Source organism: Celeribacter halophilus (genome assembly GCF_900114135.1).
Taxonomy (GTDB): Bacteria; Pseudomonadota; Alphaproteobacteria; order Rhodobacterales; family Rhodobacteraceae; genus Celeribacter; species Celeribacter halophilus.
This window is the reverse complement of sequence record NZ_FORY01000006.1, coordinates 167,859-223,947: the sequence shown is the minus strand read 5'-3', so window position 1 is coordinate 223,947 and position 56,089 is coordinate 167,859. Positions and strand designations below refer to the sequence as shown.

56 protein-coding genes (2 of these 56 only partly in view) are annotated in these 56,089 nt (G+C 59.1%); 28 read left to right on the top strand and 28 right to left on the bottom strand.

Features of this window, described 5'->3' with window-relative positions:
* The 5 genes from BM152_RS08515 to sucC form a co-directional block, all read right to left on the bottom strand.
* Positions 1-132 carry the start of a hypothetical protein gene (locus tag BM152_RS08515; protein ID WP_066606733.1) on the bottom strand. 237 nt of this gene lie to the left of the window's left edge, so the window shows 132 of its 369 coding nt (coding positions 1-132); its start codon is at positions 130-132; the stop codon falls past the left edge of the window.
* A gap of 59 nt (positions 133-191) precedes the next feature.
* Positions 192-1,679: a 2-oxoglutarate dehydrogenase complex dihydrolipoyllysine-residue succinyltransferase gene (gene odhB / locus BM152_RS08510; protein WP_066606735.1), complete on the bottom strand. Its 1,488-nt coding sequence runs from the start codon at positions 1,677-1,679 to the stop codon at positions 192-194.
* Positions 1,680-1,683: 4 nt separating this feature from the next.
* A complete protein-coding gene (locus tag BM152_RS08505) occupies positions 1,684-4,653 on the bottom strand; it encodes a 2-oxoglutarate dehydrogenase E1 component (RefSeq protein ID WP_066606742.1) in 2,970 nt (989 codons plus the stop codon).
* A gap of 137 nt (positions 4,654-4,790) precedes the next feature.
* Positions 4,791-5,678 carry a succinate--CoA ligase subunit alpha gene (gene sucD / locus BM152_RS08500; protein WP_066606743.1) on the bottom strand — a complete coding sequence of 296 codons (888 nt, stop codon included), beginning with the start codon at positions 5,676-5,678 and terminating at the stop codon, positions 4,791-4,793.
* A gap of 5 nt (positions 5,679-5,683) precedes the next feature.
* Positions 5,684-6,877: an ADP-forming succinate--CoA ligase subunit beta gene (sucC, locus tag BM152_RS08495; RefSeq protein WP_066606745.1), complete on the bottom strand. Its 1,194-nt coding sequence runs from the start codon at positions 6,875-6,877 to the stop codon at positions 5,684-5,686.
* 350 nt (positions 6,878-7,227) lie between these two features.
* Between sucC and BM152_RS08490 the strand changes: the two genes are divergently transcribed.
* A complete protein-coding gene (locus tag BM152_RS08490; RefSeq protein WP_066606747.1) occupies positions 7,228-7,887 on the top strand; it encodes an outer membrane protein in 660 nt (219 codons plus the stop codon).
* Between the two features lie 81 nt (positions 7,888-7,968).
* Here the strand turns inward: BM152_RS08490 and BM152_RS08485 are convergent, their stop codons facing one another.
* Together BM152_RS08485 and mdh are read right to left on the bottom strand one after the other, a co-directional pair.
* Positions 7,969-9,000, bottom strand: a complete 1,032-nt coding sequence (locus BM152_RS08485; RefSeq protein ID WP_066606749.1) for a glycosyltransferase family 2 protein — start codon at positions 8,998-9,000, stop codon at positions 7,969-7,971.
* Positions 9,001-9,140: 140 nt separating this feature from the next.
* Positions 9,141-10,103, bottom strand: a complete 963-nt coding sequence (gene mdh, locus BM152_RS08480; protein WP_066606751.1) for a malate dehydrogenase — start codon at positions 10,101-10,103, stop codon at positions 9,141-9,143.
* A 162-nt stretch (positions 10,104-10,265) separates the two neighbouring features.
* Between mdh and BM152_RS08475 the strand changes: the two genes are divergently transcribed.
* The 13 genes from BM152_RS08475 to BM152_RS19270 all read left to right on the top strand — a co-directional run bounded on the left by BM152_RS08475 (position 10,266) and on the right by BM152_RS19270 (position 19,517).
* A complete protein-coding gene (locus BM152_RS08475) occupies positions 10,266-11,021 on the top strand; it encodes a sulfite exporter TauE/SafE family protein (RefSeq protein WP_170845861.1) in 756 nt (251 codons plus the stop codon).
* Between the two features lie 145 nt (positions 11,022-11,166).
* Entirely contained in the window at positions 11,167-12,021 is an 855-nt protein-coding gene (locus BM152_RS08470) for an HpcH/HpaI aldolase/citrate lyase family protein (protein ID WP_066606755.1), read from the top strand.
* 27 nt (positions 12,022-12,048) lie between these two features.
* The gene (locus BM152_RS08465) at positions 12,049-12,597 is read left to right on the top strand and encodes an NnrU family protein (RefSeq protein WP_066606760.1); all 549 of its coding nucleotides are present in this window, start codon (positions 12,049-12,051) and stop codon (positions 12,595-12,597) included.
* A gap of 10 nt (positions 12,598-12,607) precedes the next feature.
* Positions 12,608-12,811: a DUF1737 domain-containing protein gene (locus BM152_RS08460; RefSeq protein WP_111481365.1), complete on the top strand. Its 204-nt coding sequence runs from the start codon at positions 12,608-12,610 to the stop codon at positions 12,809-12,811.
* 16 nt (positions 12,812-12,827) lie between these two features.
* On the top strand, positions 12,828-13,859 hold the full coding sequence (locus tag BM152_RS08455; RefSeq protein ID WP_066607040.1) for a MaoC family dehydratase: 1,032 nt from the start codon (positions 12,828-12,830) through the stop codon (positions 13,857-13,859).
* Between the two features lie 291 nt (positions 13,860-14,150).
* Entirely contained in the window at positions 14,151-14,549 is a 399-nt protein-coding gene (gene sdhC / locus BM152_RS08450; RefSeq protein ID WP_066606762.1) for a succinate dehydrogenase, cytochrome b556 subunit, read from the top strand.
* 11 nt (positions 14,550-14,560) lie between these two features.
* Entirely contained in the window at positions 14,561-14,935 is a 375-nt protein-coding gene (gene sdhD, locus BM152_RS08445) for a succinate dehydrogenase, hydrophobic membrane anchor protein (RefSeq protein ID WP_066606764.1), read from the top strand.
* Between the two features lie 22 nt (positions 14,936-14,957).
* The gene (gene sdhA, locus BM152_RS08440; RefSeq protein WP_066606767.1) at positions 14,958-16,766 is read left to right on the top strand and encodes a succinate dehydrogenase flavoprotein subunit; all 1,809 of its coding nucleotides are present in this window, start codon (positions 14,958-14,960) and stop codon (positions 16,764-16,766) included.
* 207 nt (positions 16,767-16,973) lie between these two features.
* Complete coding sequence (locus BM152_RS08435) at positions 16,974-17,645, top strand: sulfotransferase (protein WP_066606769.1); 672 nt, start codon at positions 16,974-16,976, stop codon at positions 17,643-17,645.
* Positions 17,642-17,980: a hypothetical protein gene (locus tag BM152_RS08430; protein ID WP_066606772.1), complete on the top strand. Its 339-nt coding sequence runs from the start codon at positions 17,642-17,644 to the stop codon at positions 17,978-17,980. The genes BM152_RS08435 and BM152_RS08430 overlap by 4 nt, the downstream gene beginning before the upstream one ends.
* Before the next feature lie 123 nt (positions 17,981-18,103).
* A complete protein-coding gene (locus BM152_RS08425) occupies positions 18,104-18,883 on the top strand; it encodes a succinate dehydrogenase iron-sulfur subunit (protein ID WP_066606775.1) in 780 nt (259 codons plus the stop codon).
* Between the two features lie 132 nt (positions 18,884-19,015).
* The gene (locus BM152_RS08420) at positions 19,016-19,216 is read left to right on the top strand and encodes a hypothetical protein (RefSeq protein ID WP_066606778.1); all 201 of its coding nucleotides are present in this window, start codon (positions 19,016-19,018) and stop codon (positions 19,214-19,216) included.
* A gap of 130 nt (positions 19,217-19,346) precedes the next feature.
* On the top strand, positions 19,347-19,517 hold the full coding sequence (locus tag BM152_RS19270; protein ID WP_156444371.1) for a hypothetical protein: 171 nt from the start codon (positions 19,347-19,349) through the stop codon (positions 19,515-19,517).
* 73 nt (positions 19,518-19,590) lie between these two features.
* Here BM152_RS19270 and BM152_RS08415 read toward each other — a convergent pair whose 3' ends face one another.
* The 3 genes from BM152_RS08415 to BM152_RS08405 form a co-directional block, all read right to left on the bottom strand.
* Complete coding sequence (locus tag BM152_RS08415) at positions 19,591-20,580, bottom strand: aldo/keto reductase (RefSeq protein WP_331711572.1); 990 nt, start codon at positions 20,578-20,580, stop codon at positions 19,591-19,593.
* Positions 20,577-21,287, bottom strand: a complete 711-nt coding sequence (deoD, locus tag BM152_RS08410) for a purine-nucleoside phosphorylase (RefSeq protein ID WP_066606785.1) — start codon at positions 21,285-21,287, stop codon at positions 20,577-20,579. Before deoD ends, BM152_RS08415 begins: the two co-directional genes overlap by 4 nt.
* Before the next feature lie 108 nt (positions 21,288-21,395).
* Complete coding sequence (locus tag BM152_RS08405) at positions 21,396-23,420, bottom strand: protein meaA (RefSeq protein ID WP_082715431.1); 2,025 nt, start codon at positions 23,418-23,420, stop codon at positions 21,396-21,398.
* 356 nt (positions 23,421-23,776) lie between these two features.
* Between BM152_RS08405 and ccrA the strand changes: the two genes are divergently transcribed.
* From ccrA to BM152_RS08385, 4 genes are all read left to right on the top strand, one after another.
* Positions 23,777-25,057: a crotonyl-CoA carboxylase/reductase gene (gene ccrA / locus BM152_RS08400; protein ID WP_066606787.1), complete on the top strand. Its 1,281-nt coding sequence runs from the start codon at positions 23,777-23,779 to the stop codon at positions 25,055-25,057.
* Positions 25,058-25,529: 472 nt separating this feature from the next.
* A complete protein-coding gene (locus BM152_RS08395) occupies positions 25,530-26,243 on the top strand; it encodes a helix-turn-helix transcriptional regulator (protein ID WP_066606790.1) in 714 nt (237 codons plus the stop codon).
* A gap of 169 nt (positions 26,244-26,412) precedes the next feature.
* Positions 26,413-27,051: an acyl-homoserine-lactone synthase gene (locus tag BM152_RS08390; protein ID WP_066606793.1), complete on the top strand. Its 639-nt coding sequence runs from the start codon at positions 26,413-26,415 to the stop codon at positions 27,049-27,051.
* A 57-nt stretch (positions 27,052-27,108) separates the two neighbouring features.
* A complete protein-coding gene (locus BM152_RS08385; protein WP_066606799.1) occupies positions 27,109-28,665 on the top strand; it encodes an ATP-dependent DNA helicase in 1,557 nt (518 codons plus the stop codon).
* Between the two features lie 3 nt (positions 28,666-28,668).
* Here BM152_RS08385 and BM152_RS08380 read toward each other — a convergent pair whose 3' ends face one another.
* From BM152_RS08380 to BM152_RS08335, 10 genes are all read right to left on the bottom strand, one after another.
* A complete protein-coding gene (locus tag BM152_RS08380; protein WP_074914110.1) occupies positions 28,669-29,412 on the bottom strand; it encodes a TIGR02186 family protein in 744 nt (247 codons plus the stop codon).
* 2 nt (positions 29,413-29,414) lie between these two features.
* The gene (locus tag BM152_RS08375; RefSeq protein ID WP_066606803.1) at positions 29,415-30,323 is read right to left on the bottom strand and encodes a sulfite exporter TauE/SafE family protein; all 909 of its coding nucleotides are present in this window, start codon (positions 30,321-30,323) and stop codon (positions 29,415-29,417) included.
* A gap of 136 nt (positions 30,324-30,459) precedes the next feature.
* A complete protein-coding gene (locus tag BM152_RS08370) occupies positions 30,460-31,422 on the bottom strand; it encodes an ABC transporter permease (RefSeq protein WP_066606805.1) in 963 nt (320 codons plus the stop codon).
* A gap of 3 nt (positions 31,423-31,425) precedes the next feature.
* A complete protein-coding gene (locus tag BM152_RS08365) occupies positions 31,426-32,529 on the bottom strand; it encodes an ABC transporter permease (RefSeq protein ID WP_066606807.1) in 1,104 nt (367 codons plus the stop codon).
* Positions 32,526-34,112, bottom strand: coding sequence for an ABC transporter ATP-binding protein (locus BM152_RS08360; protein ID WP_066606810.1), 1,587 nt, complete (start codon positions 34,110-34,112; stop codon positions 32,526-32,528). Before BM152_RS08360 ends, BM152_RS08365 begins: the two co-directional genes overlap by 4 nt.
* Positions 34,113-34,124: 12 nt before the next feature.
* A complete protein-coding gene (locus BM152_RS08355) occupies positions 34,125-35,114 on the bottom strand; it encodes a BMP family lipoprotein (protein WP_066606815.1) in 990 nt (329 codons plus the stop codon).
* A gap of 221 nt (positions 35,115-35,335) precedes the next feature.
* Positions 35,336-35,767, bottom strand: a complete 432-nt coding sequence (locus BM152_RS08350; RefSeq protein ID WP_231730565.1) for a GNAT family N-acetyltransferase — start codon at positions 35,765-35,767, stop codon at positions 35,336-35,338.
* Positions 35,768-36,334 carry a NifU family protein gene (locus BM152_RS08345; protein WP_066606819.1) on the bottom strand — a complete coding sequence of 189 codons (567 nt, stop codon included), beginning with the start codon at positions 36,332-36,334 and terminating at the stop codon, positions 35,768-35,770.
* Positions 36,335-36,416: 82 nt separating this feature from the next.
* Positions 36,417-36,881 carry a DUF2267 domain-containing protein gene (locus tag BM152_RS08340; RefSeq protein ID WP_066606823.1) on the bottom strand — a complete coding sequence of 155 codons (465 nt, stop codon included), beginning with the start codon at positions 36,879-36,881 and terminating at the stop codon, positions 36,417-36,419.
* 1 nt (position 36,882) lies between these two features.
* A complete protein-coding gene (locus tag BM152_RS08335; protein WP_066606827.1) occupies positions 36,883-37,338 on the bottom strand; it encodes a universal stress protein in 456 nt (151 codons plus the stop codon).
* A 372-nt stretch (positions 37,339-37,710) separates the two neighbouring features.
* Here BM152_RS08335 and BM152_RS08330 point away from each other — a divergent pair, with 372 nt between their 5' ends.
* The gene (locus BM152_RS08330; RefSeq protein WP_066606829.1) at positions 37,711-38,295 is read left to right on the top strand and encodes a L,D-transpeptidase; all 585 of its coding nucleotides are present in this window, start codon (positions 37,711-37,713) and stop codon (positions 38,293-38,295) included.
* Positions 38,296-38,367: 72 nt separating this feature from the next.
* Here the strand turns inward: BM152_RS08330 and trpS are convergent, their stop codons facing one another.
* A complete protein-coding gene (gene trpS / locus BM152_RS08325) occupies positions 38,368-39,384 on the bottom strand; it encodes a tryptophan--tRNA ligase (RefSeq protein WP_066606831.1) in 1,017 nt (338 codons plus the stop codon).
* Between the two features lie 77 nt (positions 39,385-39,461).
* Here trpS and BM152_RS08320 point away from each other — a divergent pair, with 77 nt between their 5' ends.
* The gene (locus tag BM152_RS08320; RefSeq protein ID WP_066606834.1) at positions 39,462-40,160 is read left to right on the top strand and encodes a rhomboid family intramembrane serine protease; all 699 of its coding nucleotides are present in this window, start codon (positions 39,462-39,464) and stop codon (positions 40,158-40,160) included.
* Positions 40,161-40,208: 48 nt separating this feature from the next.
* Here BM152_RS08320 and murJ read toward each other — a convergent pair whose 3' ends face one another.
* Genes murJ through BM152_RS08305 form a run of 3 tightly spaced genes read right to left on the bottom strand, consistent with a single transcriptional unit; the run spans position 40,209 to position 45,707 of the window.
* Positions 40,209-41,750: a murein biosynthesis integral membrane protein MurJ gene (murJ, locus tag BM152_RS08315; protein ID WP_066606837.1), complete on the bottom strand. Its 1,542-nt coding sequence runs from the start codon at positions 41,748-41,750 to the stop codon at positions 40,209-40,211.
* Positions 41,747-44,569: a [protein-PII] uridylyltransferase gene (locus BM152_RS08310; protein ID WP_066606841.1), complete on the bottom strand. Its 2,823-nt coding sequence runs from the start codon at positions 44,567-44,569 to the stop codon at positions 41,747-41,749. The genes murJ and BM152_RS08310 overlap by 4 nt, the downstream gene beginning before the upstream one ends.
* Complete coding sequence (locus BM152_RS08305; protein WP_066606843.1) at positions 44,529-45,707, bottom strand: penicillin-binding protein activator; 1,179 nt, start codon at positions 45,705-45,707, stop codon at positions 44,529-44,531. Before BM152_RS08305 ends, BM152_RS08310 begins: the two co-directional genes overlap by 41 nt.
* A gap of 112 nt (positions 45,708-45,819) precedes the next feature.
* Here BM152_RS08305 and rsmI point away from each other — a divergent pair, with 112 nt between their 5' ends.
* From rsmI to BM152_RS08285, 4 genes are all read left to right on the top strand, one after another.
* Positions 45,820-46,677 carry a 16S rRNA (cytidine(1402)-2'-O)-methyltransferase gene (gene rsmI, locus BM152_RS08300; protein WP_066606844.1) on the top strand — a complete coding sequence of 286 codons (858 nt, stop codon included), beginning with the start codon at positions 45,820-45,822 and terminating at the stop codon, positions 46,675-46,677.
* Positions 46,678-46,706: 29 nt separating this feature from the next.
* Complete coding sequence (locus BM152_RS08295; protein WP_066606846.1) at positions 46,707-47,105, top strand: YraN family protein; 399 nt, start codon at positions 46,707-46,709, stop codon at positions 47,103-47,105.
* A 131-nt stretch (positions 47,106-47,236) separates the two neighbouring features.
* Positions 47,237-48,172: a glutathione synthase gene (gshB, locus tag BM152_RS08290; protein WP_066607045.1), complete on the top strand. Its 936-nt coding sequence runs from the start codon at positions 47,237-47,239 to the stop codon at positions 48,170-48,172.
* 8 nt (positions 48,173-48,180) lie between these two features.
* Complete coding sequence (locus BM152_RS08285) at positions 48,181-49,059, top strand: alpha/beta hydrolase fold domain-containing protein (RefSeq protein WP_158527955.1); 879 nt, start codon at positions 48,181-48,183, stop codon at positions 49,057-49,059.
* Here the strand turns inward: BM152_RS08285 and BM152_RS08280 are convergent.
* From BM152_RS08280 to cobU, 4 genes are all read right to left on the bottom strand, one after another.
* Positions 49,052-50,563, bottom strand: a complete 1,512-nt coding sequence (locus BM152_RS08280; protein ID WP_066606852.1) for a YifB family Mg chelatase-like AAA ATPase — start codon at positions 50,561-50,563, stop codon at positions 49,052-49,054. The genes BM152_RS08285 and BM152_RS08280 overlap by 8 nt on opposite strands.
* A 102-nt stretch (positions 50,564-50,665) precedes the next feature.
* Positions 50,666-51,352, bottom strand: a complete 687-nt coding sequence (locus tag BM152_RS08275) for a glutathione S-transferase (protein ID WP_066606854.1) — start codon at positions 51,350-51,352, stop codon at positions 50,666-50,668.
* A 77-nt stretch (positions 51,353-51,429) separates the two neighbouring features.
* Positions 51,430-51,999 (bottom strand): histidine phosphatase family protein, encoded by a 570-nt coding sequence (locus tag BM152_RS08270; protein ID WP_066606858.1) that lies wholly within the window; start codon positions 51,997-51,999, stop codon positions 51,430-51,432.
* Positions 51,996-52,517 (bottom strand): bifunctional adenosylcobinamide kinase/adenosylcobinamide-phosphate guanylyltransferase, encoded by a 522-nt coding sequence (cobU, locus tag BM152_RS08265; protein ID WP_342028974.1) that lies wholly within the window; start codon positions 52,515-52,517, stop codon positions 51,996-51,998. The genes BM152_RS08270 and cobU overlap by 4 nt, the downstream gene beginning before the upstream one ends.
* 155 nt (positions 52,518-52,672) lie before the next feature.
* On the opposite strand from cobU, the gene BM152_RS08260 reads away from it, so the two are divergent.
* The 4 genes from BM152_RS08260 to dut form a co-directional block, all read left to right on the top strand.
* Positions 52,673-53,554 carry an RNA polymerase factor sigma-32 gene (locus BM152_RS08260; RefSeq protein WP_066606861.1) on the top strand — a complete coding sequence of 294 codons (882 nt, stop codon included), beginning with the start codon at positions 52,673-52,675 and terminating at the stop codon, positions 53,552-53,554.
* Complete coding sequence (locus tag BM152_RS08255) at positions 53,551-54,366, top strand: ChaN family lipoprotein (RefSeq protein WP_066606865.1); 816 nt, start codon at positions 53,551-53,553, stop codon at positions 54,364-54,366. The genes BM152_RS08260 and BM152_RS08255 overlap by 4 nt, the downstream gene beginning before the upstream one ends.
* Before the next feature lie 76 nt (positions 54,367-54,442).
* On the top strand, positions 54,443-55,642 hold the full coding sequence (coaBC, locus tag BM152_RS08250; protein WP_066606868.1) for a bifunctional phosphopantothenoylcysteine decarboxylase/phosphopantothenate--cysteine ligase CoaBC: 1,200 nt from the start codon (positions 54,443-54,445) through the stop codon (positions 55,640-55,642).
* Between the two features lie 49 nt (positions 55,643-55,691).
* Positions 55,692-56,089, top strand: the 5' portion of a protein-coding gene (dut, locus tag BM152_RS08245; RefSeq protein ID WP_066606870.1) for a dUTP diphosphatase. The gene runs 70 nt beyond the window's last position; only the first 398 of its 468 coding nucleotides appear in the window; it begins with the start codon at positions 55,692-55,694; its stop codon lies off the right edge, out of view.

The window sequence follows — 56,089 nt, the reverse complement described above, 5'->3', positions numbered from 1 at the left end:
GGCAAGTGCATCCGTTAATTCTGCGAGCTTCAGTTTGAAACTCGATTCATCAACGGAGCGATCGATGTCTCTTAGTTCTTTGGCTATTCCGATTGCTTGGGTAGCTGCCGAAAGGCCCGTGAGAATATCCATCGCAAAACCTCTACGGAAAAACGAGGCCACCTCAAAATCAATGAGGTGGCCCGAATGACTTACAGATCCATCAGCAGACGGCGCGGGTCTTCGAGCGCTTCTTTGACGCGCACGAGGAAGGTCACGGCGCCTTTGCCGTCCACGATCCGGTGGTCATAGGAGAGCGCCAGATACATCATCGGACGGATCACAACCTGACCGTTGATGGCCATCGGGCGGTCCTGAATCTTGTGCATCCCGAGGATACCGGATTGCGGGGGGTTCAGGATCGGGGAGGACATCAGCGAGCCGTAGACACCACCGTTGGAGATAGTGAAGGTGCCGCCTTGCATCTCTGCCATAGAGAGCTTGCCGTCACGGGCGCGTTTGCCTTTTTCGGCGATGGCTTTTTCGATCTCGGCAAAGGACATGCTGTCGGCATCGCGGATCACAGGAACCACGAGACCCTGCGGCGTGCCAGCGGCAACACCCATGTTCACGTAGTTCTTGTAGATGATGTCGGTGCCGTCGATTTCGGCGTTCACTTCCGGCACTTCCTTGAGCGCGTGGCAGCAGGCCTTGGTGAAGAAGGACATGAAGCCGAGGCGCACGCCGTGTTTCTTCTCGAAAAGGTCTTTATACTCTTTGCGCAGAGCCATCACTTCGGTCATGTCCACCTCGTTATAAGTGGTGAGCATGGCGGCGGTGTTTTGCGACTCTTTGAGGCGACGCGCGATGGTTTGACGGAGTTTCGTCATTTTCACGCGCTCTTCGCGGGCGGCGTCTGCGACCGGACGCGGAGCAGCAGGGGCTGCGGCGGGGGCCGGAGTTGCCGCCGGTTTGTTGAGCGCGTTGAGCACATCTTCTTTCATGATGCGACCGTCTTTGCCGGTGCCTGTGACGGAGGCGGCATCAACGCCTTTTTCGGCCATCAGCTTATTGGCGGACGGTGCGTTTTCGACGTCTTTGCCAGCGGAAGCCGCAGGGGCGGCAGCCGGAGCGGCAGCAGCAGGATCGGAGGCAGCGCCCGCGCCGGAGGACATTTCAGCCAGTTTGCCACCTGCGGCAACCGTGTCGCCCTCATTGGCGATGATCGCGGTCAGGGTGCCAGCGGCAGGGGCGGGCACTTCGACGGAGACCTTGTCGGTTTCCAGTTCGCAGAGCATTTCGTCGGCTTCGAAGCTGTCACCCACGGCTTTGAACCATGTGGCAACGGTGGCTTCGGTCACGGATTCGCCGAGGGTCGGCACCATGATGTCGACGGTTTCGGATGCGCCGGAGGCCGCAGCCGCAGGAGCGGCGGCAGCTTTCGGGGCGGGGGCGGCACCTTCGCCAGCGTTCAGCGTGGCCAGCAGCGCGTCAACGCCGACAGTTGTGCCTTCGGCGGCGACGATTTCGCCCAGTGTGCCTGCGGCGGGGGAGGGCACTTCGACAGTGACCTTGTCGGTTTCCAGCTCGCAGAGCATTTCGTCAACAGCCACAGCATCGCCCGGTTTCTTGAACCAGGTGGCGACGGTGGCCTCGGTGACGGATTCACCTAGGGTCGGGACGCGGACTTCAACGGACATGTGATTACCCTTCGATATTGAGCGCATCGTTCACGAGCGCCGTTTGTTGTGCTTTGTGCTGAGATGCCAGACCCGTTGCGGGCGAGGCGGAGGCGGCACGTCCGGCATAGACCGGGCGCGTGTGCTTGGCACCGATACGTGTCAGCACCCATTCGATATTCGGCTCGACAAAGGTCCAGCCGCCCTGGTTCTTGGGCTCTTCCTGACACCAGACGATCTCGGCGTTTTTGAAGCGTTCAAGCTCCTTGACCATCGAGAGCGCGGGGAAGGGGTAGAACTGTTCGAGACGCAGGATGTAGGTGTCGTCCTTGCCGGCGGTGTCGCGGGCCTCAAGCAGGTCGTAGTAGACCTTGCCGGAGCAGATCACGACGCGTTTAATGTCCTTGTCCGCTTTGAGTTTGATCTGGGATTTGTCGGTGCCGTAGGTGGCATCGGCATCGTCCCAGAGGATGCGGTGGAAGGAGGAGCCATCGGTGAAATCGGCGGCGACGGAGGTGGCGAGTTTGTGACGCAGAAGCGATTTCGGCGTCATCAGGACCAGCGGCTTGCGGTAGGAGCGGTGCAGCTGGCGACGCAAGATGTGGAAGTAGTTCGCCGGTGTCGTGCAGTTTGCGACGATCCAGTTGTCCTGACCACACATTTGCAAGAAGCGTTCGAGGCGTGCGGAGGAGTGTTCCGGACCCTGACCTTCAAAGCCGTGGGGCAGGAGCATCACCAGACCGGACATCCGCAGCCATTTCGATTCACCCGAAGAGATGAACTGGTCGAACATGATCTGCGCGCCGTTGGCGAAGTCGCCGAACTGGGCTTCCCAGAGGGTCAGCGCGTTGGGTTCGGCCAGCGAGTAGCCGTATTCAAAGCCCAGCACCGCATATTCGGAGAGCATCGAGTCGATGACCTCGTAATGGGCCTGCCCTTCGCGGATGTGGTTGAGCGGGTAGTAGCGATCTTCGGATTTCTGGTCGATCAGGGCGGAGTGGCGCTGCGAGAAGGTGCCGCGCGTGGAGTCCTGACCGGCGAGGCGGACCGGATAGCCTTCGGTCAGAAGCGAGCCGAAAGCCAGTGCTTCGCCGGTGGCCCAGTCAAAGCCCTTACCCTCTTCGAACATCTTGGCCTTGGCCTGAAGCTGACGCGCCACGGTTTTGTGCAGATTGACGTCGTCCGGTGCGCTCGTGAGAGCGCGCCCGACCTGCGCCATGGTGTCTTCGGAGATGAAGGTCTGCCCGCGCTGGTATTCGTCGCCTTCGCGGTTGATGTGCGACCACCGCCCGTCGAGCCAGTCGGCCTTGTTCGGCTTGTAGGTCTTACCCGCTTCGAACTCGTCGTTGAGATGGGCCTGGAAGGCCGCTTTCATATCCTCGATCTCGCCCTCGGGGATGAGACCGTCCTTGACGAGACGTTCGGTGTAAAGCTGGAGCGTGGTCTTGTGCCGCTTGATGTTGGTATACATCTGCGGGTTGGTGAACATCGGCTCGTCGCCTTCGTTGTGACCGAAGCGGCGGTAGCAGAAGATGTCGATCACCACGTCCTTGTGGAACTTCTGACGGAATTCTGTGGCCACTTTGGCCGCGTGGACCACGGCTTCCGGATCGTCGCCGTTGACGTGGAAGATCGGGGCCTCGACCATCAGTGCGATGTCGGTCGGGTAGGGCGAGGAGCGCGAGAAGTGCGGCGCTGTGGTGAAGCCGATCTGGTTGTTCACAACGATATGGATCGTGCCGCCTGTGCGGTGACCGCGCAGGCCGGACAGACCGAAACATTCGGCCACGACGCCCTGACCGGCAAAGGCGGCATCCCCGTGCAGCAGCACCGGAATGACCGAAGTGCGCTCGGGATCGTTGTTCTGGTCGGTCTTGGCGCGGGCCTTGCCGAGCACAACGGGGTTCACCGCCTCAAGGTGCGAGGGGTTCGCTGTGAGCGAGAGGTGGACCTTGTTGCCATCAAACTCGCGGTCGGAGGACGCGCCGAGGTGATATTTCACATCGCCGGAGCCGTCCACATCGTCGGGTTTGAAGGACCCCCCCTGAAATTCGTTGAAAATCGCGCGGTAGGGTTTGCTCATCACGTTCGCCAGAACGGAAAGGCGACCACGGTGCGGCATGCCGATGACGATCTCTTTCGCGCCGAGGTTGCCGCCGCGTTTGATGATCTGTTCCATCGCCGGAATGAGGCTTTCGCCGCCATCAAGCCCGAAGCGTTTCGTGCCCATGTATTTCACATGCAGGAATTTCTCGAAACCTTCGGCCTCGACCAGCTTGTTCAAAATGGCGCGGCGGCCATTCTTGGTGAACTGGATTTCCTTGCCGAAACCTTCGATCCGCTCTTTGAGCCAGCCGGCCTGTTCCGGATCGGAGATGTGCATGTATTGCAGCGCGAATGTGCCGCAATAGGTGCGTTTCACGATGTCGAGGATCTGGCGCATGGAGGCGTGTTGCAGCCCTAGCACGTTGTCGATGAAGATCGGACGATCCATGTCGGCTTCGGTAAAGCCGTAGGTGCGCGGATCAAGCTCCGGATGGGGCTCTTCGTCACGCATCTTGAGCGGGTCGAGATCGGCGATGAGGTGGCCGCGAATACGATAGGCGCGGATGATCATGATGGCGCGGATGCTGTCGAGCACGGCGCGTTTGACCTGATCTTCGGAGATGGCCACGCCTTTTTCGGCGGCTTTTTCCTTGATCTTCTGACCGGCTTTTTCGGCAGCAGCCGGTTCGGCCCACTGACCGTCGAGCGCATGGGTCAGTTCGTCATCAGGGACCGGCGGCCAGTCCGAACGACCCCAAGAGGGCCCCGCCGCTTCTGCGGTGACATCATTCGCCGCATCTCCAAGGGATTTGAAGAACTCGGCCCAAGAGGCGTCTACGGAAGACGGGTCTTGGGTATATTTCGCGTAAACTTGTTCGAGATATTCCGCGTTATGCCCCTGCATGAAGGAGGAGGCATGGAAGATGTCATTGGGGCTATGGTCGTTCATCGGTGTGACCTTAATTAGGGGGCGTATCCGTTTCGAGGGCAGGCACGCATCGCCTTTTGTGGGTGCGCCTGCGCCCTTCTTTAACAAAGGGCGCAGGCGAATTTTGTCAACTGCACCTGAACAGGTGCGTGCAGGCCTTAGCCTTTGGCAATGGCTTCCTGCACAGCTTCGCCAAGCGTTGCGGGGCTGTCTGCAACCACGATACCGGCAGATTTCATGGCTTCGATCTTGCTTTCCGCATCACCTTTGCCACCGGCGACGATGGCGCCAGCGTGGCCCATGCGGCGGCCCGGAGGCGCTGTGCGACCGGCGATGAAACCGGCGGTGGGTTTCCAGCGGCCTTTTTTCTTCTGCTCGGCGAGGAACTCGGCGGCTTCTTCTTCGGCGGAGCCACCGATTTCACCGATCATGATGATGGAGGTGGTTTCCGGATCGTCGAGGAACATGTCGAGCACGTCGATATGCTCCGTGCCTTTGATCGGGTCGCCGCCGATGCCCACAGCGGTGGACTGGCCAAGGCCCAGATCGGAAGTCTGTTTCACAGCTTCATAGGTCAGTGTGCCGGAGCGGGAGACAACACCCACGGAGCCACGCTTGTGGATGTGGCCCGGCATGATGCCGATTTTGCACGCATCCGGCGTGATGACACCGGGGCAGTTCGGGCCGATGAGGCGCGAAGAGCTGTCTGCGAGGGCGCGTTTCACCTTCATCATGTCGAGCACCGGAATGCCCTCGGTGATGCAGATGATCAGCTCCATTTCGGCGTCGATCGCTTCGAGGATCGAGTCGGCTGCGAAGGGCGGGGGCACATAGATCACGGAAGCATTGGCTTCGGTGACGTGTTTCGCCTCATGCACGGAGTTGAACACGGGCAGGTCGAGGTGGGTTTGACCGCCTTTGCCCGGAGTAACACCGCCGACCATTTTGGTGCCGTAAGCGATGGCCTGTTCGGAGTGGAAGGTGCCTTGCGAGCCAGTGAGACCCTGACAGATGACCTTGGTGTTTTCGTCTACGAGAATTGCCATGTCTGTTAGCCCTTCACTGCTTTAACGATTTTCTGGGCGCCGTCTTTGAGATCGTCGGCTGCGATAACATCGAGGCCGGAGTTGTTGATGATCTCTTTGCCGAGCTCCACGTTGGTGCCTTCGAGGCGGACAACGAGCGGAACCTTGAGGCCCATTTCTTTCACGGCTGCGATCACGCCTTCGGCGATGATGTCACAACGCATGATGCCGCCGAAGATGTTCACGAGGATGCCTTTGACGTTGTCGTCAGAGGTGATGATCTTGAACGCTTCGGTGACTTTTTCTTTGGTCGCGCCGCCGCCTACGTCGAGGAAGTTGGCCGGTTCTGCGCCGTAGAGTTTGATGATGTCCATGGTGGCCATCGCAAGACCGGCACCGTTCACCATGCACCCGATTTCACCGTCAAGCGCGATGTAGTTCAGGTCGTGTTGGGAAGCAGCCAGTTCTTTCGGGTCTTCTTCGGTCTCGTCGCGCAGCTCGACAATGTCGGGGTGGCGATAGAGCGCGTTGCCGTCAAAGCCGACTTTCGCGTCGAGCACTTTGATGTTGCCATCGGGCATGACGATCAGCGGGTTGATTTCCAGCTGTTCCATGTCTTTTTCGATGAAGGCCTGATAAAGCTGGCCCATCAGTTTGACGCATTGTTTGACCTGTGCGCCTTCAAGGCCGAGGGCGAAAGCAACGCGGCGGCCGTGGAAGGCCTGATAGCCGGTGGCCGGATCGACAGAGAAGGACAGGATTTTCTCGGGCGTTGCCGCAGCAACTTCTTCGATGTCCATGCCGCCCTCGGTGGAGCAGACGAAAGACACGCGCGAGGTCTGGCGGTCGACGAGCAGGGCGAGGTAGAGTTCGCGGTCAATGTCGGAACCGTCTTCGATGTAGATGCGGTTGACCTGTTTGCCTGCCGGACCGGTCTGGTGCGTGACGAGGGTCTTGCCCAACATCTTCTTCGCTTCTTCTGCGGCTTCTTCCACAGATTTCGCGAGGCGCACGCCGCCTTTTTCGCCAGCATCGGCTTCGACGAATTTACCCTTGCCGCGTCCGCCTGCGTGGATCTGGGCTTTGACAACCCAAAGCGGGCCGTCGAGCTCGCCGGCCGCAGATTTCGCGTCGGCAGCGCTCAGGACAGCGCGACCGTCAGAAACCGGAGCGCCGTATTCCTTGAGAAGGGCTTTCGCCTGATACTCGTGGATGTTCATTAGAGATATCCTCTCCCTGGTTCGATTGCCCCGTATATGGCATTTGCCGGAGGGCATAAGAAATGGTTTTTTCCGTGATTGGCGGTAAAACGCGCGTGTTTTCAGTTTTTGTGATCACAGGAAACTTTCGTGTGATCACAAATTCCATTTTCTATCCGATTTCCGAATCACCTCGCGGAATTTTGCATCATTTGGCGTTTTTAGTAGCGGCGACAGTTTTACAATCTGTGTATCCGTTCGCCCAGCGCGACGCTTTTACGCGGCAGTGCACAGATCGATTTCCTTGTCCGAAAGGGGCAAGGGGCGTAGTTATATAGCAAGACTCACTCACAGACAGTTCGGGGATCATCATGTATAAATCGGAGAAAAAAGCCGCTCTGGCGCTCGTGGCCGTTCTGGCGACACCCCTTGCGGCGCAAGCGGCAGACTTCAGCCTGTCCGTTTACGGCGGCTACCAAACGGCCCCGCACAGCAGCGTGTCCGGCAACGACGGCGTCGACACTTTCGACTTCACCACAGGGTGGGAAGGCAAGAGCTTTGACATGCCGCCCTATTACGGTGTGCGCGGCACCTACTGGGTGAGCGAGACCTTCGGCTGGATCGCGGATTTCACGCACAGCAAGGTCTATGCCGACGAAGACGACATGGCCGATAACGGATTTTCGACGCTGGAATTTACCGACGGGCTGAACAACCTGACGGTTGGTCCGATCTGGCGCTGGCCGGGGGCTTGGGACAAGTTCACGCCTTATGCGAGCGTCTCGGCAGGGATCATCATTCCGCATGTCGAAGTGACCACCGACAACACCGACACGTTGGAATACCAGATCGCAGGGCCGACCATCGCGCTGGTCCTCGGGGCGAGCTACGAGTTGAACGACCGCTGGGATTTGTTCACCGAATATAAGGGCAGCTATAGCCAGCTTGACGTTGATCTGGACGGCGGCGGCAACCTTGAAAGTGACATCATCACCAACGCTTTGAACTTCGGTGTGACCTATAAGTTCTGATCTCTGATCGGCAAGTGAACGAAATGGCCGGGCCCCGTGGTGTCCGGCTTTTTCATGTCCATTTTCATGTCCGGAGGCTGCTCACATCTCCAGACCGGCCTTGACGAGAATGTCATGGTCGCGGTCACGCAAGAGACTGTCGAAATGGGCGCGGGAGAGATCCAGCCCGTCGCAATCTTTCGGAAAGAACGGCTCGGGCTGGAGCAGGCCCAATGTCCAGAGCGCGTCAGCTTGTTGCGGTGTGAGAGATTGCACCCCGTTGACCATGCGCAGGATTTCCTGCGGGCGGTCCGCATGGCTGCGGGTGAACCTGTGTTGCGCCTCGCGGGCCTCACCGATCTTGCGTTTCGGGCCGGAGTAATTCTCGAAGGACTTTTTTAACAGTTTTATGGCGTAATGTAGCGGCGTTAGCCCGTCGAAATGGAGCAACAAGCGCTGGTGTATCCTATCGAGTCGTGGCTTCGGGCCGTCTCCCACGGCTTTGGGGTGGTGAACCCCGAGTTCCCAGTCGTGACCGGTCGGGGTGATGGTTTTGCCGACCCGATGCCCCGTGAGGCCGAAGGCGAGGAACTTGGCGAAGCGGCCATAGAGCGCCTTCGCGTCTTCGGGGGTGAAGTTTGTCGGATGGCGGAAGCCGCCCGCGAAGATCGTGTCCTGCACCGTGTCGGGCAGGTAGACCCGCTCGGCATTGCGCACGACCAGCCCCTTGTTGCGGTCGGCTTTGGCCAAGGCGTTGGAAAGCGCCTGACCGTCGGCGATGAACTCGTCCACGTCGCAATGCAGAACCCAGTCGCAATTCGTGCGCCTGTAGACGTATGTGGCAACGAATTTCTGCCGCCCCGTGTGGCGCTCCGGTCGGCGGCCACGGTTTTCGCGGTCCCAGAAGGCCTGATCGCAGGTGGTGATGAAGATGCCGTCGCGGTCTCCGATCAACCTTGCGACGTCGGGGTTGGGACGGTCGAGGAAAATGTGAACCTCCCGCGCACCAATGGCGCGGGTGTGACGCGCAAAGGCGGCGATCAGCGGGGCGGGCTCGTCACCAAGCGAGGCCACAGCCCATGTCGGCGTGGCTTCGGGCGGCGTGGCCTCACGCGTGTCCGGTAAATCTGTCATGTCCGATGGGGTCAAAGGTCCAAACCAGTCTCAAATCAAAACCATGCCGGAACGTAACAGCGCAGCGCCCACACCGAAACACAAAAAAGCCCGCAGGATGAACTGCGGGCTTTCGGTGATTTTTCAGATTGCGCGCTGACTTAGGCCAGCGAACCGTCGATGGCTTTACAAGCTTCGACGAGGCCTTTCACAGCTTCGACGGATTTGTCGAACATGACTTGCTCGTCTTTGGTGAGCTTGATGTCGACAACTTTTTCGATGCCGCCAGCGCCGATCACGGTGGGCACGCCCACATACATGTCGTTCACGCCGATCTCGCCGTTGCAATAGGCCGCGCAGGGCAGGACGCGTTTCTGGTCTTTGAGGTAGGCTTCGGCCATCTCGATCGCGGAGGTTGCCGGAGCGTAGAAGGCGGAGCCGGTTTTCAGCAGGCCAACGATTTCGGCGCCACCGTCACGGGTGCGCTGAACGATTGCGTCCAGTTTCTCTTGCGTGGTCCAGCCCATCTCGATGAGGTCGGGCAGCGGGATACCGGCAACGGTGGAGTAGCGCACGGAGGGCACCATCGTGTCGCCGTGACCGCCCAGAACGAATGCGGTGACGTCTTTCATGGAGACACCGAATTCGACGGAGAGGAAGTGACGGAAACGCGCGGAGTCGAGCACGCCAGCCATGCCGCAGACTTTGTTCGCCGGAAGGCCGGAGAATTTCTGCAGTGCCCAGACCATCGCGTCGAGCGGGTTGGTGATGCAGATCACAAAGGCGTCGGGGGCGTGTTTGGCAATGCCTTCACCCACGGATTTCATGACTTTGAGGTTGATGCCGAGCAGGTCGTCGCGGGACATGCCGGGCTTGCGTGCCACACCGGCGGTCACGATGCAGACGTCTGCGCCAGCGATATCTTCGTAGGATTGGGTGCCGGACATGGTGGCATCGAACCCTTCGGAAGGGCCGGATTCAGCGATGTCGAGGGCTTTGCCTTCGGGCAGGCCTTCAGCGATGTCGAAAAGGACAACGTCGCCGAGTTCTTTCAGGGCTGCAAGGTGGGCAAGTGTGCCGCCGATATTGCCAGCGCCGATAAGGGCAATCTTGGGTCGGGCCATGTGTCAGTCTCCAATCAGTTGGTGAGATTGGCGCATGGGTAGCCCTTTGCAGGCATTCGTGCAAGTCTGTGCTGCGCTGCCGCGTTCAGGTTTTCGCTAGCGTTAGCGATAACCCGACTGTATTCGCATAAGAAAATATCCCGGTTTGACAAGGCCCCCGTGATGACGCTGGATTTCAATTTCTACCTTTTCGCCCTTCCTGCCGTGATGTTCGCGGGGATCTCCAAGGGCGGTTTCGGCTCTGCCGCGGCCTTTGCAGCCACGCCTTTTCTGGCTTTGATTCTCTCGCCGGGGCAGGCGGTGGGGCTGATGTTGCCCTTGCTGATGGTCATGGATGTGACGGCGCTCAAGCTGTTCTGGCGCAAGTGGGACATGCGGGTGTCGGCAATCCTGATCCTTGGCGCTGTTCCCGGAATTGTGATCGGCGCGCTGTTATATGGCGTCGCGGATCCGGCGGTGTTCAAGCTGATGATCGGACTGGTGGCCGTGGGATTCGTGGCGTGGCAACTGGCGAAGGCGCGGCACTGGATCAAGCCGCCGAAACGCGAACTGGGCACGGGCGCGGGGCTGGCGTGGGGCGGTGTCACCGGTCTCACGAGTTTCATTTCCCATGCCGGAGGACCGCCCGCCGCCGTTTATCTTTTGTCCAAGCGGCTGGACAAGACGACTTATCAGGCGACCTCGGTTGTGGTGTTCTGGGCGATCAATGCGATGAAGGTCGTGCCCTATTCCATGGTAGGTATTTTCACCAAGGAAAGCATGATTGCGGACCTGACCTTGGTGCCGGTGGCGGTTCTGGGCGTGTTTGCCGGTGTCTGGATGCATCATAGAGTGCCGGAAAAGCTGTTTTTCGGGCTGACCTATGTGTTTCTGGTGATCACGGGCGGCAAGCTGATCTGGGAAGCGCTGGCGGGATAGGTCTTGCGGCAACGGGTCTGGGCTTGTCCGCAGGTGTCTGCACGGTGTTTGACGCGATAAATTCTGCGCTGCGGAAAATTTACCCTTGCGGAATGGTTCATTTTTGTGGCCTCTTGCGCAACAATATTGCGGAGGAAAAGAATCAATGACCGAACTCGCCACTCGCCCCTATCGCTCGGCTCTCTATATTCCCGGATCAAAGGAACGTGCGCTGGAAAAGGCCAAGGGTCTGGCCTGTGATGCCATTCTCTTTGATCTCGAAGATGCGGTTGCGCCCGATGAAAAGACCAAGGCGCGCGGGTTGCTGCAAGAGGTTCTGGCTCAAGGCGGCTATGGCAACCGCGCCAAGATCGTGCGTGTGAACGGGTTCGACACCGAATGGGGCCGCGATGATGTGGCGGCTTTTGTCGGTGCGGATATTGACGGGATACTCCTGCCGAAGGTGGAAAGCGCCGAAATGGTCGAAGCGCTGGCGCAGGCCATCCCCGATGTGCCGCTCTGGGCGATGATGGAGACCCCGCTGGGGATGCTCAACGCCGCAGAGATTGCCGCCCATCCGCGGATGGCGGGGTTTGTCATGGGGACCAATGATCTGGCGAAAGAGCTGAACACACGTTTCCGCGCCGACCGTCTGCCGATGATGGGCGGGCTGCACCTGTGCCTGATCGCGGCGAAAGCCTACGGTATTGTGGTGCTTGATGGCGTCTATAATGCGTTCAAGGACGAAGAGGGCCTCAAGGCGGAATGTGAACAGGGCCGCGACATGGGTTTTGACGGCAAGACCCTGATCCATCCGGCGCAACTGGCGGTCGCCAACGCGGCATTTGCCCCGACGGAGGCGGAGATCGACCTCGCACAGCGCCAGATCGCAGCTTTCGAGGAAGCCGAGGCGAAGGGTGAGGGGGTTGCCGTAGTGGATGGCAAGATCGTGGAGAATCTGCATATCGTGACAGCGCGGGCGACGCTCGCGAAACATGAAGCCATTCAAGCCATGGGGTAACGCACACCCCGTGGAGAGGAGACAGCGATGCTCATTCTTATTCTCGGGGTTCTGCTTTGGGCCGCAGCCCATATGTTCAAACGTCTGATGCCCGAGCGGCGGGCGCAGATGGGGGACAAAGGGCGCGGGGCCGTGGCGCTGGCGCTTGTTGCGTCCGTCATTCTGATGGTGGTCGGCTACAAGATGGCTGCCGAGATCTTTGTCTGGGCACCGCCCTATTTCCTGCGTCACCTCAATAACCTGATGGTGCTGGTCGCGATCTATATGATGAGTCCCGCGCCGAAAAAGGGCGTGATCCTCAACGGACTGCGTCACCCGATGCTCTTGGGCTTTGCGCTCTGGGCGGTGGCGCACCTTATGGTCAACGGCGATCTGGCCTCGATCATCCTGTTCGGTGGACTGCTGGTCTGGGCGCTGACGGAAATCGCGCTCATCAACCGCGCGGAAGGCGCGTGGGCAGGGCGGGAGAAGGGAAGCCTCGGCAAGGATGCGATGTTCTTTGTCGCCTCCGTCGTGCTTTACGGCGTGATCGGGTATATCCACACAGTTGTCGGCCCGTCGCCGTTTCCAATGTGAGGAAGAGATCATGAAAGCCTACAGGCTCCTGACCGAAGAAGACACATCCGCCTTTTGTCACAAGGTGACAGAGGCTTTGAGCAAGGGGTGGGAGCTTTACGGCTCGCCCTCCTACGCCTTTGACGCAAGCACGGGAAAGATGCGTTGCGCGCAGGCGGTTATTAAAGAGGCCGACGGGGAATATGACCCGGAGGTGAAACTGGGAGGACTTTGAAGTGAATGCATGTCGCGTGAAAACCAATCCGGGGCGCTTTTTCGAGGACTATAGAGTGGGGCAGGTGATCGAACACGCTGTGCCGCGCACCGTGTCCGGCGGAGAACGCGCGCTCTATCATGCGCTCTATCCGGCGCGACATGCGCTTTATTCGTCCGATGAATTTGCCGAGAGCTGCGGGTTGTCGGGCAGTCCTGTGGATGACCTGATCGCCTTTCATGTGGTCTTTGGCAAAACCGTGCCCGATATTTCGCTCAATGCCGTGGCGAACCTCGGTTATGCGGAGGGGCGCTGGCTGAAACCTGTTTATACGGGAGACACGCTGCGCTCCGTGTCCGAGGTGATCGGGCTGAAGCAGAATTCCAATGGCAAATCCGGTGTGGTCTGGGTGCGGACCACGGGGCTGAACCAGTTTGACGAGCCGGTGCTGGAATATGTCCGCTGGGTCATGGTGCGCAAAGGCGATCTGGACGCCCCCGCGCCGGAGACGGTGATCCCAGACCTGTCAAAGGTGGTGGCCCCTGAGGCGCTGGTGATTCCCGAGGGGCTGGATTTCCTCAAATACAACTTCACTCTGGCCGGAGAGCCGCACCGTTGGGCCGATTACGAGATCGGCGAGAAGATCGACCATGTGGACGGGGTGACGATTGAAGAGCCCGAACACATGATGGCCACACGGCTCTGGCAGAACACGGCGAAGGTGCATTTCGATGCCACCAACCGCGAAGATGGCAAGCGGCTGATCTATGGCGGCCATGTGATTTCCATGGCGCGGGCGCTGTCGTTCAACGGTCTGGCCAATGCGCAGATGATTGTGGGGCTGAACGGTGGGGCACATGCCAACCCCTGTTTTACGGGCGACACCGTGCGGGCCTATTCCGAGGTGCTCGACAAGGCGGAGACCACCGCGCCCGGTGTCGGCGCGCTCCGGTTGCGGCTTGTGGCCTATAAACACGGCGCGCCGGAGTTTGCCTACAAGACGGAGGAGGGGAAATATCACCCCGATGTGCTGCTGGATCTGGACTACTGGGCCGTTGTGCCACTGTAGGCCGCAGGGCTTTGTGGATTTGTGATCGCAAACGGGGGCGCGACGATGTTCGCGGCCCCGTTTTTTCGTGTTTCGGGCGCGGAACAGGTGCTAAACCTTATAAAAACCCTAGGAAAATGGGTTTTGGTGATATTTGTGATCACTGACGGTTTCTTGTGATCACAGAAGGCGTTTTCCTGCATTTTAGACGCCAGAAACCGTTCACTTTAGCGCTCACAGGTGGTGACTCCGAGGCAGAAAGGTATAATACAGAGAGCAACTTTAACGCATCAATCGTGAAAGGACGCCACCATGGCTGATGTGAATCGCGGTAACCGACCGCTCTCTCCGTTCATGATCGGACCGTATTATCGACCACAAATGACGTCGATCTCGTCGATCATGGTTCGTATCACCGGCATTGCCTCGCTGGGGTCTGTCTTCCTTGTGATCTGCTGGTTCCTCGCAGCGGCAACCTCCGAGTCGGCATTCAACTGTTTCAACGACCTTTACGGGAGCTGGATCGGCAATATCGTCATGCTCGCGGCCGCTTGGGCCATCTGGTATCACATGCTGGGTCGTGTCCGTCACGTGATCTGGGATTTCGGCTACTGCCTCGACGTAGAGACTTCCGAGAAAATGGGCTGGGGCATGTTTATCGGGGCGACTGTCCTGACCGTGCTGACGGCTCTTGTGTTTCTGATTTTCTGAAGGGGCTGGCCATGAATTATCTCACTGACCGCAAACGGGCAACGGGTCTGGGCGCTGGGCATACCGGCGCGGCACATCACTGGCTGACGATCGCGACGTCGATCTCGCTGGCCATCCTCGTGCCGCTTTTCATTTTCACTTTCGGATATGCCGTGGGCCATTCCTATGAAGAGGTGCTGGCCTTTTACAGCAACCCCTGCATAGCGATCATCACGGCGCTCTGCCTCGTGGGCGGAATTATCCATCTGAAGACCGAAGTGGACGAAGCCGTCGAGGATTACATCGGGGGCATCAAACGCAAGCTGACGCTGATCGCGGTCGCAGGCTTTTGCTATGCCCTGATGGCCACCGGCCTTTTCGCCCTTTTGAAACTCGCCATTCAGTGATGCGCGGCAAGGAATAAAGACAATGACAGCAGCATATGAATATGAAACCCACGAATACGACGTCGTCGTCGTTGGCGCCGGTGGTTCTGGTCTGCGTGCGACTCTCGGCATGGCCGAACAGGGCCTGCGCACAGCCTGTGTGACCAAGGTGTTCCCGACGCGCTCGCACACCGTGGCCGCGCAAGGCGGGATCGCCGCATCGCTTTCCAACATGGGGCCGGACAACTGGCAGTGGCATATGTATGACACGGTCAAGGGCTCCGACTGGCTCGGCGACACGGATGCGATGGAATATCTCGCCCGCGAAGCGCCCAAGGCGGTTTACGAGCTTGAGCATTACGGCGTGCCGTTCTCGCGCACCGAAGAGGGCAAGATCTACCAGCGTCCTTTCGGCGGCCACACCACCGAATTCGGTGAAGGCCCGCCCGTGCAACGGACCTGTGCTGCGGCCGACCGGACCGGTCACGCGATCCTGCACACGCTTTACGGCCAGTCCGTCAAGGAAAAGGCCGAGTTCTACATCGAATATTTCGCAATCGACCTGATCATGTCCGAAGACGGCCAGTGTCAGGGTGTTCTGTGCTGGAAACTCGATGACGGGACGTTCCACCTGTTCTCCGCGAAGATGGTTGTGCTTGCGACAGGCGGCTATGGCCGTGCGTTCTTCTCCGCGACTTCTGCCCACACCTGCACCGGCGACGGTGGCGGCATGGTGGCACGCGCGGGTCTTGCGCTGCAGGATATGGAATTCGTGCAGTTCCACCCGACCGGCATCTACGGCTCCGGCTGTCTGATCACCGAGGGTGCGCGCGGCGAAGGCGGTTATCTGACCAACTCCGAAGGCGAGCGTTTCATGGAACGCTACGCACCGACCTATAAAGACCTCGCCCCGCGTGACTATGTGTCCCGCTCCATGACGATGGAAATTCGTGAAGGTCGCGGTGTTGGTGAACATAAAGACCACATCTACCTGAACCTCAGCCACCTGCCCGCCGAAGCCTTGGCGCTGCGTCTGCCGGGGATTTCGGAATCTGCGAAGATTTTCGCAGGTGTGGATGTGACCAAGGAGCCGATTCCGGTTCTGCCGACCGTGCACTACAACATGGGCGGTATTCCGACCAACTATCACGGTGAGGTTCTGAACCCGACCAAAGACAACCCGACCGCAGTCGTTCCGGGCCTGATGGCCGTGGGCGAGGCGGGCTGTGCCTCTGTGCATGGTGCGAACCGTCTCGGGTCCAACTCGCTGATCGACCTCGTGGTCTTCGGGCGTGCCGCCGCGATCCGCGCCGGTGAAATCCTCAAGCCGGGTGCTCCGAATCCGGTTCTGAACATGGCGTCTGTCGAGAAGGCCTTTGACCGTTTCGACAACATCCGCCATGCGAAGGGCAACATCCCGACCGCCGAGTTGCGTCTTGAAATGCAGCGCACGATGCAATCCGACGCAGCCGTGTTCCGCACCGACAAGACCCTCAAAGAGGGCGTCGAGAAAATGACCGCAATCGCGGCCAAGCTGGACGATCTGCATGTCACCGACCGCACGCTAGTGTGGAACTCCGATCTGATGGAGACGCTGGAGCTGACGAACCTGATGCCGAACGCTCTGGCCACCATTCACGGTGCTGAAGCGCGTAAGGAATCCCGTGGCGCCCACGCGCATGAGGATTATCCGGAGCGGGACGACAAGAACTGGCGCATCCACACGATTTCGCGTGTCGATGGCAACAAGGTTGATCTGAGCTATCGCCCGATCATCGAAGCCCCGCTTACGACCGAAGACGAGGGCGGGATCAGCCTCGAAAAGATCGCTCCGAAAGCACGGACGTTCTAAGACACATGTTGATGCGGCCGCCCCTGTTTCGCGGGGGCGGCGGCCTTTCCTGAACCGGACCTGAGAAATGTCGTTGAACCTGTTTTGGTGGACTGAGCACGAAGGACTTGGAGAGCATCTCTCCCGGTGCGGGTCGGCTTTTGCCTCCGAAGCGGTCTGCGGTTCGGCTCAATTGTCCGGCCTGACACGTCAAAAGGCGGGGGCGGCATGACTGTGCTCACTCCCTATTCCAAGCGTCAGAACGCGCCGCGAGCGACGTCGCCCCTGATCATCCAGATCGGGTTCAACCGCTGCGGCACTTTGAGTTTTCATCGCATGATGAAAGACAACGGCATTCCCGCGCTGCACTGGCAGGAGCCGGGAGGGCGCAATGTGGCGCAGATGATGCTGAACAACCTTTCGTTCGGGCGCAAGCCCTTCGACGGGTTTGACGGTGTTCTGGCGTTTTCCGACATCGCCTTTCTCAATGGTCAGATCATGATTGAGGGCGGGCGGTTGTTCCGCACGCTTCATGCGGCCTATCCGGATGCCTATTTCTTCTTTAACACGCGGGACAAATCCGACTGGATCGCCTCGCGTGCCGCTCATGCCAACGGCACCTTTCTCAAACGGTTCTGCAAAATGTCCGGTCTTGATGAAGCGGGTGCGAAAGCGGCATGGGGCGAGATGTTCGACCAGCACACTGCCGAGGTGCAAAGCTATTTCGCCACGGCCACGGCGCGGTTCCTGCGTTTCGATCTGGATCACGACGGACCGGAGAAGATCGCGGACTGGCTGGCACCGGATTACACCATCGATACGGCACATTGGGGCCATTATAACAAGAACTCCCGCAGCCGCGACATGCGCGTGCTTGAGGGACAAGGAGCACTCGGATGACCCGTCATCTCGTCTTGAAAACAGCAGCGGCGGCTTTGTTGTTCACCGGATTGTCCGGCTGCATCGAAGGGTCTTCGCTTGTCGAGGACACCACGCGCTCGACCGCCAAAACCGTTGTGAAAACCGTGATCAACGACAAGTTTCCCGGCGTAGATGCCGATGTCTATGTCGATTGCATCATGGACAATGCGGAAACGGGTCAACTGGTCACGCTGGCGAAAGCGGCGGTGACGGGCGTGGACGACGAAACGGTTCAGACCGTGACCGAGATCGCCAGCGAGCCGGAAACACTCACATGTATCGCTCAGTCCGGTCTGAGCGGGCTTTTCGGGTAGGAGGGGACATGCACGCCTCCGCCATATATTCCACCGTAGGTTTGAGATCGATGCCAGACCACAGACAGCTACGAAACTCAACTTCCTGCCGGTCAGTCCGGCGACAAACAAGGGGAACAGGCCATGGTTCAGTTTAACCTTCCCAAAAATTCCAAAATCGTGACGGGCAAGACCTGGCCGAAGCCCGAGGGCGCGACCAATGTCCGGAAATTCCAGATCTATCGCTGGAGCCCCGACGACGACAAAAACCCGTCGGTGGACACATATTTCATCGACATGGACAAATGCGGGCCGATGGTTCTCGACGCGCTGATCAAGATCAAGAACGAGATTGATCCAACGCTGACCTTCCGCCGCTCCTGCCGCGAGGGCATCTGCGGGTCTTGTGCGATGAACATCGACGGGATCAACACGCTCGCCTGTATCTATGGTCTCGACGAGATCAAGGGCGATGTTCGCATCTTCCCGCTGCCGCACATGCCGGTGGTGAAAGACCTTATCCCCGATCTGACCCACTTCTACGCCCAGCACGCCTCGATCATGCCGTGGCTGGAGACCAAGACGAACCGTCCTGAAAAAGAATGGCGTCAGTCGATTGAAGACCGCAAGAAACTCGATGGTCTCTATGAATGTGTGATGTGCGCCTCCTGCTCCACCTCCTGCCCGAGCTACTGGTGGAACGGCGACGAATATCTTGGACCGGCAGCACTTCTGCACGCTTACCGCTGGATCATCGACTCGCGTGATGAAGCCACGGGCGAGCGTCTTGACGAGTTGGAAGACAGCTTCAAACTCTACCGCTGCCACACCATCATGAACTGTGCGAAAACCTGCCCGAAAGGTCTGAACCCTGCGGCGGCGATTGCGCATATCAAGAAGATGATCCTCGACCGCGCACATTGATCGCGTTCACATAAGAGTGCACAGGCCCCGCTTTCCAGCGGGGTCTTTTCGTTTTAAAGCCACGCGTGTGGCGCAGGGGTGGTCATCACTGCCGCACGGCACCCGTGTCTCCGAATCCAAACAGGCAGAGATATGCTGTTTCTCATCCCCTTCATCATCCTCGCGCTTTATATCGGCATGTATCTCCTGCGCACGGAGCGAACGTCGGATTGCCGCTGGCGTCAGTCCGGCAAGGATGCGCAGGGCGTGGCGTGGCGCTGTCAGGTCTGCGGCGCGACGGCGCTAACGGAGAAGGGACTGCCGAAACATTGCGGGGCAAAGTCCGAAGAATAGATATATCTCCGACGCTGCATTGCAGCATTTGCATGACGACTATGCGACATTTGGGGGCTGTCATGCGCGGCGGGGCGGCTTACCTCTATGGGCAAGGGAGGGCCGAAAGACCCTTAACGGAGATGATGATATGACACTGCACGATGTTGCCCTGACGACCGCTGCCAAGAAAGAGACGACGATGAAAGTCTCCGAATGGTTCGAATACTATGCGCCTTCCAATCCGGTTGCCAAATCAAGCGAACAGGTTTCGACTTCCAAGCTTGAAGTGCTTGACCAGATGTATGCCTATTACGAGTGAGCTTCACCGCCACTGGATATGCAGAAGCCCCGCCAGTTGAGCGGGGCTTTGTCGTTTCAAGCTCTGTGTTGCGTTAGCAGTAACGTTCAATACCGAGCAGTTGCGCATCGGAATAACGATCCCCTGCGGCCCAGCCGACGGGCAGGATCTGTTCCAGATCCCACAGATCATCCTCAGACAGACCGATCGAGGCGGCCTTCGCCCAATCGTGCAGATGGGTGGAGGTGCGGGTGCCGGGAATGGGGATCAGGTGATCGCCCTGATGCAGAACCCATGCCAGCGCGAGCGCAGGGGCGGTGACGCCCTTTTTCTCTGCATAGGCGCGGAAGGCGTGGATGTAGTCGAGGTTCTCCGACCAGTTCGGTTCGACAAAGCGCGGGTTCACGCGGCGGAAGTCGTGGTCCTGAAATTGCGACGGATCAAGATCCGATACACCCAAAGCGCCGCGCGCGAGCGGGGAGAAGGGGATAAAGGCAATTCCCAGTTCCTCGCAGGTCTGGATCACGCCCAGTTCCGGCTGCCGCGTCCAGAGCGAATATTCGTTCTGCACGGCGGTGACAGGCACAACCTTATGCGCGCGCCGGATGGTCGCGGGGGCCACTTCCGAAAGACCCCATGCGTCGATCAACCCCTCCTGGATCAACTTGCCCATCGTCTCGGCCAGAATCTCGATAGGCACCTCCTGCGCACGGCGGTGGATATAGTAGAGCTCCACCTTGTCGCGATGCAACTTTTCCAGCGAGCTTTCCAGTTCCGCGCGGATATAGTCCTCGCTGTTGTCAAAGCTGCGGGGCGGGCCGGGGACGATGCCGACCTTGGTGGCCAGCGTCACTTCGGCACCGGTTTCCTTGAGATACTGCCCGACGATCCGCTCGGAATGGCCCATGCCATAGATGTTGGCCGTGTCCCAGAAATCGATTCCGGCGGCTTCGACCGCGGCGAGGGTTTCGAGCGAGGTCTCGTCATCCGCCGCGCCAAAGAAGCCCGCGAAACTCATGCAGCCGAAACCGATGGCGCCGACCTCTGGCCCGTGCGCGCCCAGTTTGCGTTTCGGCATACTCATGCGAAGGCCGCCTCAAGCGCGATTTCGACCATATCGCCAAAGCTCTTTTCGCGCTGGTCGGAGGGCAGGGCCTCATGGGTCAGAAGGTGGTCGGACACGGTCATAACCCCCAGCGCGCGTGCGCCATGACGGGCAGCGACGGTGTAAAGCTCGGCGGCTTCCATCTCGACGCCGAGAATGCCGTGGCGGATCATGGCCTCGTCAAGGTCGGGACGTTCGGCATAGAACACGTCTGCGGAGTAGATATTGCCGACATGGACACCGGTATCCTTGCCTCGCGCAGCTTTTACGGCAGCTTCGAGTAGGCCGTAATCGGCACAGGGCGCGTAGTTGATGTCCTTGAAGAACCCCGCCGAAGGGGTTGTGCCCAAGGTGGTGGCGGTCATGGCGATGATGACATCGCGCACCTTGATATAGTCCTGCATCGCGCCACAGGAGCCGATGCGGATCAGGGTCTTGGCCCCGTATTCGGTGATCAGTTCGTTGGCATAGATGGAGATCGACGGCATTCCCATGCCGGAACCGTGGATGGTGACAGGGTTGCCTTTATAGGTGCCGGTAAAGCCCAGCATACCGCGCACCTCGTTGACCAGTTTGGGATTGTCGAGATAGGTCTCGGCGGCCCATTTGGCGCGGTAGGGGTCGCCGGGCATGAGGACGGTTTCAGCAATGTCGCCGACAGCGGCGGCAATATGGGGAGTTGGCATCGGGGCACCTCTTTGATGATGAGTTGCCCCGACTATATCCACGATCTCGGTGGTGAAAACCCTAAAGCGTTGCGCGACCGGCCCGTTTGGCCGGCTTGTGTGATGGCGCTATTCGGCGGCTTGCGACGCAGGATCGACCAGAGCCACGATGTCGAACATGATGCGGTTCAGTTCGAAGTCCTTGGGCGTGTAGACACGCGCCACCCCGATGGCCCTCAGATGCGCGGCGTCCTCTTCGGGGATGATGCCGCCTGCGACGACGGGAATATGGCTCAGACCGGCCTCTTTCATCTGGCGCATCAACTCTTCGATCAGCGGGATGTGGGAGCCCGACAGGATCGACAGCCCGACCACATGGGCGTCATCGGCCTTGGCGGCGGCGACAATCTCGGCGGGGGTGAGGCGGATGCCCTCATAGGCAATGTCCATGCCACAGTCGCGGGCGCGGGCCGCGATCTGTTCCGCGCCGTTGGAATGGCCGTCGAGGCCGGGTTTGCCCACAAGGAACTTGAGCTTGCGCCCCAAAGCGGCGGAGACGCGGGCGACCTCTTCGCGGATGTCTTCCAGCCCTTCGGTGCGGTTCGAGGGGTTGGAGGAGACGCCGGTGGGGCCGCGATACTGGCCGAAGGCGGCACGCACCACATCGCCCCATTCACTGGTCGTCGCCCCCGCTTTCGCGGCTTTGATCGAGGCGGGCATGACATTGGCGCCGCTGGCAGCGGCTTCGCGCAACTCCTTGAGAGCGGCTTGCACGGCGGGCTCGTTCCGGCTTTCGCGCCATGCCTTGAGCCGTGCGATCTGGTCGGCCTCGGCCTCGGGGTCGGCTTTCATGATGCCGCCATCGCCTGCGGTGAGCGGGGAGGGCTCGCCCGTGGTCCATTTGTTGACCCCGACGACAACGGTTTCGCCCGCTTCGATCTTGGCAATGCGCTCTGCATTGGCCTCCACGAGGCGCGATTTCATATATTCGATCGCCTCAATCGCCCCGCCCATACTGTCGAGCGTGTCCAACTCGGCGCGTGCGCCCTCTTTGAGCGCGGCGACCTTGCGCTCCACGGCGGGGTTCTCGTCGAACAGGTCGTCATATTCGAGCAGATCGGTCTCATAGGCGAGGATCTGTTGCATGCGCAGCGACCATTGCTGATCGAAAGGGCGGGGCAGGCCGAGCGCCTCGTTCCATGCCGGAAGCTGCACGGCGCGGGCGCGGGCGTTCTTGGACAGGGTCACGGCGAGCATCTCGATCAGGATGCGGTAGACGTTGTTCTCCGGCTGTTGTTCGGTCAGGCCGAGGGAGTTGACCTGCACCCCGTAGCGGAAGCGGCGGAATTTCGGGTCGGTGACGCCGTAGCGTTCGCGGGTGATCTCGTCCCACAGTTCGACGAAGGCGCGCATCTTGCACATCTCGGTCACGAAGCGGATACCTGCGTTCACAAAGAAGGAAATCCGCCCGACCATCGTGGGGAAGGCCTCGGCAGGCACTTTCTCTTTCAGATCATCCAGTACGGCAATGGCGGTGGCCAGCGCGAAGGCGAGTTCCTGTTCCGGCGTCGCACCGGCCTCTTGCAGGTGGTAGGAACAGACGTTCATCGGGTTCCATTTCGGTAGGTGTTCGCGCGTATAGGCGGCCACATCCGTAATCATCCGCAGACTGGGGCGCGGCGGGCAGACATAGGTGCCGCGCGAGAGATACTCCTTGATGATGTCGTTTTGCACCGTGCCTTGCAGCTTGGACACATCCGCGCCTTGTTCCTCGGCCACGGCGATATAGAGCGCCAGTAACCAAGGGGCCGTGGCGTTGATCGTCATGGAGGTGTTCATCTGTTCAAGCGGGATGTCGTCAAAGAGCATCCGCATGTCGCCCAGATGGCTGACCGGAACGCCGACCTTGCCGACCTCGCCCTGCGCCAGTTCGTGATCGCTGTCATAGCCGGTCTGGGTGGGCAGGTCGAAGGCGACTGAAAGGCCGGTCTGTCCTTTGGAAAGATTGGTGCGATAGAGCGCGTTGGAAGCCTTGGCGGTCGAATGGCCCGCATAGGTCCGGAAGAGCCACGGGCGGTCTTTGCGGGGCCGGTCAGCGGCTACACTGTCAGGGCCGGAGCGGTCATTGGTGATCCCGGTTGTATCTTGACTCATTGCGCACCTCCCAAAAATCTCGTTGCAACAATATTTCTCAAAAAGCGTTATGCGTGGAATATTGTGCCTTTGTCAATTCGCCGCGTTGCGGCAGGGGCGGAAAATCCAGTGACGTTAGGGAATATTCGGGAGGAAAAGTCCGGAATCCTCTTTGTTTTTCAGGGTTTCAGGGGAATTTCTGCATTTGCTCGGTTATAAAATTACAAAATAATATCAAATATGTTTGCATTATTACTTTGCGGATCGTATCACCATGACAGAGACGCTGCGATTCTGCATCGCGGCAGGAGGAGGGTAATGCCCGTGAGGCATGTCTCGTGTGAGCGAGGCCCGAACAGGAATGGAGGACGCAACATATGGCGCTTGATGCAAACCAGCTGACCTATGAGGCCGAGGAGAAAGACCTCTACGAAATCGGGGAAATCCCGCCGATGGGCTATGTGCCTGAAAAGATGTATGCTTGGGCGATCCGCCGTGAGCGTCATGGCGAGCCGGAGACCTCTTTTCAGTGTGAAGTGGTCGAAACGCCGAAGCTCGACAGCCATGAGGTTCTGGTGCTCGTGATGGCCGCTGGCGTGAATTACAACGGCATCTGGGCCGGTCTTGGCGTGCCGATCTCGCCGTTTGACGGGCACGGCGCGGAGTATCATATCGCAGGTTCCGATGCGTCCGGTATTGTCTGGGCCGTGGGGTCCAGCGTCAAAAACTGGAAAGTGGGCGACGAGGTTGTCATCCATTGCAATCAGGACGATGGCGATGACGAGGAATGCAACGGCGGTGATCCGATGTTTTCACCGTCGCAGCGGATCTGGGGCTATGAGACGCCGGACGGCTCTTTTGCACAGTTCACCCGCGTGCAGGCACAACAGCTTCTGCCGCGTCCGAAACATCTGACTTGGGAAGAAAGCGCCTGTTACACGCTGACGCTGGCAACCGCTTACCGGATGCTTTTCGGTCACCACCCGCATGAGTTGAAGCCGGGTCAGAATGTTCTGGTCTGGGGCGCGTCGGGCGGTCTTGGCTCCTTTGCGATCCAGCTTGCAACGGCGGCAGGGGCGAATGCGATCGGGGTGATCTCCGACGAGGACAAGCGCGACTTTGTCATGTCTCTGGGCGCGAAAGGCGTGATCAACCGCAAAGATTTCAACTGTTGGGGGCAACTGCCGACCGTGAACACGCCGGAATATGCGGCATGGTTCCAAGAGGCGCGCAAGTTCGGCAAGGCGATCTGGGAGTTCACCGGCAAGGGCAACAATGTCGATATCGTGTTCGAACACCCCGGTGAGGCGACCTTCCCCGTATCTTCATTTGTCTGCAAAAAAGGCGGTATGGTGGTGATCTGTGCGGGCACGTCAGGGTTCAACTGCACCTTCGACGTGCGCTATATCTGGATGCACCAGAAACGCTTGCAGGGGTCGCACTTCGCCCACCTGAAACAGGCGGCCGCGGCGAACAAGCTGATGATCGAGCGCCGGATTGATCCCTGTATGTCGGAGGTCTTCCCGTGGGCAGAAATTCCTGCCGCGCATATGAAGATGCTCAAGAACGAGCACAAGCCGGGCAATATGGCCGTGCTGGTGCAGGCGCCGAAAACGGGCCTTCACACGTTCGAAGATGTGCTCGAAGCGGGTAAATAACCCAGGCTTCGACATTCCATGATGTCATTCAGGATCCGCCTCATATTTGAGGCGGATCTTTTTTGCTTTGTGTTGAAAATGCGTCACATAGCTTTGGCCGCCGATTTTCATTTCGCAAATATGGATATCTGGTCGCGGCGCGGTTCTGTTGGATCTCAAATCCATGAAATTTAATAAAATATTATATTTCATAGTCCTATGAATTTATAACTCCCTATTTATGGGGAGGGTAAAAATGCGAATTTCATTCTGCGAAAATACAGCGTCATGTTGAAAGACTGCCACGCAAAATCCCGAAAGAGGCTTTACATGCGCAACGATTGGATACTTGATGTATTGGAAGATTTGCGAAGTTTTGCGGATCAAAGCGGTATGAAGGCGAGCGCGGAGCAGTTGGCTGACACCTGTCTGGTTGTCGCGGCGGAACTGTCGAGCACGTCTTCGGACGTATTGCCGGAACGGGCGGGGGGCCATGAAGACGGGATTGCAAGACTTTCTGGAGGCTCTCCAGGAGGTTGAAAATTTCGAAGAGTTTCAGGACGCAACACTCAAGTTGCGCGATCTCTTGGGAGTTTCTCATGTTGTTTACCACTGGGTAAACAGTGTGGGCGAGCGCTTTGGCGCGGGGACCTATTCTACGGAATGGGTCGACCGTTATCTTGAAAAAGATTACCTACGCATTGACCCTGTCATTTTCGGGTGTTTTCAAAGGTTTACCCCTGTCTCATGGAAGCAGCTGGACTGGTCCACCAAAGCGGCCAAAGCGTTTTTTCTGGATGCGCTCGACTACGGGGTCGGGAATCAGGGCTACACAATCCCGATCCGCGGCCCGAAGGGGCAATTCGCACTTTTCACCTTGAACCACACCACGACAGATGAGGCTTGGGAGCGACTGATTGCCCGCCATGCGCGCGATCTCGTTGTGGTGGCGCATGAGTTCAACAAAAAGGCCCTGTATTTCGAAAGCCAGAAGGCAGCCCAGCCGAGCGTGTCCCTGTCTCCAAGGGAGGCCACAGCCATCACGCATATCGCCAAAGGGTTGAGTCGGAGTCAGGCCGCAGCGGAAATGGGAATTTCCGAACACACGCTCAGAGTGTATATTGAGTCTGCGCGCCACAAACTTGGAGCCATGAATACGACTCATGCCGTGGCGCGGGCGCTGTCGTTGGGTCTGATTATTGTTTGAAACCCGTCAGGGCACGCTTGTGACCATGACTTTTCTTTGAGGTTTGCCTAAAAAATAAGTGCGGAACGGATAAAAAGACATTTGCACAGGACAACGCCCGCAGGTTTCAGGTCTTGGTTAACGTTTCACCGATAGCGTCCTTCTCATCTGACAGAGACAGGAGCTGGAAATGCTACACTATATTTACGGAAATGACCTTCACCTCTTCCCCCGCCTGCGTGACACGATGTTTCGGGATCGTGCGGAGCAGTTCAAACGCCGCCTCGGATGGGATGTGCATGTGAACGAAGCGGGCGAGGAACGCGACGAATATGACGCGATCAACCCGCTCTATGTGATCTGGGAAAAGCCGGACGGCACCCACGGCGGCTCGATGCGGTTCTTGCCGACCACGGGGGATACGATGGTGAACGATCACTTCTCGCATCTGACGGACGGGGTGCGGATTGAAAGCCCGTTCATCTGGGAGTGCACCCGCTTTTGCCTCGCCCCCGGCGCGGACCGGCGTGTGACGGCGGCGCTGACTTTGGGGGCGGGCGAGATCATGGAAGAATTCCACCTGAAACATTTCGTCGGTGTCTTTGATGCGCGGATGGAGCGGATCTATTCGCTCATGGGGCTTGTGCCGGATGTTTTGGGCCGTGTTGGCGAAGGGCGCGAGGCCATCGGCGTCGGGCTTTGGGAGATGCGTGAGGACGTGTTTGCCCCGACACTGGAGCGTGCCGGAATTGACCGTGCGACCTCGAAACAGTGGTTCCATGCGGCCTTTGACCAGAGCTTTGTCGAAGAGTTGCGCGCCATCGCGTAAGCGCATTCTGCGCCGTGACCTCTGGTGCAACGAGCGGCGTCCCTGTAGGGTCGCCGCATGACCAAAGACACGCTTACATTCTCCGAAGATCAGGCCGAAGCCTTTGATGCGATCAGCACGATGCTGGCCCGTGTGGGCGTTGATCTTGCAGACGGAATCATCACGCCACAAGCCAGCGCGGGCAACCAGCTTTGCGCGGTGATCGGCAAGGCGGGGTCGGGGAAAACCCTGCTTCTGGCGCAGCTTTACAAGGCGCTTGATGAGGCGGGCGTGGATATTGTGTCTGGCGATTATGAGGGTAAACGCCGCAAGGAGCGCCGCACCTTGGCCATTCTTGCGCCGACGAACAAGGCCGCCTCCGTGCTGCGCAACCGTGGGGTGCCCGCGACGACGATCCACCGTATTCTCTACACGCCGGTCTATGATCCGGAATACGAGAAGATTGCGGAATGGCTGGCAGGCAATGGCGAGCGTCCCGATCTGGAAGGGCTCAAGATCGAAGGGCTGTCAGAGGAAGCGCTCGACAAGGCCTATGGATTTTACCAGAACAATAAATCCATCCCCGGTGCTCTGGCGGCTGCGGGGCTGAGAGGGTCGGATTTCATCACCGGCTGGAAGCGCCGCGAAGATCCGCTCGACATCGGGTTCGTTGACGAAAGCTCCATGCTCGACAAACGCCAGTTTGACGATTTGCAGGAGATTTTTCCGACCCTTGTCCTCTTTGGAGATCCGGCGCAGTTGGCACCTGTGAACCAGTCGGGCGAGATGGTATTTGAATCCCTCCCTGAGCCCAAGCAACACATCCTGCACCGCATCCACCGGCAGGAAGCGGACAGCCCGATCCTTGATCTGGCTCATGCTCTGGCCGATCCGCAGCTTGGCTTCGAGCAATTCGAGCGGATGATTGAAGAGGCCGCTGCGCGTGACGACCGTGTGGTTTATGCGCAGCGGGTCGAAAGCGATCTGATGGCGCGCTCGCCGGTGCTGGTCTGGCGCAACGCGACCCGAATCCGGCTTATTCAGGCATTTCGCAAAGTATTCGATGCGCCCGAAGATGCGCTCTTGCCCGGCGAGCCGCTGATCTGCGACGGGATCGAGCTGCCGATGAAACACCGCAAGAAACGTCTTGATCTGGAGGCGCGTGGTCTCATCAAGGGTGCACAGGTGGTTTATCTCGGGCCGGGCCGCAAACCCGGTTTCTCGCGTTTGCATGTGATGGGGGCGGAAGACCCGAATATTTCGGCGGCCTCTATCGTGAAGATCGAATTTCCCGATGAGGAAGAACCCTTTATCCCCTATGCCGCGCGGATGGGGGCGGCGTTTCTGCACGGGGCGGCGGTGACGATTCACAAGGCACAGGGTTCGCAATGGAATGATGTGCAGGTCTTTGCCCCCGACCTCTATGCCGCGGCTCGTGCCGGACGGATGGAGGCGGGCATTCCCCTGTGGAAGCGGTTGGCCTATGTGGCGATCACGCGGGCGCAGACACGTTTGTTCTGGGTAACGCGGGCGCGTCTGGCGAAACCGGCGGGGCCATTGTCCGTGGCGGACCTGACCGCGAAAGTGGCCGCGCCTTTGACCTTGGAAGCCGAGCAGTTCGAGAACGGGCTGTAAGGTTCAGCGCCGAAGCAGTCGGAAAGCCTCCGAGGCACCCCAGCCGAACAGTCCGGCAATGGCGAGCGCCATAATTCCGTAAATCAGGGCGTTGTCATAGGCGAGATTGTAGAGCCAGCGCTCGATCCCGACTTTCTGGACATTGATCGAGGTGCCGTAGCTGTCGATCACCTGACCGCCACGCACGAGGAAAATGCGGGTGGTGTAAACCCCTTCGTCAATATTGGAGGGCAGGGCGATGGAGGTGTTGAACAGCGTGTCCTGTATGAGATCAACCTCACCCTCGCGGGTGCGATACAGATCGGCATCCTTACGCAGACGGATCAGGGCTTCGCGTGCCGGAAGCCCGCGCATTCCGGGCAGGATGCGTTTGTCGGCGGTGATCTTCCAAAGACTGTCGGTGAGCGGCGGCAGTATGTCATGCAAGGCGCGTGTCGAGGCGACCGTGTAAAAGGTGGGGGTGTGTCCGACAACCTGAGCTTCGACATTGATCCAGATGCCGAAACGCCGATCCTTGCGCCGGATGGTTTCAACATGCTCGGGTCCGGCAACCGTTATGATGACGTCGAGCGGGTCATTCTCGGGAATAGCGTCTTCGCGTTTGATCGCGCCGTAAACAAGGATTTCAGATCCGTCGAAATTGGCATTCACGGCCACGCGCGTCTGGCTCAGGGCGGCGACGACCTGTTCGGCTTGTGCCATGAGTGGCAGGAAGGTGAATGCGACAAGGGCGATCAGATGGCGCATTCTCATACCCCCAACGAGTAGAGTTCCTTGGGTGTGATCAGCAGATCAATCCCAAGTTTGAGGCAGACGACCAGCACCAGAAGCGCCAGAAGGATGCGCAATTGTTCGGCTTTGAGTTTGAGGCCGATCTGCGCGCCGATTTGCGCCCCGATCACGCCGCCGAACAACAGCAGGAAGGCCAGAAGCACATCGACCGTGTGGTTGGTATAGGCGTGCAGCAGCGTGGTGAACCCTGCAGTAAAGATGATCTGGAACAGGGAGGTGCCGATCACCACCTTCGTGGGCATTCCCAGAATATAGATCATAGCAGGCACCATGATGAACCCGCCGCCAACGCCCATAACGGCCCCGAGCATCCCGACCATGATGCCCACACCGATGGGCGGGATGGCGGAGATGTAGAGACCGGAGGCGCGGAACTTCATCTTGAAGGGTAGGGTGTGGACCCAGAGGTGTTTCTTGCGCTCAGGACGCCCGCCGGGGCGGCCTTTGGCCCGTTTCATGGCGCGGAGCGACTCGATCAGCATGAGAAAGCCGATGATGCCGAGAAAGACGACATAACAAAGCGTCACAAGCAGATCGACCTGCCCCATAGCTTTGAGCAGGTTGAAAATCTGGATGCCGATGGCCGAGCCGACAAGCCCGCCCGCCAAAAGCACCATGCCCATTTTCAAATCTACAGTCTTGCGTTTGAGATGTGCGAGCACGCCGGAAACAGAGGAGGCGACGATCTGGTTGGCGGAGGTGGCCACCGCGACCGCTGGCGGGATGCCCACAAAGAACAGCAAAGGGGTGATCAGAAAGCCGCCGCCCACGCCGAACATGCCGGATAGGACACCGACCACACCGCCGATACCCAACAGCATGAATGCGTTTACCGACACTTCTGCGATGGGAAGGAAGATTTGCATGGGGGTTTGTCTTTCGCCGCGTCTTTATCCAGCAATGCAATGATTTTGCCGTTTCGTCAAATAGTGAGCCTTGCCGATCAAAAGAAAAACGGGCCCTGAGGCCCGCTTTCAACATTATGGTCGCCTGTAGACGACTTTAGCGTTCCTTGACGTAGGATTGCCCGCTGGCGCGTGGCGGTATGGCCTTGCCGACAAAGCCCGCGAGAATGATCACGGTCAGGATGTAGGGTAGGGCTTGCATGAATTGCACAGGGATGACGAAATCGCCCAGAGCGATGGACTGGTAACGGTTGCCGATGGCTTCCAGAAGACCAAAGAGCAGCGTTGCCCAAAGCGCATACCAAGGCCGCCATTTGGCGAAGATCAGTGCCGCCAGAGCGATGTAGCCACGGCCTGCGGACATATCCTTGACGAAGCCTGCGGCCAGAGAGGCAAGGTAGGTGCCAGCAAGACCACAGAGCACGCCCGCAATGACGAGCGCGGAGTAGCGGAGCCGGACGACCGAAATCCCTGCGGTATCCACAGCGCCGGGGTTTTCGCCCACAGCCCGCAGGCGCAGCCCGAAACGCGACCGATAGAGCACCCACCATGAGAGAGGCACCGCGAGGAAGGCCAGATAGGTCAGCGCCGTGTGGCCGGATATCAACTCGTCATAGGCGGGGCCGACCACGGGGATTTTCGCCATCGCGTCGGAAAAGGGCAGGTTCCATTCGCTGAAACGCCCGTCTCCCGAGAGCGACGGGGTACGCCCGCCCAGTTTGAACCAGCTTTGACCAATCACGACGGTCAGACCGGCGGCAAGGAAGTTGAGCGCCACACCGGAGATGAGCTGATCCCCTTGGAAGGTGATCGAGGCCAGACCATGCAGCATGGAAAAAGCCAGAGACCCCAGCACACCAGCCAGAAGCCCGATCCAGATGGAGCCGGTGACGGCAGCAGCAGCCCCCGCAAGGAAGGCAGCGGCAAGCAGTTTGCCTTCAAGCCCGATGTCCACCACGCCTGCGCGTTCGGAAAACAGACCGGCCAGACAGGTCAGCAAAAGAGGGGTGGCCAGTCGCAGGGCACTATCGAGAATCTGGAGGATCGTGAGATAATCCATGTCTTAGGCCTCCTTCTTTTTGTCTTTGCTCAGGGCCACGAAGATTTTTTCGAGCGGCATCCGCACCATATTGTCCAGCGCGCCAGTGAACATGATCACGAGCGCCTGAATGACCACGACCAGCTCCCGCGGGATCGATTCCCAGAACGAAAGTTCTGCGCCGCCTTGGTAGAGAAAGCCGAAAAGCAGCGCGGCCAGAAGGATGCCGATGGGGTGGTTGCGCCCCATGAGTGCCACGGCGATGCCGATAAAGCCCGCCCCTTCGACCGCGTTGTCGATCAGGCGCTCCGCCTCGCCCATCACGTTGTTGATCGCCATGAGGCCCGCCAGCGCGCCGGAGATCAGCATGGCGATGATGACGATACGGGCCGGTGCGATACCTGCGTATTTCGCGGCGGTTTCCGACTGGCCATAGGCGCGGATTTCATAGCCCAGACGGGTTTTCCAGATCAGGATCCAGAACAGGAAGGTGCACAGAAGCGCGACGAAAAACGCCATGTTGGCTGGCGCGTTGGGTGAGAAGTTGATGCCCAGAGGGGCGAAAATCTCGGAGAAATTCGGCAAATGTGCGCCTTCTGGAAAGCGCGCACTTTCTGTGACCATAGAGCCTTTGACCTTCAACACACGGGTCAGCAAATAGCCCAGAAGTGCCGCGCCGATGTAGTTGAACATGATCGTGGTGATCACGATATGGCTGCCACGCTTGGCCTGAAGCCATGCGGGGATAAAAGCCCATGCCGCGCCGAACAGTGCCCCGCCGATCATCGCCGCAGGGAGCGCCAGCGTCCAGTGCGGCCACGGAACAGCCAGACAGACAAGCGTCACGCCCAGCCCGCCCAGCATCGCCTGACCTTCGCCGCCGATGTTGAAAAGCCGCGCATGATAGGCCACGGCCACCGCAAGGCCGGTAAAGATGAAGTTGGTGGCGTAATAGAGCGTGTAGCTGATCCCGGAGGTGGAGCCAAAAGCCCCGTCCACCATGGTTTTGATCGCTACCACCGGATCCTTCCCAATGGCCCAGATCACCAGACCGGAAAAGAAAAACGCCAGTAGAATGGAAATCAGGGGAATGAGGACGGCGTCCGCCCATTTCGGCATCTTGTTCATTGTGCCTTCTCCTCATCGGTGATGCCGGCCATCATCAGGCCCAGTTCACCTTCGTTGGTCTCGCTTGGCAGGCGCTCGCCCATGATCCGGCCATCGAACATGACAACGATCCGGTCGGACAGCGACAGGATTTCGTCAAGTTCCACGGAGACCAGAAGGATTGCCTTGCCCTCGTCACGGAGCGCCACGATTTGTTGGTGGATAAACTCGATTGCGCCGATGTCCACGCCGCGGGTCGGTTGCCCGACGAGCAGCAGGTCGGGGTTGCGCTCGATCTCGCGGGCCAGCACGATTTTCTGCTGGTTGCCGCCGGAGAAGCTTTTGGCTTCGAGTTTGGGATTCGGGGGCCGGACATCGAATTTGTCCATGCTCACCTGCGTCATCGCCTTGATCCCCGCATTGTCCATCAAAAGCGCATTCTTCTGATATTTCGGGTCGTGGTGATAACCGAAGATCATGTTTTCCCAAGCCTGAAACTCGAGGATCAAACCTTCGTCATGGCGGTCTTCGGGCACATGGGAAATGCCACGGGCGCGACGGGACTGGCCATCGGAATATTTGCCGGTCAGGTCGATCTCTTCGCCATTCATGCGGATCGTGCCGGTGCCTTCCATATAGCCGCCCAACACTTCGAGCAGCTCGGTCTGGCCGTTGCCCGCAACACCGCAAATGCCAAGGATTTCGCCTTGGCGCACCATGAGGTCAATGCCCTTGAGCCGCTTGACGCCCTGTTCGTCGATGACTTCGAGATTCTCGACCTCGATCACGGGCTTGCCCGGTTTGGCTGGGGTCTTGTCGACACGCAGAAGGACTTTGCGCCCGACCATCAACTCGGCCAGTTCTTCCGGCGAGGTGTCTTTGGTTTTGACCGTCGCGGTCATTTCACCGCGCCGCATGACGGAGACGGTGTCGGTGATCTCCATGATCTCGCGCAGCTTGTGGGTGATCAGGATGATGGTTTTGCCCTGATCCCTGAGCCCTTCGAGAATACGGAACAGGTGATCGGCCTCGGCAGGGGTCAGCACGCCGGTAGGTTCGTCGAGGATCAGGATATCGGCCTGACGGTAGAGCGCCTTGAGAATCTCGACCCGTTGCTGGTGGCCCACGGAGAGGTCTTCGATCAAGGCGTCCGGATCGACGGAGAGTTCATATTCGTCCGAGAGTTGTTTCAACAGCTTGCGTGCCTTGGCAAGCGACGGTTTCAACAGTTTGCCGTCCTCGGCCCCCAGAATCACATTCTCCAGAACCGTGAAGTTTTCCACGAGTTTGAAGTGCTGAAACACCATGCCGATACCGGCGGCGATGGCCTCCTGACTGTCGGTGATCTCGACCTCTTTGCCGTTGATCAGGATCTCACCCGCATCGGCTTTGTAAAAGCCGTAAAGGATCGACATCAGCGTGGACTTGCCTGCGCCGTTTTCACCGATGATGCCGTGGATCGAGCCCTTGGCGACGGAGATCGAAATGTCCTTGTTGGCCTGAACCGGCCCGAATGCTTTGGAAATCCCGCGCAATTCAATGGCGGGGGCGGATGCGGTGGGGGCGACAGTCGCCTGTCGCCCCGTCTCGTTCTGAACGCTCATGCGCGACCTACCTTAGTAAGCCGGGCAGGTTTCGTCGGACATGTAGTCATGCACCACGACGTCGCCGGAGATGATTTTCGCGGTGGCTTCGTCGATCGCGGCCTTCATTTCCGGAGTGATCAGCGCTTCGTTATACTCGTCGATGGCGAGTGCAACGCCTTCGTTTTCAAGACCCATCACAAAGAGACCGGTTTCAATGTCCGCGCCTTGTGTGAATGCATCATAGACTGCGTTGTCCACGCGTTTGACCATGGAGGTCAGCACATGGCCCGGTTGCAGATAGTTCTGGTTGCTGTCCACACCGATGGCCAACATGCCTTCGTCTGCGGCGGTTTGCAGAACACCAAGACCGGTCCCGCCAGCGGCGGCAAACACAACTTCGGACCCAGCCGATTTTTGCGCACGGGTCAGTTCGCCACCTTTCACAGGGTCATTCCATGCCGCAGGGGTCGTGCCGGTCATGTTGACGATCACATTGCCTTCGGGTTTCACGGATTTGAAGCCTTGCGCGTAGCCGCAAGCGAATTTGGAGATCAGCGGAATGTCCATACCGCCGATGAAGGACACGGTGTCACCTTCGGCGGCATAGGCGGCGGCGATACCGGCCAGATAGGAGCCTTCTTCCTCTTTGAACACGATCGAGCGCACGTTCGGCGCATCAGCGACGCCGTCGATGATCACGAATTTCGTATCGGGGAAATCCGCAGCAACGGTTTCAAGCGCGGTGGAGAAGGAAAAACCGGCCATAACAATCGGGTTGAAGCCGTTGTCGGCAAAGCGGCGGAGCGCCTGTTCGCGCTGGGCATCGGACTGCAATTCGAGGTCACGATAGGTTCCGCCGGTTTCGGCAGCCCAGCGTTCGGCCCCGTTATAGGAGCTTTCGTTGAAGGATTTGTCGAACTTGCCACCAAGGTCGAAGATGAGAGCGGGATCGGCCAGAGCGGCACCGGAGGTCAGGGCCAGCGCAGCGGCGGCACCGAGGAACGTGGTTTTCAGGGTCATGGATTGGTCTCCCGTTATAGACTGATCTTGGGGCGCTCCATGCGGATGAGTCTCTGGAAGAGATCGCCCACATGCCGCGGCCCGTGTAAGCGAGCAGTGTCTCGCCTTGGGAGGGATTAGGGCGCGTCCCTTACGGAGCGTCAATAGTGATTTTTCCAAATTTGACCATTTGGTCGTGGTTGCGCGTTAGATTTTGGCCAAGCCGCAGCTTTTACGTTGGGTCACGTCTGATTTATGCGCTTTGTGAACATCCGCGCGTCGATCTTGGTGCCGTCTGGTGCGGTGTAATAGGCTTTGCGGTGGCCGGATTCGCTGTAGCCTTCGGAAAGATAGAGAGAAATCGCGGGAATGTTGTTGGCTGCGACTTCGAGAAAAGACTGCGTTGCGCCACGGTTTTGCGCTTCGGCCTCATAGCGGCGCAGCATGGCCCGTCCCAAACCGCGCCCGCGGGCCTCCGGGGAGACGGCGATGGTGAGAAGTTCGACCTCGTCTGGCACATAGCGCCCGAGTGCAAAGGACGGCCCCGCTCCCGTGGTCAGAAACACGTCTTTCATGGACAAAAGCCCCGCAAACTCGGTCGCGGACCAAGGGCGGGGCGTGTCGAAACTTGCCGCATGAAGCGCTGCAAGCATATCTGGTGTGAAATCGGTCACTTAGGCTGCGACGGGGCGCACTTCGAGCACTTCGGGGATGTAATGGCGCAGCAGGTTTTCGATGCCCATTTTCAGCGTCAGCGTGGAAGAGGGGCAGCCTGCGCAGGCACCTTGCATATGCAGGTAGACTATGCCGCGATCAAAGCCGTGGAAGGTGATGTCGCCACCGTCTTGGGCCACAGCCGGACGGACGCGGGTATCCAGAAGCTCTTTGATCTGCGTGATGATCTCGCTATCCGGCCCGTCGTGCGCGGCATGACCGCCCGCAGGGGTCGCGCCCTGACCGCCCATGACCGGTTCGCCTGACTGGAAATGTTCCATGATGGCACCGAGGATGGCGGGTTTGACGTGATCCCAGTCGGTGTCCTCGTCCTTGGTCACGGTGACGAAATCCGTGCCGAAGAACACGGCAGAGACGTGGCCCACCTTGAAGATGCGCTGTGCCAGAGGCGAGGTTTCCGCAGCTTCGGGTGAGGTGAAATCCGCCGTGCCGGTTTCCAGAACAGTCTGGCCGGGCAGGAATTTCAGGGTTGCGGGGTTCGGCGTGGATTCGGTCTGGATGAACATGGCGCGTATTCCTAAGTTTTGCAGTCGGATATGCGCCTTTTGACGCGGAAAGTCAAGATTTAGAACGGTTCTAAGTGTAACGTCAGATGTTCCGCTGCGCAATCTCCGAGGGCGGAACCCCGCGAACCTCCCAGAATGTGACCGCTTCCGGCCCGATATTGGCCAGCACCTGCGAGAGATCGCGATGGTTGCAATGACGCCAAAGCGCATAGGCTGTGGCGTCGATGACATTGAGCGGCGTGATGTTGTGTTCTTTACGCACGGATTGCGCCTCACGGATCATTTCCGAACGGGTGCCAAAGGGCAGGGGCATGGCATCAACGCGCCAGTTGTAGACCAGCATCGCGCGTAAGGTCGATGGAAGGATATTTCCAAAGGCGATCACCTGAGGCGGGGTAAGGCGGCGGCGGAAGACCTGCAAGACACCCTCCACGGCGGTGTAGGCCATCTCATCGTCCTCTATGGCCTGCCCCATGCGGTCGCGGGCATCCTTGAGAAAGGAGGCGAATTCCTGCTCGGAGTGTAGATAGCTCCAAGGTATCGTCATGTCAGGTCACGGCCTCCAGCCGTTCTTTGGACATTTCTCCGGGCACCAATGTCATCGGGATTGGCAGGAAGCCTGCCTGTTTGCTCATGGCCGCGACCAGAGGGCCGGGGCCGGATTTTTCCGTGCCTGCGCCCAACACGAGCACGCCGATTTCGGGGTCTTCCTTGATCTGCGCCAAAATCTCGTGCACGGCTTCGCCTTCGCGGATCACCAGATCGGGATCAATCCCTTGCCGGTCTCGCATCCACTTGGCGAAGACCTCGAAATGGGCAACAATCCGGTCGCGGGTTTCCTCGCGCATCAGATCGGCCACCCCGATCCAGTGGTTGAACTCCTCGGGTGGGATGATTGACAGGATGGTGACACCGCCGCCGGATTTGGACGCGCGCATGGCGGCAAAGCGCATGGCGTTGAGACATTCGCGGCTGTCATCGAGGATCACAAGAAACTTGCGCATTCTGGCCTCTTTGCTGTGGCCCCATTCGGAGCATCTGCGTGATGATGACCGAGCCGGGCGGCAGAGGCAACCACCTGTGCAACGTGAGAGGTGAAAGAAACCCCCGGCTCAGGGCAGCCGGGGGTCCTATGAGGGTCTGATCTGTCGGGGAAGGCGATCAGAATATGCGCCTACAGGCGGCGCAAGCGACACGGAACAGGCGGGGACAACACTGATTCTGTATCACTTGCCCTCGGATATAGGGGCGCATTGAAACCTTTATGTGACACGGCAGGGCGGTTTGACGCCTGTCACCGCTTCGTGATTTGAAGGTGAAAGGGGATTTCGCGATGTGTTTGGAAAACTCACACCAAATGCATATGAGGCCCATCAATGTCTGACATGAAACGCCGGCGGTTCCTTGCGCTTGGTCTCGCCACGCCCTTTCTGGGACGTGCAGCCTTTGCCGAAGAAATCGGGCTGACGCTTCCGGACGAGCTGCAATCCAGTGTTGCCACGCGGCAAAATATTTCGAGCTTCCGCCGGATCGACTGGCGCGAACATTTCGACAGTCTCGGCAAGGGCGCGATTGTCGCCGATACCGTGAGCCGCGCGCTGCACTACTGGGGGACGGATGGCAGCTACAAGCTCTACCCGACCTCTGTGCCGATCTCGGATGAGTTGACGCGGCGCGGCTATACGGAGGTCATCAAGAAGGTGAAGAACCCGACATGGACGCCGACGCCGTCGATGCGCGAACGTGATCCGAGTCTGCCTGTGACCGTGCCCGCAGGGCCGCAAAACCCGCTTGGGGTGCGTGCGCTCTATCTGTCGTGGCAGTATTACCGGATTCACGGCACCCATGACACGCGCAAGATCGGGAGGCGGTCGTCAGACGGTTGTATCGGGCTGTATAACGAGCAGATTATTGACCTGTATGATCGGGTCGCCGTGGGGACACAGGTCAAGCTGATCTGAGTATTTACGGCACAAAGGAAACGCAAAAGGGCGCCGCAGCGGGCGCCCTTTTTCATGTCCGGCTGCAAGGTTTCAGCGCACGAAACCCATGATCTCGAAGGTCTTGTTCAGAATCGGCTGGGCGATTTCGTTGGCCTTGTCCGCGCCTTTGGCGAGAATCCGGTCGATTTCTGCCGGATCATCCATGAGGCGTTTCATCTCTGTTGAGATCGGCGCGAGATGTTCGACGGCCAGTTCTGCCAGTGCCGGTTTGAATTTGCCCCAGCCCTGACCGCCATACTCGGCCAGCACCTCTTCGCCGGTCATGTTGGCGAGAGCAGCGTAGATGTTGACGAGATTGCGTGCTTCGGGACGGTTGGCGAGGCCCTCCATCTCTTCGGGCAGCACTTCAGGGTCTGTGCGCGACTTTTTGAACTTCTTGGAGATGGTGTCCGCATCATCGGTCATGTTGATGCGTTCCATGTCGGACTCACCCGACTTGGACATTTTCTTTGTGCCATCGCGCAGGCTCATCACCCGCATGGCAGGGCCTTCGATCACGGGTTCGCAAGCCGGAAAGAAGTCGACCTTGTAGTCGTGATTGAACTTGGCGGCGATGTCGCGGGTCAACTCGACGTGTTGCTTCTGATCCTCGCCCACGGGGACATGGGTGGCGTGATAAAGAAGGATGTCGGCGGCCATCAGGGACGGGTAGGCGTAGAGGCCGAGAGAAACCTTTTCGGCATTCTTGCCGGCCTTGTCCTTGAATTGCGTCATGCGGTTCATCCAGCCAACGCGGGCGACACAGTTGAACAACCAGCCCAATTCGGCATGGGCCGAGACGCGCGACTGGTTGAACAGGACCGAGCTTTCGGGATCGATGCCGGAGGCGAGGAAACCGGCGGTGACTTCGCGGGTGGCCTGACGGAGTTCTTCGGGGTCTTGCCAGACGGTGATCGCGTGCATATCGGCCACGCAATAGATGGTTTCGAACTCACCGCCCTGCATATCCACGAAGCGTTTGATCGCGCCGAGATAGTTGCCGAGAGTGAGCCCACCCGAAGGTTTGATCCCCGAGAAGACGCGGGGTGTAAAGGTAGGCTTGTCCATCTGGAACTCCGTCACTGGATTATTAGGTGTTGGTGGCTTACCTATGCGAGGCGAAAGCGTCAAGGAAAGGCCCCTCAATGTCTGAAGACCCCGATTACTCCCGCCCCGAAAGCCCGTTCAATGCGCTGCCGCCTATGGTGGTTGCGATTGCCTTGGTGCTGGGCGGGGTCGAACTGGTGCTGCAACTGGGGTCGCTGGGCCTGATTGGCGGACAGGAGGCCGTGGGCTGGCGGATCGCAGCGATGGAGGATTACGGGTTCTTCGATACAATATTCGAAGCCATGCGCGCGCAAGGTGTCTGGCCGCTTGAGCATGTGCGCCGGTTCTTCACCTATGCGTTTGTGCATTACTCGATCACCCATGCGCTGATGGTGCTGGTGTTCATCCTTGCTCTGGGCAAGATGGTGGGCGAGACCTTTGGCAATATCGCGGTGCTGGTGATCTTTGTGGTCTCGACACTGGCGGGATCGCTCGGCTTTGCGCTGGTGCTCAATTCCGCCACCCCGCTTCTGGGGGCCTATCCGGCGGCTTACGGATTTATCGGAGCCTATACGTTCATTCTCTGGCTCGGCCTTGGGCAATTGCATGAAAACCGACTGCGGGCCTTTACGCTCATCGGCTTTCTGATGGGGCTGCAACTGGTCTACGGGCTGTTGTTTGGCGGCTCTGCAGACTGGATTGCGGATTTGTCTGGCTTTGTGGCCGGATTTGTCGTGGCCGGACTTCTGGTGCCGGGTGCAATCGGGCGGATCGTCATGCGTTTGCGGCGGCGGTGAGGCTGACTGCGGGGCGGCGTCAAGCGGGCGGCAGTTGCGGCCCGTGGCTTATCTGCCGCGGCGCATCGAGCCTTTCAATTCGGCCATCCGCACGGCTCCGATCAGATGTGCAATGGTAAAATAGCCGACGATCCCGATGGCGACGAGCAAGAGCGTGCCCAAGCCCCGTGACAGCGCGAAGACCGGAGACAGGGCGCTTTCAGAGCCCCAGAGCAATACGCCCATCAGCAGGGATGCGATCAGGATACGCGGTGCGCGGCGGAGGAGGCGCGTATCTGTGCCCACGTCTTCGCCCATCGATTTTTTCCCGAACCACAAGAGCGCGACCATGCCCCATGCCGCGACGGTTGTTGCGACAGCGGCGGCCAGATAGCCGATGAAAAAGGACAGGCCGACCGCGACCAAAGCGTTGATGATCATGGCGTAAATGGCAAAGCGGAACGGGGTTTTCGTGTCCTCGCGCGCGAAATAGAGCGGTTGCAGAACCTTTTGCATCACGAAGGCCGGAAGCCCCAGACCATAGATCATTACGGCCAGCGCGGTTTTCTGTGTGTCCTCCGGCGTGAAGGCACCGCGTTGGAACAGGAAGGAAATCAGCTGCTCCGGAATGACCACCAGCGCCACGGCGGCGGGCACGGTCAGCAAGAGCGCGAATTCGAAGGCGCGGTTGTAGGCGTCGCGTGCGCCTTTCCCGTCACCGGCCTGAAGGCGGCGCGACAGGTCGGGCAAGAGCACGATGCCGATGGCGATGGCGACCACGCCCAAGGGCAGTTGATACAGGCGGTCGGCAAGGTTCAGATATTGCAGCGCACCTTCTTGCGAAAACGAGGCCACCTGACGACCGACGAGCAGGTTGATCTGGACGACACCGCCAGCCAGCGCGGCCGGACCGGCGAGGATCAGGAGGTTTTTGATCTCGGGCGTCAGACGTGGCAGATGCGGGCGCAGGTTGAAACCGGCTTTCGCCGCAGAGATCCAGACCACGGCAAGCTGGGCAATCCCCGCAAGAGGAACGGCCCAAATCAGCGCGCGCTCGACCGCCATGCCGAGTTTGGCCGCGCCGATCATCGCCACAGAAAGCACGACATTCAAAAGCACAGGCGCGGCGGCGGCGGCGGCAAAGCGTCCGGTGGCGTTCAAAATGCCGGAGAACAAAGCGCCTAAAGAAATGAACAGCACATAAGGAAAGGCGATACGTCCGAACCCGACGGCGAGATCAAACCGTTCGTCCCCGATGAGACCCGCCGCCATGACGGTCACCAGCGCGGGCATAAACAGCGTGGCCAGAAGCGTCAGCGCGATCAGCGCCGTGGCCAGCACCGACAACGTGTCCTCGGCAAAGCGTTTGGCGTCACCGCCAGCTTCGACTTTTTTGGAGAACATCGGCACAAAGGCCACGTTCAACGTGCCTTCTGCGAAGAAACGTCGAAACATGTTGGGCAGGGAAAAGGCGACCGCAAAGGCTTCGGCAACGGGCCCTGCGCCAAAGAAGGCCGCGATCAGCGCGTCGCGGACGAAGCCCAGGACGCGACTCATCAGGGTCCAGCCGCCTACCGTGACAAAGCCTTTGACAAGGCGGACAGGCTTCATTGCGCCTGTGCCCGTTTCGCGCCCGCCACGATGGAGGTCCGCAGTTTCTTCTCAAGCGCGCGTTGCTTGCTCTCGGAATGGATTTTCATGCCGAACATATCTTTGACGTAGAAGGAGTCGACAACCTGAGCCCCGTAGGTCGCGATCTGGGCGGAGACGATGGAGATGTTGTTCTCTGCCAGCACCCGCGTGAGATCATACAAAAGGCCGGGCCGGTCGCGGGTGTCCACTTCGATGATGGTGAAAATCTCCGAGCCTTCGTTGTCGAAAATGATCGAGGTCGGGACGTTGAACTTGCTTTCGCGTTTCTTGATCTTGTCGCGGGTTTCCAGCGCGTCTTTTGCGGCGACCTTGCCGCGCAGGATCTTGTCGATCATCTGGCGCAAACGAGGAAGGCGGCCTTCCTCGAACGGGTTGCCGTCATTGTCCTGAATCCAGAACACAGCGGTGGCAAACCCGTCTTTGGAGGTAAATGTGCGGGCATCCACCACATTGGCTCCCACAAGTGCCAGTGCACCTGCGAGGCGCGAGAAAATCCCGTGGTGGTCGGTCAGCGCGAAACAGGCGCGTGTGGCGTCGCGGTCTTCGTCCTGATGCAGGTCAATGCGGATTTCGTCCGGCTGAATGTCCTTGAGCAGGTGCGCGAAAATCTCGTGCGTGGCAAAGGGTAGGCCCTGCCAATAGGTGCTGTAGTGACGTTGCAACTCGCGGCGCTTGTCGACGGTGTTCCAGTCCTTGAGACGGGCGCGCAGCTCTTTTTTCGCCTCGCCTTCGCGGGCGTCGCGGTTGACTTCTTCCAGCCCGTGTTCGAGCGCATAGGCGGTCTGGGCGTGCAGGTTGCGGATCAGCGTCGCTTTCCAGTTGTTCCAGACATCGGGCCCGACGCCGCGAATATCGCAGACAGTCAGAACCGTCAGCAGATCAAGCCGCTCGCGGGTTTTTACTGCTTTGGCGAAATCGCGCACGGTGCGCGGGTCGGAAATGTCGCGTTTCTGGGCAATGTCCGACATTAGCAGGTGATAGCGCACCAGCCATTCTACTGTCTCGCATTCCGAAGGTTTCAGACCAAGGCGAGGCGCAACCCGACGCGCGATCTGGGCACCGATCACGGAGTGGTCCTCGACGCGCCCCTTGCCGATGTCATGCAGAAGCAGCGCGACATATAGCACCTTCCGGTTGACGCCGGTCTTCATGATGCTGGTGGCCAGCGGCAGAGGGTCTTCCAGTTCTTCCCGCTCGATTTGCGCGAGGTTGGAGATCACCTGAATCGTATGCTCGTCGACCGTGTAGCTGTGATACATATTGAACTGCATCATCGCCACGATGTGTTGAAACTCCGGAATAAACGCCCCAAGCACGCCCAGCTCGTTCATCCGGCGCAGCGCACGTTCGGGGTTGCCGTGTTTGAGCAAGAGGTCGAGGAAAATCCGCCGTGCTTCCGGCGCGTTGCGCATCTCGTTGTCGATCATGTCGAGGTTGGCCGAGATCAGCCGCATCACATCGGGATGCAGCAGATAACCGGTGCGCAGAGCGTCCTCGAAAACGCGCAAGAGGTTCAGCTTGTCGGAGAGAAATGCTTTGCGGTCGCGGGTGTTAAGGCGGTTGTGAACGATCTCGTATTGATCCCCCACCTTGCGGCGGCGTTTCAAAAGCCGTTGCAGCGCGGGTTCCTGTTTGACGTGTTGGGCCTCAAGCGAGGTCAGGAAGATCCGTGTCAACTCACCCACGCGGGTGGCATGCAGGAAGTAGTTCTGCATGAAATGCTCGACCCCGCGCCGCCCCGAATGGTCGAAATATCCCAGCCGGTCCGCCACCTCGACCTGCATGTCAAAGGTCAGTTGGTCCATCGGTCGTCCGGCAATCAGATGCAGCGCATTGCGTGTGGCATGGAGGAAGGTCTCCGCCTCGTCGAACTGGCGATATTCGTCTTGGGTAAAGACACCCGCTTTGACGAGATCGGAAGGGTGGCTGACCCCGTGCACATATTTCGCGATCCAGAACAGCGTGTGCAGGTCGCGCAGACCACCTTTGCCCTCTTTGATGTTGGGCTCGACAACATAACGCTGCCCGCCTTGTTTGCGGTGCCGTGCCGCACGTTCTTCGAGTTTGGCTTCGATAAATTCGCGCGCGGTATTTTGGAACAATTCGTCGCGCAGTCTTTCCTGCAATTCCGTCGCCAGCGCGCGGTTGCCGCTCAGGAACCGGATTTCCAGCATAGCGGTGCGGATGGTAAAATCCTCTTTGCCCAGCCGGATGCAATCGCGGATCGTGCGGGTGGAATGGCCCACCTTCAGGTGCAGATCCCAGAACATGTAAAGCATGCTCTCGACCACGCTTTCGATCCAGCCGTTGATCTTGTGCGGGGCGAGAAACAGCAGGTCGACATCGGAATAGGGCGACATTTCCCCGCGCCCGTATCCGCCCACCGCCAGAACGGCAATCCGTTCGCCCTCTGTCGGGTTGGGGTTGGGATGCAGCTTTGTCATCGCGGTGAACAGCACTGTCGTCACAATGCAATCCGTGAGCCACGCATAAGCCCGAAGCGCCGGTCGCGCATTGCGCGGGGCGTCGGTCATGGCGCTTGCGATGGCGGCGCGGCCCTGCTTTTGCGCGTCGTTCAGGACAGCAACCGTAGCCTTTCTGATCTCCGCAGGAGACGCCGCCTTTGACCATGTTTCCTCCAGTGCCGAGGCAACGGAGGAGACGTCAAAGATGGCATCTTGTGCGCAGATGAATGTGCCCGAAGGCGCAGGAAGAAAGGCGGAAAGGGCCGGAAGATCAGTATCCGGCGCCGCGGAAGGCTCTTGGGGCAGGGTCAATCTCGATTACCTGATTGTTCTGAATGGTCGCGATGGAGAGGCCGCGTTGGTTGGTTCCGTCAGGCAGAAGGCGGAAGATACCGTTGACGCCGACAAAGCCGGAGCCACGGGTCAGACCTTGTGCCGTCAGGGCGTTCTGGTTTCCGGCTTTCACCAAGGCCCCGATGGCCGCGATGCCATCATAGGCCAACCCTGCAAGCGCATGTGGCGCCTGACCGTATTTGGCGGAATAATGCGCGGAGAAATTGCTTGTGAGCTGTTGGTCAGGAATGGCGAACCAGCTGTCTTGAAGCCCCGGAAGGCTCATAGCGGAGGCAGGCACGTTCCAGCGTTGCAACCCGATATATTGCGGCGAAGGCGATTTGATACCGTTTTCGGGCAGCATCTGTGCCAGAAGCGGCATGGCTCCGTCGTTGCCGGAGGTGAAGAAAATCGCATCGGCATTGGAATTACGTGCGGCTGTGGCAATCGGGCGGATGGCCTGAATGACGCCTTGCTGGCTCAACTCGAAACTCTGCGTGGCCGCAAGCGTGGCGCCTTGGCGGTTGATCGCGGTTTTGATCGCCGCGGCGCCTGCGTTTTCTGCAGGGCTGTCGGCGTTTACGACCATGATCCGGCCCTTGCCATTGGCGCGGGCATAGGCCACCAGCCGATCTGCGGTGTTCTGGAAGGTCGGCCCGAGGATAAAGACGTTGCCGCCAGCAACATCGGGGTTGTTGGAGAAGGACAGCACGTTGATGCCCGCATTGGCCGCCGGAATCCCCGCGAGTTTTGCAGAACCACCATAGACCGGCCCGAGGATGATCTTGGCCCCGTCTTTCACCGCCTGACTTGCAGCGGCGGAGGCGCGTTCGGCTTGCCCCCCTGTCGGATAGACGCGTAGGTCAATGGCAACGCCATCGAGATCGGCCATAGCAAGACGCGCGGCGTTCTCGATCGATTGCGCCATCGCGACATCGCCGCCCTGTTGCGATTCGTAAGGCACCAGCAGGGCGACAGGAACAGGCTTGGATGTGTTGATCGTCGGACCGCCGCCAACAGGAAAGGCACCGGGATCACACGCGGCGAGGGAAAAAAGGGACAGGCCGAGCACAAATCGGGTGAGTGACTTGCGGGCGGCACGAAGAACAGCGAACATAGGTAAACCTCACTCCTGACGGCAATGGCGCAACACGGACGGTCACGCAAACTTGCGGGCAGACTATGCGAGACGCTTCAAAGAGTAAACGCTGCAAAGATCAGAGATCACATTGACATATCAAACCAAGCCGCTTTCTGCCGGCCTTCATTTTCTCGCCACCCCCATCGGCAATGCCCGCGACATCACCTTGCGGGCACTCGACATTCTTGCCTCGGCGGATGTGCTGGCCGCAGAAGATACGCGCTCCTTGCGCAAATTGATGGATATTCACGGTGTGCCCCTCAACGGGCGGCACATTTACCCCTATCACGACCACAATGGCGGCCAGATGCGCCCGCGCCTGATTGAGCTCATGGAAGAGGGCAAATCGGTTGCCTACGCATCGGAAGCCGGCACGCCTCTGGTCGCTGATCCGGGGTTTGCCCTGTGCCGTGAGGCGCTGTCGCGTGATATTCCTGTCACCTCGGCCCCCGGTCCCTCCGCGATGATTGCGGCCCTGACCATCTCCGGCCTGCCATCGGACCGGTTCCTCTTTGCGGGGTTCCCCCCGTCCTCCCAAGGGGCGCGGCTCAAGTTTTTCAGCTCGTTTGCGGACGTGCCTGCAACGCTGGGATTTTACGAAAGCCCGAAACGCGTTCACCGAACATTAGGAGAATTGTGCGATACCTTGGGAGAAACACGTCAGGCGGCTCTGTGTCGGGAGTTGACGAAACGTTTCGAGGAGGTGCGGAAAGGAACGTTGAGAGAGCTGGAGGAAAGCCTGCGCGATGCGCCGGTCAAAGGCGAGATCGTGCTTTTGATTGATCGGGCGGAGCGTGTTGAGGTTTCCGAGGCGGATCTGGAGACGGCTCTGGCGGAGGCGTTGGAGACAATGACGGTCAAAGACGCGGCGGCAGACGTGGCTGCCCGTTATGGATTGAAAAAGCGGGACGTGTATCAGATGGCCTTGGCCATCAAGGAGGGCTGATACACCCGAATGTGTGCGAAAGGCGAAGGATGCCATTAGATTTTGTGCCGGATACGGATGTCGCTCTACGCAAGGAGCGTGGGCGGAAAGCCTATGATTTCGGATTGAGTGCGGAGGCTGCTGTTGCGCGCCTGTATCAATCGCGAGGGTTGGAGTTGCTTGAAGAGCGGTGGCGCGGTCGCGCTGGCGAGATTGATCTGATTTTCCGGCAGGGAGAGGAAATCGTCTTTGTCGAAGTGAAAGCCTCTAAATCTTTCGCCAAAGCTGTGACGCATCTGAGTGCGAAACAAATGGTGCGGCTTTGTGCCAGTGCCGAAGATTATATCGGACGTCTGCCCAAGGGTTTGTTGACTCCTATGCGGATTGATCTGGCCTTGGTTGATGGTGTCGGACATGTCGAAATTCTTGAAAATGCGCTCATGCTATAGCGGCAAGCGGGTGCTTGTGCCTTCATGCACAAGACATTCCCATTGAATGCGCCGCAGGGCTGGTCCATCTAAGAGGAAACAAGTTTCGGGAGATGAGCCTTTTGTCTAACCTAGCCTCGACCAACACACCCTTGAAAGTCGCGATCCAGATGGACCCGATCGGTCCGATTGATATCAATGGCGACAGCACGTTCCGGATCATGGAAGAGGCGCAAAAGCGCGGCCATGAGCTTTTTTATTACACGCCGGAGCACTTGGCCTTTCAGGAAGGCCGTGTCACCGCACGCGGATGGCCGGTTGAGGTGCGTCGCGTCGAAGGGGATCATTACAGTCTGGGCGAAATGACCGAGGTCGATCTTTCGGACTACGACGTGGTCTGGCTGCGTCAGGATCCGCCTTTCGATATGGGATATATCACCACCACGCACTTGCTGGATATGATCACGCCCGGCACCTTGGTGGTGAATGATCCGTTCTGGGTGCGCAACTATCCAGAGAAACTTCTGGTCCTGACCTTTCCGGACCTGACGCCGCCCACGGCGATTGCCCGCGACCTTGAGACCATTCGGGCGTTCAAGGCCAAGCATGGCGATATCATTCTCAAACCTCTTTACGGCAATGGCGGTGCGGGGGTCTTCCGGCTTGATCCGAATGACCGGAACTTGTCCTCCTTGCACGAATTGTTCACCGGCATGTCCCGTGAACCGATGATTGTGCAGAAGTTTCTGCCCGATGTGTCCAATGGCGACAAGCGGGTGATCTTGGTCGACGGGGAGCCTGTAGGTGCGATCAACCGTGTGCCGCAAGCGGGGGAGACCCGCTCAAACATGCATGTCGGGGGGCGTCCCGAAAAGATCGGTCTGTCGGCGCGGGACTTGGAAATTTGTGCGCGGATCGGGCCGCTTTTGAAAGAAAAGGGACAGATTTTTGTCGGTATTGATGTGATCGGCGACTACCTGACCGAGATCAATGTGACCTCGCCCACGGGTATTCAGGAACTCGAACGGTTCGACGGGACAAACACGGCCGAGTTGATCTGGAAAGCGATCGAGGCCAAACGCGCATGAGTCTCAGGATGCGGCTTCTCGCTGGGGCGCTGAGCCCTGTCGTGCGGACTGCGTTTACCCATGCGCAAAACCCTGTGCCTTTGCGCGAGGGGGTGGATTGGGCTGCGAAACTGAGCCTGCCGGTTCAGCTTTCCGCCGAGGTCACCCATGATGCTCTGGGGCTGCCGGGCATGTGGATTTGCCCGCCTGGATGCGATGAGAGCAAGGTGATCCTGTTTTTTCACGGGGGGGGCTACATCGCCGGAAGCCCGCAGACGCACAAACGGCTGGCATCGCGCTTGGCGCAGCTGGCCAACCGTCCTGTTTTCCTGCCGGCCTACAGGCTTGCGCCGGAACATCCTTTGCCCGCAGCTTTCGAAGATGCTCTGGCGGTGTGGGAGGCGCTCATCGCTGCGGGGTATTGCCCGAAAGATATCAGTATTGGGGGCGACAGTGCCGGAGGAGGTCTGGGTTTGACGCTTTTGGCGGAACTGTGCCAGAGAGGGACGCCACCTGCGGGGGCCTTCGGGTGGTCGCCCTTCACCGATCTGACGCTTTCCAGCCCCTCTTTCGAGACCAATGCAGAACGCGACCATTTCTTTCCGCCGGAACGTGCGCGTGACTTGACGGCGATTATCTTGGGGGAAAGTTCTCCGACGGATCCGCATGTCTCGCCGATTTTCGCGCAATTTCCAAACTGCCCGCCGGTGCTTTTGCAGGCGTCTGACTGCGAGATTTTGCGCGATGATTCCGTGCGTCTGGCAGAGCATCTGCGCGCACAGGGGGCGGAGGTCACCCTCAGCCTCACCAAAGATGCGCCCCATGTCTGGCAGATGTTCGACGGATTCTTTCCGGAGGCGCGTCAGGCGATTGCGGAGACGGCAGAGTTTCTGCGCGCTCTCAATTAAGCACGCCGGAGACCACACGATAGCTCAAAGCCTCTGCCAGATGCGGGCGGCGGATGTGTTCTTCTCCATCCAGATCGGCAATGGTGCGGGCGACGCGCAAAACACGATGATAGCCCCGCGCCGAAAGCCCGAGCCTTTCGGCCGCTTTGGCCAAAATCTCGCGTCCCTCGGCATCGGGAGCGGCGACATCTTCGAGCATTTTCCCTTCGATCTGGGCATTGGTGCGAAATCCGCTTCCGTCATAACGCTCACTCTGGAGTGCGCGGGCTTGGGCAACGCGGGCGGCGACCGTGGCGGAACTGTCGCCAGATTGTGGCAGGTCAAGATCCTGAAACTGGACGGGCGGCATCTCGATGCGCAAATCGAAACGATCCATCAAAGGGCCGGAGATGCGGCCAAGATAGTCCTCGCCGCAGAGCGGAACCTTCGCACAGGCCCGCGCCGGATCGGGCAGGTAGCCGCATTTGCAAGGGTTCGCCGCCGCCACCAACATGAACCGGGCCGGATAGCGCATATGTGCATTGGCACGGGCGACCATGACTTCGCCGGTCTCGATGGGTTGCCGTAGCGTTTCCAGCACGGGGCGCGGAAATTCGGGAAGCTCGTCAAGGAAGAGCACACCGTTGTGCGACAGGGAGATTTCGCCGGGCTGCGCACCTCGCCCGCCGCCAACGATTGCGGCCATAGAGGCGGTGTGATGTGGTTCGCGAAACGGACGTGCGCGGGAAATGCCGCCTTCGTCCAGCAGGCCGGCAAGGGAATGGATGATTGAGGTCTCCAGCGCCTCTTGCGCCGACAGAGGCGGCAGGATCGTGGGTAGGCGGGCGGCGAGCATGGATTTTCCGGAGCCGGGCGTGCCGACCATGAACAGGTGATGCCCGCCCGCTGCGGCGATCTCCAGTGCGCGTTTGGCCTTTTCCTGCCCCTTCACATCGCGCAGGTCTTTCTGATGGGCAGGCAGGGAGATTTCTCCCGGATGTGCCTCGTGTAGCGGGCGGTCGCCGGTGAAGTGGCGCAAAAGCTGTGCGAGGTTTTTTGCGCCATAGACCGGCGTTGCGCCCACCCAAGCGGCTTCTGATCCGCAGGCTTCGGGACAGGCCAGAACGCAGTTCAGTTCGGCGGCCTTGAGAGCGGCAGGCAGAGCGCCGTTGACTGGCACGAGCGACCCGTCGAGCGCCAGTTCGCCCAGTGACAGGGTTTCTGCGGCCTTGCTTTCGGGGATCAACCCTGTTGCGGCAAGAATCGCCAGAGCAATGGGGAGATCAAAATGCGACCCGATTTTCGGCAGATCGGCGGGCGAAAGGTTGATCACCAGCTTCTTGGATGGCAGGGCGATCTGCATGGCCGCCAGTGCGGCGCGGACCCGTTCGCGGGCTTCTGAAACGGCTTTGTCGGGCAGGCCGACGATGGTGAAACTCGGCAATCCGGGGGCAATGGCGCATTGAACCTCAACTGTGCGGGCTTCGATGCCTTCGAAGGCGACGGAAAAGGTCCGTGCGACCATGTGAGGGGACTCCGGTGTTTGAAAAACCAATGTCCATCGGTCTAGCGCAGACGTGGTTAGGAAATGGTTAACGCCACATGGGTCTGCGCATCTTGGATGCGTCTAAACGTGTTCCGGCCACGCTGTGATTGGTAAATCCAATGCATAGGGCACAGGATCATAACGGACATTAAGCCCGTCTTTGCGCCAGCGTTTGAAGGCGGGGTCAGAGAGATGTGCGGAGACATAAGTGTTCAGACGTTGCGATACGGGCAAGTTATATCCTGCAATTCGGGCGGCGACAGGGGCGTAAAAGGCATCGGCTGCGCAGTAGTCCCCAAATAGCCAAGGACCATCGCCGGAAAACCTTTCGAACGCATGGGCGAGTAGGGTTTCCAACCGATCCAGATCCGCCTGTACAGCATCGGAAACTTGAAAATTCCGGTATTGGTGTAGGAGTTGCATCGGGCAGGCCGCGCGCAGAGCGTTGAAGCCGGAGTGCATTTCGGCTACCAGCCAGCGGGCGTAGATGCAGGCTTGCGGATCAACCGGCCAAAGCCCGGCATCAGGGTGACGTTCCGCCAATGTTTCGGCCAGAGCGATGCTTTCGCCGATGATCCACCCTTCAGCCGTGCGCACGGTTGGCACCAACTGGGCGGGAGCGAGAGATGCAAGGTCGTCTTGCATTGTTCCGTTGTAGAGGCCGACCATGATCTCTGTGTAGGGGATATCGAATTTTTCGAATAGGAGCCAGCCGCGGAGCGACCAACTGGAAAAGCTTTTGTCGCCGATGAAAAGATGGTAAGACATAGGAACCCCCTAATTGTTTTATATACTGTAGTGCAGGGAGGTCGGATCACAAAAATTTATATTTGTTTTGTTTGATATCAATATTTGTGATTTATTTGCGTGCAGGACCAAGGCCCCGAAATCCCCTCCGGACAGTCGATCCGCGTGCATGATAAAGGGTCGATCCGATGGGCGAAGGCTTCATAGGCCGTGCAGGACAGGGCCTTTTGCAGCAACGCGAGGATCACGCCCATATGGGTCACGATCACGGTTTCACCAGACAGAGCACCCACGCCAGCGTGAACCCGCGCCGAGAAACTGTTCCAGCTTTCGCCGCCCGGGGGTGCGGTGTCTCCGGGTGTTTCAAAAACCTGTCGTGCGAGATCGCCGTCGCGGGCTTCGATCTCCGACCAACTGAGCATTTCCCACGCCCCGAAATGGGTTTCCCGCAAGCGGTGATCATGGGGCAGACGCGGGCGGTGCGCCTGTATGGCATTGGCGGTTTCGACCGCGCGGCTGAGATCGGAGGAGACCACTGGGACCTCGGGCAATGCGGCTTCAAGGCGTGAGATGGCTTGCTGGTCGGAGAGGTCGGCGGGGAGGTCCGTCCAGCCGACAAAGGTTTTCGCATGGGTCGGGCCATGCCGGATCAACCACAGGTGGCTCATGAGAGCCCTGCCGGAAGATTGCCTTTGAGCGCAAAGGGAAGGCCGGCCATGACGCCGATCACCGTGTCGGCTTGGGCGGCGAGGCGTCGGTTCAGATCGCCTTGAGCTATGCGAAACCGGCGGGCAAGCGCGTTTTCGGGAACGACGCTGAGACCTGTTTCATTTGACACGATCACCACTTCTGCGGGGCTCGACTTGATCGCGTCGAGCAGGGCGTCTGTCTCACGAGACAGGTCGTGATCCGCCAAAAGATGGTTGGTGAGCCACATGGTTGCGCAGTCGAAAAGAAGAATCTCTCCGGCTTTCCGATCCGAAATGACACGGGATGCCCCCAGAGGTTCTTCAATTGTGCACCACTCTCCTCCGCGTTTTGTGCGATGTTGCGCAACCTTTGTGCGCATTTCCTGATCGAGACACTCTGCACTGGCAAGGTAAACCTTCCGCAACATGCTGTTTATGCATAGTTTTTCGGCTATGTCCGACTTGCCGGAAGATGCCCCCCCAAGCACGACTGTCATATTCGCGCACATGAACGTGAAACCCATTTCTGATCTGAAGCGTTAGTCTTTTCGTAACAGGAGTAGCCACAGCTCGCAAATGACTGTCACGGACGTGCCCTATGGATGCGTCGTGAGGTTAGAGCCGGAGCGAAGAACTCTCAGGAGGTGACATTATGGCACTCGATATGACTGCATCTGACAATGCCCTGCCTCGGCGGGCGATGAAAGCGGAAATGCTTGATCTGGAGACGGAACAGGCGCTGGCACGGGCGTGGCGGGATCACGGCGACGAGGCGGCGCTGCACCGTCTTGTGACTGCCTATATGCGCTTGGCAATTTCCATGGCGGCCAAGTTCAAACGCTATGGCGCACCGATGAGCGATCTTATTCAGGAGGCGGGGCTGGGCCTTATGAAAGCTGCCGAAAAATTCGATCCGGATCGTGGCGTGCGTTTTTCGACCTATGCTGTGTGGTGGATCAAGGCCTCCATTCAGGACTATGTGATGCGCAACTGGTCGCTGGTGCGTACGGGGTCGACCTCGGCGCAGAAATCCCTGTTTTTCAACATGCGCCGTGTGCAGGCCCGCCTTGAGCGCGAAGCTTCCGCGCAAGGTGAGGCGCTGGATCATGACCAGCTTTTGCAAATGATCGCGATGGATCTGGGCGTGCCGCTGCGGGATGTCGAAGTGATGGACGGGCGTCTTTCCGGTTCTGACTTTTCGCTCAATGCCCAGCAATCCGGTGAGGATGAAGGGCGCGAATGGATCGACACGCTGGCTGATGAGGGCGCAACCACGGCGGAGATGGTGGGCGAGGCCCATGATCAGGCACAGCTCAAAACATGGATTTTCGACGCGATGGACCATCTGAGCGAGCGGGAACGGTTTATCGTCAAGTCGCGCAAGCTCACGGACGAACCGCGCACGCTGGAGAGCCTTGGTGACGAGTTGTCGCTGTCGAAAGAACGGGTGCGGCAACTCGAAGCCGCCGCTTTGCAAAAAATGCGGATATCTCTTGAAACCAACGGCGGGGATGTGCAGCAGTTCTTTGCATGAAGTACAGCTTTGCACTTGCGACCCTGTTGGCCGCTGGCCCCGCTTTTTCGGACCAGATTACGCCGGATGCGTTTGCCGCGCTGCCACCGCCGGATGTGGTTATTCTGGGGGAGACCCATGACAACCCGACCCAACACGCGCATCAGGCTCGTGCGGTCGAGGTGCTTGCCCCTGCCGCGCTGGTGTTCGAGATGCTGACACCGGAGCAGGCGGCGAAGGTAACGCCGGAGCTGCGCAGGGATGCGGCGGCTTTGGCCGAGGTATTGGATTGGGACAGTTCCGGCTGGCCGGATTTCTCGATGTATGCGCCGATTTTCGCGGCCAGCACAGCACTGGTCTATGGCGCGGCTCTCCCGCGTGACGAGGTGCGGCGCGCGTTCTCTGAGGGGGCGGCGGACGTGTTCGGCGCAGAGGCGGATCGCTATGGTCTGACCACACCGCTGCCTGAAGAGATGCAAGAAGACCGTGCACAGATGCAGTTCGAATCGCATTGCGAAGCCATGCCGCTTGAAATGATGGCGGGGATGGTCGAGGCGCAAAGGCTGCGCGACGCGGCATTCTCAAGAGTGGCGTTGCAAGCTTTGGAGGACACCGGCGGCCCTGTCGTCGTCATCGCGGGCAATGGCCATGCACGCCGTGATTGGGGGATGCCCGCCGTGCTCGCACAGGCCGCGCCGGATGTGACGGTTCTCTCAGTCGGCCAGTTGGTAGCACCACCCGATGAGGCTCCGCCCTATGACGTCTGGCTTGTGACCGAGGCCGCAGAGCGCGGCGATCCCTGTGCGGGTTTTGCCAAAGCGTCCACGGACTGATCCGGCCATTGTTTCGCCCTGCGCCTTGGCTTAAACCGATCCTTGTGGACAGGCGCGAGAGCCAGGGAGAGCGAACATGCTGAACGGAAAATCCATTCTGCTGATTATCGGAGGCGGCATCGCGGCGTTCAAATCGCTCGATCTGATCCGACGGCTACGTGAAGAGGGCGTGCGTGTCGTACCCGTCCTGACCAAAGCCGCCGAAGAATTCGTGACGCCTTTGTCCGTGTCGGCCCTATCCGCCGAGAAAGTGTATCGTGACCTCTTCAATCTGACGGATGAGGCGGAGATGGGGCATATCGAACTGTCCCGTGCCGCTGATCTGGTCGTTGTGTCTCCTGCCACCGCCGATCTTCTGGGCAAGATGGCGGGCGGGCTGGCCAATGATCTTGCGTCCACCCTGTTAATGGCTACCGATATACCGGTCCTTGTTGCGCCCGCGATGAATGTCCGGATGTGGCAACACCCCGCCTGTCAGCGCAATGTGGCAACCCTCAAAGAAGATGGTGTGCTTTTTGTTGGCCCCGAAGAGGGCAGCATGGCCTGCGGCGAGTTCGGTCCGGGGCGCTTGTCCGAAACGCCGGATATCATTGCTGCCATTCGCAGCGCCCTCACCGACGGGCCTTTGACGGGCAAACATATCCTTGTCACATCCGGCCCGACCCACGAGCCGATTGATCCCGTGCGCTATATCGCCAACCGGTCGTCCGGCGCGCAGGGGACCGCGATTGCCGTGGCCCTGCGGGATCTGGGCGCGGATGTGAGCTTTGTCACCGGTCCGGCCGATGTTCCTGCGCCCTCCGGTGTACGGGTGATCCCCGTGCAAACCGCCCGCGAAATGCAAGCCGCCGTCGAGAAGGCTTTGCCCGCAGATGTGGCTGTCTTTGCCGCCGCTGTGGCCGATTGGCGCGTGGCCTCGCAAAGCGGGTCGAAGATCAAGAAACAACAGGGCAAACTGCCGGTGCTGGAATTTTCCGAGAACCCCGACATTCTGGCAGGGGTGAGCCAGATGTCGGAGGGGCGTCCGCGTCTTGTTGTGGGATTTGCTGCGGAGACGGATGACGTGATCGCCCATGCTACGGCAAAGCGTGCGCGTAAGGGCTGTGACTGGATTGTGGCCAATGACGTGTCTCCGGACACCGGAATCATGGGCGGCACGGAGAATGCGGTGACCTTGATTTCCGAACGTGGCGCGGAGGAGTGGCCGCGCATGGGCAAAGATGAAGTGGCACAACAGTTGGCACACCGGATCGTGGATTATCTGGCGAAGAAATGAGTATTTGTGCCATCAGAAAGCCCCGCTTTGACAAGAATATGGAAGAGACATGAGCGTAGAGATCAAAATTCAATGGCTCGACGGGGCTGACCCCGAGATCAAACTGCCGTCCTATGAAACGGCCCATGCGGCAGGCGGCGATGTGCGGGCGAATTTCCCGCCGGAGATGCGTGCGGAAGGGGTCACCCTTGAGCCGGGTGCGCGGGCGCTGATCCCGACGGGGTTTGCGATGGAAATTCCCGCAGGCTACGAGGTGCAGGTGCGGCCACGTTCCGGTCTCGCGCTCAAACACGGGATTTCTTTGGCTAATACGCCCGGAACGATTGATGCCGATTACCGCGGGCCGGTGGGCATTATTCTGATCAACCACGGTCAGGAGCCGTTTCATGTCACGCATGGTGAACGCATCGGCCAGATGGTCGTCGCACCTGTGGTGCAAGGGGCATT

Bases quoted from the DNA above. Each gene is read 5' to 3' on its own strand.
- BM152_RS08430 (WP_066606772.1), top strand. From the start codon at position 17,642: ATGACCCGTCATCTCGTCTTGAAAACAGCAGCGGCGGCTTTGTTGTTC.
- BM152_RS08285 (WP_158527955.1), top strand. From the start codon at position 48,181: ATGCGGCTTCTCGCTGGGGCGCTGAGCCCTGTCGTGCGGACTGCGTTT.
- BM152_RS08395 (WP_066606790.1), top strand. From the start codon at position 25,530: ATGAAGACGGGATTGCAAGACTTTCTGGAGGCTCTCCAGGAGGTTGAA.
- BM152_RS08260 (WP_066606861.1), top strand. From the start codon at position 52,673: ATGGCACTCGATATGACTGCATCTGACAATGCCCTGCCTCGGCGGGCG.
- BM152_RS08330 (WP_066606829.1), top strand. From the start codon at position 37,711: ATGTCTGACATGAAACGCCGGCGGTTCCTTGCGCTTGGTCTCGCCACG.
- BM152_RS08405 (WP_082715431.1), bottom strand. From the start codon at position 23,420: ATGAGTCAAGATACAACCGGGATCACCAATGACCGCTCCGGCCCTGAC.
- BM152_RS08355 (WP_066606815.1), bottom strand. From the start codon at position 35,114: ATGACCCTGAAAACCACGTTCCTCGGTGCCGCCGCTGCGCTGGCCCTG.
- sucD (WP_066606743.1), bottom strand. From the start codon at position 5,678: ATGGCAATTCTCGTAGACGAAAACACCAAGGTCATCTGTCAGGGTCTC.
- trpS (WP_066606831.1), bottom strand. From the start codon at position 39,384: ATGGACAAGCCTACCTTTACACCCCGCGTCTTCTCGGGGATCAAACCT.
- BM152_RS08375 (WP_066606803.1), bottom strand. From the start codon at position 30,323: ATGCAAATCTTCCTTCCCATCGCAGAAGTGTCGGTAAACGCATTCATG.
- BM152_RS08320 (WP_066606834.1), top strand. From the start codon at position 39,462: ATGTCTGAAGACCCCGATTACTCCCGCCCCGAAAGCCCGTTCAATGCG.
- BM152_RS08280 (WP_066606852.1), bottom strand. From the start codon at position 50,563: ATGGTCGCACGGACCTTTTCCGTCGCCTTCGAAGGCATCGAAGCCCGC.
- BM152_RS08305 (WP_066606843.1), bottom strand. From the start codon at position 45,707: ATGTTCGCTGTTCTTCGTGCCGCCCGCAAGTCACTCACCCGATTTGTG.
- mdh (WP_066606751.1), bottom strand. From the start codon at position 10,103: ATGGCCCGACCCAAGATTGCCCTTATCGGCGCTGGCAATATCGGCGGC.
- odhB (WP_066606735.1), bottom strand. From the start codon at position 1,679: ATGTCCGTTGAAGTCCGCGTCCCGACCCTAGGTGAATCCGTCACCGAG.
- BM152_RS08270 (WP_066606858.1), bottom strand. From the start codon at position 51,999: ATGAGCCACCTGTGGTTGATCCGGCATGGCCCGACCCATGCGAAAACC.
- BM152_RS08415 (WP_331711572.1), bottom strand. From the start codon at position 20,580: ATGAGTATGCCGAAACGCAAACTGGGCGCGCACGGGCCAGAGGTCGGC.
- sdhA (WP_066606767.1), top strand. From the start codon at position 14,958: ATGACAGCAGCATATGAATATGAAACCCACGAATACGACGTCGTCGTC.
- BM152_RS08475 (WP_170845861.1), top strand. From the start codon at position 10,266: ATGACGCTGGATTTCAATTTCTACCTTTTCGCCCTTCCTGCCGTGATG.
- BM152_RS08485 (WP_066606749.1), bottom strand. From the start codon at position 9,000: ATGACAGATTTACCGGACACGCGTGAGGCCACGCCGCCCGAAGCCACG.
- BM152_RS08275 (WP_066606854.1), bottom strand. From the start codon at position 51,352: ATGTCTTACCATCTTTTCATCGGCGACAAAAGCTTTTCCAGTTGGTCG.
- BM152_RS08360 (WP_066606810.1), bottom strand. From the start codon at position 34,112: ATGAGCGTTCAGAACGAGACGGGGCGACAGGCGACTGTCGCCCCCACC.
- BM152_RS08470 (WP_066606755.1), top strand. From the start codon at position 11,167: ATGACCGAACTCGCCACTCGCCCCTATCGCTCGGCTCTCTATATTCCC.
- BM152_RS08345 (WP_066606819.1), bottom strand. From the start codon at position 36,334: ATGTTCATCCAGACCGAATCCACGCCGAACCCCGCAACCCTGAAATTC.
- BM152_RS08490 (WP_066606747.1), top strand. From the start codon at position 7,228: ATGTATAAATCGGAGAAAAAAGCCGCTCTGGCGCTCGTGGCCGTTCTG.
- sdhC (WP_066606762.1), top strand. From the start codon at position 14,151: ATGGCTGATGTGAATCGCGGTAACCGACCGCTCTCTCCGTTCATGATC.
- BM152_RS19270 (WP_156444371.1), top strand. From the start codon at position 19,347: ATGACACTGCACGATGTTGCCCTGACGACCGCTGCCAAGAAAGAGACG.
- sucC (WP_066606745.1), bottom strand. From the start codon at position 6,877: ATGAACATCCACGAGTATCAGGCGAAAGCCCTTCTCAAGGAATACGGC.
- BM152_RS08380 (WP_074914110.1), bottom strand. From the start codon at position 29,412: ATGCGCCATCTGATCGCCCTTGTCGCATTCACCTTCCTGCCACTCATG.
- BM152_RS08505 (WP_066606742.1), bottom strand. From the start codon at position 4,653: ATGAACGACCATAGCCCCAATGACATCTTCCATGCCTCCTCCTTCATG.
- ccrA (WP_066606787.1), top strand. From the start codon at position 23,777: ATGGCGCTTGATGCAAACCAGCTGACCTATGAGGCCGAGGAGAAAGAC.
- murJ (WP_066606837.1), bottom strand. From the start codon at position 41,750: ATGAAGCCTGTCCGCCTTGTCAAAGGCTTTGTCACGGTAGGCGGCTGG.
- BM152_RS08465 (WP_066606760.1), top strand. From the start codon at position 12,049: ATGCTCATTCTTATTCTCGGGGTTCTGCTTTGGGCCGCAGCCCATATG.
- BM152_RS08255 (WP_066606865.1), top strand. From the start codon at position 53,551: ATGAAGTACAGCTTTGCACTTGCGACCCTGTTGGCCGCTGGCCCCGCT.
- BM152_RS08460 (WP_111481365.1), top strand. From the start codon at position 12,608: ATGAAAGCCTACAGGCTCCTGACCGAAGAAGACACATCCGCCTTTTGT.
- BM152_RS08390 (WP_066606793.1), top strand. From the start codon at position 26,413: ATGCTACACTATATTTACGGAAATGACCTTCACCTCTTCCCCCGCCTG.
- sdhD (WP_066606764.1), top strand. From the start codon at position 14,561: ATGAATTATCTCACTGACCGCAAACGGGCAACGGGTCTGGGCGCTGGG.
- BM152_RS08335 (WP_066606827.1), bottom strand. From the start codon at position 37,338: ATGCGCAAGTTTCTTGTGATCCTCGATGACAGCCGCGAATGTCTCAAC.
- BM152_RS08295 (WP_066606846.1), top strand. From the start codon at position 46,707: ATGCCATTAGATTTTGTGCCGGATACGGATGTCGCTCTACGCAAGGAG.
- BM152_RS08420 (WP_066606778.1), top strand. From the start codon at position 19,016: ATGCTGTTTCTCATCCCCTTCATCATCCTCGCGCTTTATATCGGCATG.
- coaBC (WP_066606868.1), top strand. From the start codon at position 54,443: ATGCTGAACGGAAAATCCATTCTGCTGATTATCGGAGGCGGCATCGCG.
- BM152_RS08425 (WP_066606775.1), top strand. From the start codon at position 18,104: ATGGTTCAGTTTAACCTTCCCAAAAATTCCAAAATCGTGACGGGCAAG.
- deoD (WP_066606785.1), bottom strand. From the start codon at position 21,287: ATGCCAACTCCCCATATTGCCGCCGCTGTCGGCGACATTGCTGAAACC.
- BM152_RS08385 (WP_066606799.1), top strand. From the start codon at position 27,109: ATGACCAAAGACACGCTTACATTCTCCGAAGATCAGGCCGAAGCCTTT.
- BM152_RS08340 (WP_066606823.1), bottom strand. From the start codon at position 36,881: ATGACGATACCTTGGAGCTATCTACACTCCGAGCAGGAATTCGCCTCC.
- BM152_RS08435 (WP_066606769.1), top strand. From the start codon at position 16,974: ATGACTGTGCTCACTCCCTATTCCAAGCGTCAGAACGCGCCGCGAGCG.
- BM152_RS08365 (WP_066606807.1), bottom strand. From the start codon at position 32,529: ATGAACAAGATGCCGAAATGGGCGGACGCCGTCCTCATTCCCCTGATT.
- BM152_RS08370 (WP_066606805.1), bottom strand. From the start codon at position 31,422: ATGGATTATCTCACGATCCTCCAGATTCTCGATAGTGCCCTGCGACTG.
- cobU (WP_342028974.1), bottom strand. From the start codon at position 52,517: ATGACAGTCGTGCTTGGGGGGGCATCTTCCGGCAAGTCGGACATAGCC.